This window comes from Thermodesulfobium sp. 4217-1 (assembly GCF_039822205.1).
Lineage (GTDB): Bacteria > Thermodesulfobiota > Thermodesulfobiia > Thermodesulfobiales > Thermodesulfobiaceae > Thermodesulfobium.
The window spans coordinates 115343-164386 of sequence record NZ_JBAGBW010000002.1 but is presented as its reverse complement, the minus strand read 5'-3'; the positions used below and the strand labels follow the sequence as shown (position 1 = coordinate 164386).

Genomic DNA, 49044 nt, shown 5'->3' with positions numbered 1-49044 from the left:
CGAAGGCTGTCGCCTGCTTGGCATATCCTAACAGTAATATCTTAACTTTCCCCTAAAAATTATACACTACAATTAAAATGGCTTAAATGCCTTGATTTCTGTTGACTAAATATTATTTGTAGTGTATAATATATACACTATGTCATTTATTAGAAAAATTAAAAAGAAAAATTCTGTCTATTTAGCCGAAGTAGAGAGTTACAGAGAAGAAGGAAAAGTAAAACAAAGGGTAATTCGATATGTAGGCAAAGAAGTAGATGGTAGGGTTGTAAGAAGTGTTAATACTGATGATATTGAAATAACTTCTTGTAAAAGGTACTTAGATTATTATTTACTTGACTGTATTTCTAATGAGCTTGGTTTAAAAGATAAATTAGGGAAAAAAGCAAAGTATATTCTGTTACTTGTCTATACTCAACTGATTGAACACAAACCATTGTACAAATTACCAGAATATATAGAAGAAACATATTTGAAAGAACTGCTTGGCATTGGTAAGTTAATTGACAAAAATATATATAAAGCCTTAGATGATTTAGAAGAGTTGTCTTTTTCTGAAATAGAAAATCTAATCTTTAATAAATTATTTTCAAATTCAAAAGATAAAGATGCACTTATTATAGATATAACAGATGCATACTTCTCAGGCTCAAAAGTAGATTACAAGTCAAGAAGAGGTAAAGATGGCAAAGTAGGTAAATTGATCCAAATAGCTCTTGCTGTAACAAAAGAAGAAGGCATACCAATAATGCATAAGGTTTATGAAGGCAATATTAATAATGTAAAGATTTTTCAGGATTTCTTGTTAGAAGCAAGAATGAAACAATTTAGTTTAGTATTGATTGATAGAGGAATGAGTAGTTTTGAGAACATAACAGAACTCAACAATCTAAATCAAAAAACCATATGTGGTTTTAGAATGAACAAAAAGATACAATCAGATTATCTAAGCAATATAGATAGAGATGAAATATTTCAACCGATAAACAGGGTCAAATTAAAAAACACATCAGTTTATGTTAAAGATTTTTCATTCTTTAATGGCAAGCTTATTGCAATTTATAATCCAGAAATAGAAATTGCTAAGAGAAACTTCGCTATAGAAACTGACGAATTTGATATTGATAAGGCTAAGTATTTTGGTTATAGTCTTGTTTACCACAACACAGATATGTCAAGCCAAGAGGTAGTAAGGCTTTATTATGAAAGAGATATTGTTGAGAAAGCATTTAAAGAATTAAAAAGCTCAATAGATTTACACCCAATAAGAAAATACAGAATGGATCACATCAAAGCTCATATAAAGATTTGTTACATTGCATTTGCAATTTTAACTTATATAAAACAGAAGACAAAATCTCTTGGAATTTCACCTGTAGACGTGCTTGAAACTCTACAATCTTGTTACATTGTTAATCTCAGATCTGAAAAGCATAATCTAAACTGGACAAAAACCGTTACTTTAAAAAATCAACAAAAATTAATTCTTAAACTTTTAGGGTGTAGTGTATAAAATAGTGGGAAAAGTTAGGTAATATAGAACCGTTGGGCAAACGGGGATAGCTTGGTAATTATACTGGCGTTAGCTGGTACGTCCCAAGAAGCCTCCACCTCTAAGTGTTAGCGTAGGTGGTGGGAGTATGTCACCTCTTACCGAAATGGCATTTGTAGTGAACTACTCACCACCTAAGAGGTGTGAGCTTCCTGCTTCTCAGATGACGTATGGCATCTCCACAGGCTTGCAATCGGGCAGTCCCTGCCCTACTGTGTCCTGCCAGTGCACCAGCTTGACTTTACGGAATACAGGCACATTACTGGTCAGTTATTTGTTATTCCGACCATTTGTCTATACGTTGACACATTTATATTCTATCATAATAAGATCATAATAAGTAAGCTATGGCAATTCATCCCCCACCTAAGAGGTAGGAGACTTCTTGCCACAAGAGGTTAAAGCTGCATCCGAATCAAAGAGAGATCCAGACCTGGTAATAATGGCAAGAACCGACGCAAGAGCTGTCAGTGGTCTTGAAGACGCTGTATATAGGGCTACAGAATATGCAAAGGCAGGTGCCGATATGCTCTTTGTTGAAGCCCCTCAATCTATAGAAGAAATGAATTATATTGTTAGTTCTCTAAAACCTTTGGGCAAGCCACTTCTTGCAAATATGATAGAAAAAGGCAAGACACCTCTTCTAACGTCAAAAGAGCTTCAAGATATGGGATTTGCTGCTGTAGCCTTTCCCGTTTGCGCCATATATTCTGCTGCAAAAACATTTACAGCAGTTTTTGAAACTATAAGAAAAGACGGCTCAACTAAAAATATATCAGACAAAATGTCCTCTTTTGAAGAGTTCAATTCCCTTATTGGGCTTCCAGAATACTTGGAAATAGAGGGAAAGTACAAAAATAAATAAAATCAAAAAATTAAGCTCGCATTAAAAATATTTCTTATTATAAATCTAAACTTATAGGCTGAGATTATCAGTGTCTATAAGTTTATTCTTTCCAAATTCCAATTTCCTTCTCCTAAAATTGTCAATTTAGCTTCGTGATATGATATCAAGCTTGACCTATGACCTACGCTTATCACAGCGCTATCTGGCAAAGCATTTTTTAACCTCTCGTACAATAGTCTCTCAGATCTCTCATCAAGAGCGCTCGTAGCCTCATCCATAAAAATCCATTGCGGTTTTTGCAGAAAAATCCTTCCAAAGGCCAAATATTGCTGCTCTCCTAGCGAGAGAATTTGCGACCACATATTTACTTCAGAAATGTTATTCACCAAGTGCTTTAGATTTAGACTGACTAATAAATCCTTTAAAACATCATCGCTTACATTTGGATCGCCATTTGGGTACACCAAGACGTCCCTCAAAGATCCTACCGGCAGATAAGGTTTTTGAGGCAAAAAAAGAATTTTATCTTTTGGTGGCAGAAAAATTCTACCTTCCCCAAAGGGCCATAGACCAGCAAGAGTTCTTATTAGAGTACTCTTTCCTATACCAGAAGTCCCTACAATCAGAAGTCTCTCAGACTTGTTAAGAGACATATTCAAATCACTTATTATCGGAGTCTTGTTATCTGGTAAAAGTATATAAAGACCTTCCACTTTTAAATTTTCAGCCCGATTTATTAATATCTTATTATTGTCCTGCTGAAGCCTCTCAATAAAGCTGATATTGTGCTCAAAAGTTCTCAATCTATCGGCTACCGCATGCCAGCTTGCCAGTGATGGGTAGCTATTTACTATATATGATAAAGAGGACTGTACCTGACCAAAGGCTTGTGCAATCTGCATAAGACCACCCAATTGAATTTGTCTTGCAAAAAACCTGGGAGATGCTACAAGTATGGGAAAGATTATTGCTATCTGATTATATCCAGAAGTAAACCAACTAAGCATTTTCTGCCTAACCATTATCTTCCAGTAGTTCTCAAAGACGTCTACAAAGTTTGTCATAAGATGTTTGTGCTCTTTCTTTTCGCCCCCATAAAGGGCCACGCTCTCGCTGTTCTCACGAATTCGAACCATGTTAAATCTGAAATTCGCCTCATACATCTGTTGGTTGAAGTTTAGATTTATCAGAGGCTTTCCGATAACAGCAGTAATCCATGTTCCAGCAATAGCATAAAAGATAGCTGCCCAAACCATATAACCAGGTATTGTAATTTGATTTCCGAATAATGCAAATGAAATTGAACCAGATATCGTCCACAAAATCCCTACAAATGAGGCAAGGGTTACTACTGAGCTAAGCAGTCCCAGCGACAGGCTCAGTGTTTGAGACACAAAAAGGTTCAGGTCCTCGCTAATACGCTGATCTGGGTTGTCAGTAGAATTATTAAAAACTTGAAGATGATAATAAATCTTTTTATCCAACCATTTTTTCAAGAATTTATCTGTAAGCCACTTTCTCCACTTAATCTGAAGCATTTGATTTAAATACAGTGAATATACTGCAGCCACTATATAAAAAAACGCCAAGCCGCAGAATTGAAGAATAGCCACCCAGAAGGCTTGAGCGTTCAGCTCTTGAAGGGCATTATAAAACTCGTTGTACCAAAGATTTATAAGAACGTTTATAAAAACCAAAAACAGATTTAAAAATATTATTACAATTAAAAGAAACCAAGCAATCTTTTTTTCTTCTGATTGCCAGTATGGCTTAATTATATCCCAGGTATCTCTAAGAAACTCTTTGTTAAATTGCTTCATCAAAACAACCTCAGTTTTCTAAAATTTACAGTTTTAATTAACATAGATTTTAAATATATCAGATTTTTGAAATTTTAAAAATAGCTTCCACAAAAATCTTTTTGAAATTTTAAACTTGTCCTATTAAGAATTTCTTAGAGCTAATTAGCTACAACTGTATTCTTCCCCAGAGACTTTGCTCTATATACTGCATCATCAAGCCTTTTAAAGAGGTCTGAGTAGTCTTCGCTAAACTTGCGGCTTGTAACGCCTATACTAACTGTGACACGTCCTACTACAGGAAATTCATAGACCTCGATTGACTTTCTAATTTTCTCAGCAACCGCGAGCGCACTATTGATATTTGTCTCAGGGAGGATCAATATAAACTCTTCTCCGCCCCATCTTGCAAAATAATCAGATTTTCTAATTTCACGCTTAACAATATTTGCAATCTCTTTTAGGACAACATCCCCTATGTCATGTCCAAATGTGTCGTTTACCTTTTTAAAATTGTCTATATCGAAAAATATAAAAGAAAGCTCTTTTTTATACCTATCAGACTCAGAAATACTTTGACCACAAATCTCTTGAAATTTCCTTTTGTTATATATTCCAGTTAAAGGATCTTTTTCGGAAAGGTTCCTAAAGAATATTTCCTGTTCTTCCTTTATGAAAAAATAAAATTTTATTGTCAAATTTATATCTAATAGCATAACCTTTGCCAGAGAGTGATTAAACTCTATATTAAGCTGCCTATCCAAAAATTGATTCACATACTTCTTTAGTGAATAAAAATATTCTGAATATGCACCAATATAATAATCTTCTTTAACCCCCAACGAATAGTGAACCATACCTATTTTAATCTTTTCTTTTATATAATTTATGTCAAAATTTGCTCTCAACATATTGGTAAAATAAAATTTCTGCTTTAGCTTTAAATTCTCTATTAAATCCTTATCCTTATTCAAAATTTTGGCCGTTTCAGGAAACTGCAACAGGTGATCATAAAATTGATCGAAAAATTCAACAGGCACATCTTTTATTATGCCTAAAGCATTTCTTAATGTGTCTAAATCTTTCTCTTGGATGTCAAAATAGTTTAAAGCCCTTTTTAAATCTATTTCGTTATATTGAATTTTTTTATAAATATCTTCTAAATTAAATTCCATAAAAATAGAATTTAGTCATCATTGGAATTAGAATTGTTACGAACTTTTTGCAAATAGCTATATACTGTAAATTTAGATAGTCCAAGAATAGATGCTACATATTCAACTGAACCCTTTATCAGAAAAGCCCCCTTTTCATCAAGATAAGAAACAAATTTTATTTTCTCTTCAGAAGTAAAACTTGATGGCTGCTTGCCAAAAGCAAGAATGGCTTCCTGAGTAAGCGTCTCAATTGTCTCATTTAGATTCTTTGCGAAGGTTTCATTCTTATCAAACTCAGAACCCTTTTCCAAAAGATCTTTAAAGACATTATAGGTGCCTATAAACTCAGTAATATCAAAGTTTACACAAAACGCTCCGATGATTTTACCCTTCTTATCTCTTACAAAGCTAGTAGTAGATCGAAGTATCCTTCCATCTTTCGTCATGCTCCTATAACCAATCATATTTTTTGCATCATCTTTGTATTTTTTTAATGCATTCAAAACAAGATCGGTTATAGGGGCACCGCTCTTTCTGTGAGTAATATCTCCAGCAATATGAATCAAAGATTTTTCGGGGGTCCTCAGATCGTGAACAGCTACCTCGCAATTCCTGCCAAACATCTCACTCACAGCATCAGCTATGCTTATTAAATTGTCAAAAATAGCTTTTCTCTCGTCAGCAGTCATCGAGCCTCCAATTTTTTATTAATAATATAAAATATTATATTTCAAAATTTATAAATATACCACAACTCAAGAAAAAATATTATTGCTTCTTTATCATTATATCCAGTATAGTGTTATCTGTATCTTTCATTCCTTCCACCGAAACTCTACCAAGATTTCTTATGCAATCTTGAGCACTCTCTGCCAAAATTCCATTATCATAAGGTATTACAATGTCGTTTAAAGCCATATTTGAAGCTTCAATCGCAGACATCGCAGAAAGATAGAGCTTGTAAGCACACCCAATCTTAGCACCATCACATATCATTCCCGATAGCCCTGCCAAGACATTTTTAATCGAATTCTCGATCTTTTCTTTATTTCTTTCTCTCATATAGGTAAGCCCTGAACTGCAGCCCACACCAGCAGCTATCCCGCAGCCACACAAGGGAGAGAGCACGCCTGTATAAGATTTTACGTAAGAAGTAAGTAAATGACTTAGTGCCACAGCCCTGATAACTTCTTCTTTATTAAATCCACTTTTCTCGCCAATGATCGATATGGGTATTATTGCCACCAGACCGTGATTTCCTGAACCAGCGCTACTCATAACAGGTAGAGGATATCCAGACATCCTTGCTTCTGATGCCGACACTGTCAAAGCAACAGCCAAAGATTCAGTATCAACGACTTTTGCTCTAATAAATTTGCCCATTCCAACCCCAATATTATCTTCCAGGCCAGCATATGCAATTTTTTTATTCATTTCAATTCCATCATTTATAAATTCAATCTTTTCAATTTCAATATCGTTAACAAAATCAATAAGATCATATATAGAGAACTCTTTTATCTTATTTAAATCGATATGATTATTTACAACTTCATCATTTGCTTTATCTGACTTTATGACAAGATCGTCCTTGCTCTCGAAAACAATATTGTCATGCTTGCTCTTTATGACCACTACTGATTTGTGAGAATAGCTTTCTGCTTCAATTTTTATATAAAGTCCCTCAATATCTTTTTTTAGTTCTAAATGAATAACGTTATTTTTTATGATTTCTTTAGCTTTCTCTACATCTGAATTATTAACATCCTTTAAGGCCTCTAAGCCATACTCAGATCTGCCGCACACCATAGACAGTGCAGCAGCAAAGATAATACCCTTTTCTTTCGTTCCAGGGATGATAACGAACATACCATTTTTTAAAATGTTTTTGTCTACAGATATAGTTAATTTAGAAATATCTTCATCAAGTATTTCTTTTGCCCTCGAAACAGCATATGCCACTGCCCCAGGCTCTGTACAGCCCAATGCTGGTTTAACAGAATCTTTTAGAATTTGTAAAATTATATCCTTATTTATCATTTTAGCCCTCTCAATATAAGTTTAAATTTATATAACCCACATACTATTAAATATCAAGATAGTAAAATTAACTTTACAAAATATTTTATATCATTAAATTTTTTTGTCAAAATTATTTTATTTACAAAAATAATTTGTTTGAATTTTTGCCACACGCCTATGGAGAATTAATTATAAATCTATTTTTCTTTTGTTTGAAAAAATATTCCAAGATAATATTACCCCCCCCATGAATCACAAGGATTCATCCCAAAATGCCATTTCATTTAAACCTAAAGCGATAATGCCTTAATATTTCCTGCTACAAAAACTCTAAAGCCTTACAATAGCTCTTCTAACTTGTCATACAAGAGTAAAACTGGATGCAAGTTGTTGGCGGAAAGCTTGGATGTAGTATTCAGCCTGCCAGTATAATCCTCAAATATTTGCTTCTTTGCAGCAACAAGAGCATCTACGTTACCATTAAAATCGCTAAGAACTTTCATTGTCAATTTTACGATAAAGAATACATATTTCTTTATCATAGAAAATTGTGCAAATCTATCCCATTCATTCACCACTCTAATAGAATTAATGTAATCAATTGTCTTTTGAATACCAAACTTTTCGTTTATCTTTTCAATAGTTTCGATTGTCAATATGAAGTTCTTATCAGTTTTTCTTGTAATATAGTAAGCTAATATAAAATCGTCTATAAAATAATTATAAGCAATCCTTTCTGAAAGGTCTTTGCTAAAATATTTCGATAGCTCTTTGACTTTGTTTTCAAATTTTGACTTAAATATGCCGTCTCTTATTGCATTTTCTTTATAATATTCGATATAGTTTAACATTTCTTGTTTGTAGACATATTCTATTACAGAGTCGCCAAAAAGATAAATTTGATTTGTGGCGAATCTCTCAATAGCATAAAACATATCAATAATTGTTTGATAGATAAAGCTTTGGTCTACCTTGTTCTCATATGAGAAAATTTCATTTCTGATATCTTGAACATCAAGCAAGTCGTATATAAAGATTAGAGTTTTAATAATGCTTGTATAAGGATATCCAGTTAGCATGTTTATCTTAGCGATTGCGCCAACGCCGTTGCTATTTACGATCAGGTTTGTGATGTATGTCGACGCTATTTCCTTTTTTAATAAATGTCTCTCTATAAATTCTTTATATACTTGCCTTGTGGAAGGTGCAAAATATAAAAGCGCATATTTGTCAATCAAATGCTTATCAAAGTTTACCTCTTTTAGAAGGCTCGTGTATACAAACATCTTCAAAGAAGATAGCATTATAGAAAGCTCTGGTTTTGTATATCCTATATTCGAATCAAATCTTGCAGCAAGAGCCTTTTTGCTCGGGAAACTATACTCTGTTTCGCTAAATAACTTTTGATTTTGGAAGAATTCTATCAGTTCGAAAAATACCTCTGGTTCATTTTTAGACCTAATTTCATCTAAGGATATGGCTAAACTTTGCATATAATTGTGATCGAGCACCCTTTGAACGACCTCAGGGGTAAGCTTTTTTAAAATCTTGTTTCGTTCATTTAAATCTTTAACAACTTTCGACTCCAATAAATCGTTAAGTAAGATTTTAAGGTTTACTTCCTGGTCAGACATGTCCACACCTGCAGAGTTATCCAGAGAATCAGTATTTATCTTGCCACCAAGAAGGGCATATTCAACCCTTGCTTTTTGTGTAAAGCCTAAGTTAGCGCCCTCTCCTACGACCTTGGCCCTCACTTCATTGGCATTTATTCTTACGATGTCATTTGTCTTATCTCCTGCCTCTTCATGCGTCTCGCTGGTCGCCTTTACATAGGTGCCAATACCGCCCATCCAAAACAAATCAACCTTTGCGCCAAGTATCAGTCTAACTAATTCATCTGAAGAAACGCTATCTTTTTCAGTACCCAGAAATGCCTTTACATCTTCGTTCAATGGTATAGAACGCTCATCTCTTCTGCATATAAAGCCGCCCTTTGAAAGCAGCTCTTTATTATAATGAGTCCACGTAAGAGCATTATCATAGAGCCTTTTTCTTTCTTTATAAGAAATTTCTATATCTGGATTTGGATCGATAAATATTTCTTTACCATTAAGAGCAGCTTTTAACTGAACATTTTTTAACTCTATTAGACCATTACCAAATACATCGCCACTCATATCGCCAACGCCTGCTACTGTTATAAGAGTGTTGTCTAAATTTACCCCTAATTCTCTAAAGTGTCTCTTTGTACACACCAGAGCGCCCTTGGAAGTAATACCTAATTCTTTGTGATCATATCCAAACTTGCCACCTGAAGCAAATGCGTCCTTAAGCCAAAAATTATATTCATCTTGAACAATTTCATTTGCAATATCAGAAAATTTCGCTGTACCCTTGTCTGCTGCCACTACCAAATATGGGTCAAAGTCATCATAGCAAACCACATTTTGTGGTCTTATTTGCTGTTTTGAAACAGAATAATTATCTGTAATATCTAACATACCTCTAATTAGAGTCTTATAAGATTCTATAGCTTTCTCTTGTGCATCACCGTTAGACTGCTTTATTATAAATCCGCCCTTTGAACCAACAGGCACGATTACTGCATTTTTTACCATTTGGGTCTTCATAAGTTCCAATATCTCAAGCCTAAAATCATCTTTTCGGTCGCTCCACCTAATACCGCCCCTAGCCACCTTGCCTCCACGTAAGTGACAACCCTCCATCAGGTAAGAGTGAACGTATATTTCATACATAGGCCTTGGCAATGGCATTCTAAGTATCTTGGAAGAGTCGATCTTAAGAGAAATATAATGATACGATCTGTCTCTATAAAAGTTTGTTCTAATAGTAGAATCGACCACGTTTAAAATTGCATTTAAGATCTTGTAATCTTGTATGTTGTTTACTTCTTCGAGCATAGCTGTTATTTGACTGAATACCTCGCTTGTCTTTCTTGCGCCCTTTTCAATAGATGGTTTAAATTTTTGTTCAAATAGGTCAATAAATAATTTTGATATTTGTGAATACTTTACCAAGGTTGTAAACACAGATTTTCTTTTTAAGCTAAAATCTACCTGCATTAGGTAACTGCCAAAAGTTCTTAATAGGTCAATCGTTTTATAGTCAAGAAATTCCTTAGCGGCAAGTGCGTTTAATTCATCGTTTTCTACCACATTGTTTATTATCGCAATAAAATTATCCTGAATAACTGATGCGCTTTTTTCAATATCAAATTTTACATTTTCTATGCTATAGCTTTGAATAAGTATTTTTTTATCGCCTACGCTTACCTCAGAGAAATTCCCGTAAACAGCATTTAAACCTAAATTTCTTAAAATAGGCAATACCTCATACAAGGGTATTTTGCAACATGAATAGATCTTAAAGAACACACCTTCATCTTGCTTTATAATCCTCACTTGTTTTTGATCTTGCTTGAGAAGAGCATCAAAAGCTTCACTATCTACTATTGCCTCCGCTGGCGATACGCTTAACCTGTAATCGTCACTAAAAAAAGAAGTGTATGATGAAGCTATTTTGTTGCCTTTTGACAATTTTTCATACTCTTGTTGCCAATTTGAAAAATTTTGAGTTGACATGTTTTACTCCTTTCATATTGTTTACATTAAAATTTTTTAATGTAAATCTTGTTTAGCCATTGAACCAAATTAAAATATTTAAAAATTTTTGATCGCAACTCTTTATAACATGTTATTATAAAATTATATACTTGCTATGGCCTCTATCTCAACTCGAGCTCCCTTTGGCAATTTTGAAATCTCTATAGCTGATCTTGCAGGCAAAGTGGTTTGAAAATAGTTGGCATATATTTCGTTTATCAAAGAAAATTCGCTCATGTCGGTCAAAAATACTGTTGTTTTAACTACGTTATCGAAGTTCAAATTTTCAGAGCTCAATATCGACTTTAAGTTTTGCAAGGCCTGATCAAACTGAGATCTTGTATCTTCACCTGCGAAATTTCCTGTCTTTGGATCTATCCCCAGCTGACCAGACACGAAAACAAAACCATTAGCCATTATAGCTTGAGAATATGACCCTACTGCAGCTGGAGCGCTCTTTGTAGATATCACCTTTAATTTTGACAAAATCTTCATCTCCTTAAAATTATAATAGTTAAATTAAATAAACTTAAGATTAGAAATTCAAACTAAGAAAATAGATAATTTTTTTAGCTATTCATCATAGATTCTATCTTCTTACCAGTTGGAGTCTTGGCTAAACCTGCTTCAGAAGTCTCTTTTAGACTTTTTGGCATCAAACGCCCAATCTCATAAGAAGCCGATATCACCTCGTCAGGGGGGATAACGCTTTCAATGCCGGCCAGTGCTAGCTCAGCAGCGACCAGTGCGTGAACAGCGCCAAAGGCATTCCTCTTGACGCAAGGCACCTCCACTAAGCCTGCCACAGGGTCGCAAACCAACCCAAGGCAGTTCTTCAAAGCTAAAGCAACCGCATGACCAATCTGATCTGGGCTGCCTCCCATTAACTCCAAAACAGCAGCAGCAGCCATAGCCGAAGCAGAACCGCATTCTGCCTGACAGCCTCCCACAGCTCCTGCTAATGCAGCGTTGTTACCTATTACCATGCCGATACCCGCAGCAGTGAACATGCTTAAAACGATTTTTTCATCGGGCAAATTCATTTCCTCTGACACAGATAAAACAGCACCAGGTAAGATGCCGCAAGAGCCAGCAGTAGGACAGGCTACTACTAAACCCATACAGGCATTAACCTCACTAACTGACAGAGCATAACAAATTGCTTTTTCTACCATTCCCCCTAAATAAGTATTTTTGCTAATAAAGCTATCAAACTTTGATGCATTCGTGCCCACCATCTTACTAATTGAATAATTATAATTTTTTCTACCCTTTTCAACTGAATTTCTCATCACAGTCAATCTCTGACTCATAACTTCAATTATTTCATCTTTAGCCTTTTGCATTTTTTGAGATTCAGAGGACAAAACTATCTCAGATATATTAGAATGATTTTCTTTAGCCTTCGAAATAAGCTCATGTACTGTAGAAAAAGAGTTCACTATAATCACCCCTTTAAGACCTATGAATTATCTTAACAAGATTTAAATCGGGCAAACTTGATAAAATACTGTAAATATCTGAGCCAATGTAGTCATCAGTTTCAATTGTCATCATAGCGTCTTTACCTCTTTCTAATCGTGAGACATACATATATGCTATGTTTATATTTTTACTAGAAATTATCTGCGTAATTTTGGCTATTATACCTGGATAGTCCTTGTGACCAACAATCAAGGCCTCATAATTGCCAGTTAAATTAACTTCATAATTATCAATCTTTTTAATTATTACATTACCTCCGCCAATAGATATGCCCCGTACTATTATTTTTAAGCCCGACGCATCTGTCATCTCAAATTCAAGTGTATTTGGATGATCCACAGGAATATTAGATGGCACAAAGTTAATCTTTACACCCGTCTTAGCCGCTATGCTTATAGCTCCAGGAATTCTTTCGTCTTCTGTAGAAAAACCCAAAAAACCAGCAGCAATAGCCCTATCGCTCCCATGCCCTTTGTAAGTTTTTGCAAAAGACCCATATAGATTTACTTTAACTTCAGCTGGAGTACATCCCAAAATAGCCCTTGCCATATTAGCCAGCTTCAGCGCCCCTGCAGTATGAGAGCTTGACGGCCCAATCATAATTGGTCCTATGATGTCGAATATGCTTTCCATAGCCATCTCCTAAGTGTTTATTCGAAAATTATTCTTAAGCCTTATCAGGCCAAAGAAAATCAGTTCCAACTAAAATCATTTTTATTCCCAAAATAAACTTTTCCAAAATACAAACTTCAAGCTTAACTTTAAATTAATTTAACTTCGTATAGCTGATTTTCTAAGAGAGTCTTAATTTTATATATATGTTCTCTATCAAATACCTCAAGATCGATAATCACTTCAGCACTGCCTAAATTAATATCCCCTCTTTCTCGGTTATGAAAGACGGATAAAACATTCGCTCCAGAATCAGCCACCAATTGAAGAAGTTTCCACAACGACCCCGGTCTATCTGAAAGGACTACCTTGAAGCTTGCTTTTCTAAAAGACTTCACAAGCCCCTTATTTATAATGCGAGATACCATATTTATATCTATATTCCCTCCGCTTATAACAACAGCAATTTTTTTATTAGAATAATCTTTTAGCCTATACAACAAAGCAGCCACAGATGTTGCGCCTGCACCCTCAGAAATCGTCTTGATTCGTTCCATCAAGACAAGAATAGCATCAGCAATTTCATCCTCATCTACAAGAACTATATCGTCAACATATTTTTTAATTATCTCAAAAGTTATTTCTCCAGGCTTTCCAACAGCTATGCCATCAGCAATAGTGGGAGATCCTCTATAAAAAGATGGCACCCCTGATAAAAGAGCTTCCTTCATAGATGGCATATTCTTAGCCTCTACGCCAATAATCTTTACACTGGGTTTTATCTGTTTGGCTGCGATAGCTATTCCAGAAATAAGGCCTCCACCCCCCACAGGGACGACTATTACATCCACATCTGGCATATCCTCTAATATTTCCAAACCTATAGTGCCCTGACCTGCAATAACGTCAAGATCGTTGTAGGGGTGAACAAAAACCAAATTTTTTTCTTCCTGTAATTTCCTGGCAGCTTCATTTGCCTCATCAAAACTGTCGCCTTGCAATATTACGTTCGCTCCATAACTCTTTGTGGCCTTAACTTTAACAATAGAAGCCTTTGATGGCATTACTATAAATGATTTTACGTTTAACAAGGTAGCGCTCAGTGCGACTCCCTGTGCGTGATTTCCTGCAGAAGATGCTACTACGCCTAATCTCTTTTCTTTTTCAGATAAATTAAAAATTTTATTGTATGCGCCTCTAAGCTTAAATGAACCGGTACGCTGATAATTTTCCATTTTTAGATAGACTCTATTTCCTGTCATACCAGAGAGCGTGTTGCTGTAAGCGAGTTCTGTTTTATATGCTACATTTTTTAGGGTTTCACGAGCAGCTTCTATTTCTTTTTTAGAAATATCCATAAACTCTCCTTTTTACCTTTGTAATTAAAAATATCTTCATATTACAAAAAATTTTATTACAACAGATCGCATTTGTCAAATAATTTTTATTTATTACAAAATATTGTATAAAATTTTTAAACATATAATTTGATAATCTTTAATAAATACCAACCGTAAAGCAAGGACTGCTCAATCTGACTTGACATTAAAATTTTATAGTTTCATACTAATAAAAAATATCTTTTTAGGAGGGATAAAATGCAACAGGGGATAGCATCGATCAAGGCAAGAGAAATATTAGATTCCAGAGGCAACCCTACTGTAGAGGTTGATTGCTTATTAGAATGCGGTATAACAGCTCGTGCAGGAGTTCCATCAGGGGCATCTACCGGTTCTAAGGAAGCAATAGAGCTAAGAGATAACGATAAAAAAAGATTTTTTGGCAAGGGCGTACTAAAAGCCGTCAGCAACGTAAACGAAATAATTGCTCCAAAATTAATTGGCTTAGATGCCACCAAACAAAGACAAATTGATTCTCTTATGATAGAACTCGACGGAACTACTAATAAGGCCAAGTTAGGCGCAAACGCCATACTCGGCGTATCTCTTGCAGTAGCAAGAGCAGCAAGTTATTTCTCAGACCTCCCGCTCTACCAGTACTTAGGAGGCCCAAATGCAAATTTATTGCCTGTTCCATGCATGAACATTATGAATGGCGGAGTTCACGCAAATTGGCAAGGAGCAGATTTTCAGGAATTTATGATTGCACCTTACGGAGCCAATACTTTCAGAGAAGCCTATGAGTGGTGCAGCGAAATTTATCAATCTCTTAAAAGTCTCTTAAAAGAAAAGGGCTACAGCGTGGGAGTAGGAGACGAAGGCGGCTTCGCTCCGCTCGTAAAATCAAACGAGGAACCTTTTGAATTGATGAGCAAAGCAATAGAAAATGCGGGGCTAAAAGTTGGAGAAGAAGTGGGTTTTGCCCTTGATCCAGCCTCAAGCGAATTTTACAAAGAGGGAAAATACATTTTAAGGCGCGAGAAAAAAGAATTAGAACCAGCTAAAATGGTAAAATACTATGAAAAAATCGTAAACAATTTCCCACTTGTGTTATTAGAAGATGGTCTTGCCGAATACGACTGGGAATCATGGAAACTATTGAACAAGGTCCTAGGAGACAAAATCGAGTTAGTTGGAGACGACATATTCGTAACAAATATAGAAATAGTAAAGAGAGGCATTTCTGAAAATATTGCAAACTCAGTCTTGATTAAATTAAATCAGATAGGCACTCTTTCAGAGACCTTTGATACAGTAAGATATGCCCAGAACTCAAAGTGGGGAACGTTCATCTCTCACAGAAGCGGGGAAACTACCGATAGCTTTATCGCTGATTTTACTGTGGCAACTTGCGCTGGACATCTAAAGACAGGCGCACCTGCTAGGGGCGAAAGAGTAGAAAAATACAACCAGTTGCTGAGAATCGAAGAAGAGCTTGGGAAGTCTGCAAGATATGCTGGCAAGAGTGCTTTTATTAGACCCATAAATTTCTAAAATTTATCCTAAATTTAGAAATCCTATCATAATTTTGTGGTAGGATTTCTTTTTTTTTGATATCATAAATATTATGATAAATATAATTAATATACATACCGAAACTTAAATTGGATATAAATTTATTAGATTTATTACAAGATTCATCTTTAATATCCCTTTTTATTTACCAAGAATCTGGCAAAATAGTATATGCAAACCGCTCTTTTTCGAATCTAATAGACAGAGACCTTGATGAGATAATTGGCAAGACATTTTTTGAGTTCATATTTCAGAACAAGAAAGAAAGATTAGAATCAGAAAAAGTTATTGCGAAAAGGCTTTCAGGAGAAAATTTTATAAAAGAACTCTCAGAAGTTAATTTTTTAAGAAAAGACAAAGCCCTAATAAGTACTTATGTAACATCATACACAATTGACTTTCAAGGAAAGAAATCAGGTCTTGTTATAATAATTGACAAATCTTCTGAAGAGTCTTATAAAAAATTATTAACTGCCCTCTTAAAGATAAACCAGCTTATCCAAAATGAAAGAAACAAAGAATCTCTCATCGAAAACGTCTGCAAAGTTCTCGTAGAAGAAATTGGATATTTTATTGCTATTTTTGGCAACATAGATAAAAATATGCTGTTCAAGCCTATTTCTATAAAGACAAAAGACAAAAATATAAGAAAATCTCTTGATATGTTTTTAAAAAACCACAAAATCAGCGTAGACACAAATGCCATATATGGAAGAGGCGCAATTTCTGAAGCATACCATACAAAAGATATCTCATTAAGAGTAGATGTGCTAAGTAATCCAAACCATTCCTATTGGATAGACTTTTACAAAAAACACAACATTGATTCTCTTTGCGCTATACCCATAGTTAGAAATAAAAAAGTTGAATACGTAATCCTGATTCTTGACAATTTCAAAGGCTCATTCTCACTTGAAAACATAAAACTAATAGAAGAGCTAAAAAGAGATCTATCCTATACGTTCGAGAAATTTGAAAAAGATAGACTCTTAGACGTAATGAAATTTGCAATGGATCAAACTCACGAATGGGTCATAATTACAGATAAAAATGCAAATATAGTATTTATAAACGATACCGTCCTCAAAATCTCTGGTTATAAGAAAGAAGAACTGATTAGAAAAAATCCAAATATTTTCAAGTCTGGGCTCATAGAAAATGAAGTCTATGAAGGTATGTGGAATATATTGCGCAACAAAAAAACTTTTAAATATAGGTTTATAGACAAAGCAAAGGATGGTCATATCTTTTTCTTAGACGCAATAATATCGCCTATAATAGAAAACAACGAAATAGAATACTTTATATCGCTTGGAAGAGACATAACTGAATTGGTAAAGTTAGAAGAAGAAGACAAAAGACGGCAAAATCAGTTAAACCTTATGATAAATGGTTTGCCAAACCCAGCATGGCTTATAAAAAACTATAAAATAATTTATCAAAACCAGGCAGCAAAAGACCTCTTTCAATCTCGTTTGGGCGGATATTATTGGAATGAAATATACAAAAGTAAATTTGTTTCAACCAATCAAATAGATGCTTTGCACAATCCAGATAGCACAGATCATGATACGTCTTGCAATTTTTGCCTATTAAATTCAGCTCATAGTGAAGGAGTTGCAAAAAATTGCATAGTTGATTTTGGCGGCAGGTTTTTTGAAATATGGTGGGTGCCAGTAGATGTTGATTTATCGTTACACTATATAATAGACGTTACAAAATATAAGGTTATGGAAAAAGATTTAAAAGACCTCTCAAATACAGATTATCTCACAGGACTACCTAACAGAAGGTATTTCATAGAAAGGCTTCAAGACGAGACAGAAAGATACAAGAGGTCAGGCGTAACTTTTTCCTTAGCAATGTTAGATATCGATCACTTTAAAAAAATTAACGATATATATGGTCACGATATGGGAGACAGAGTATTAGTTGAATTCTGCAATACCATAAAAAATAGACTACGAAAGATTGACACATTTGCACGGTTTGGCGGAGAAGAATTTATGTTGATCTTGCCAAATACGAAAATAGAAAAGGCCGCAAAACTATCCGAAGAATTAAGAGTGTTAGTGGAAGGCATTGATCTAAATAGCATTAGATTTACTGTAAGCATCGGCGTTATCGACGCCTGTCAATCAGATACAGTTGATTCTCTAATAAAAAATGTAGACGATTTGCTATACGATGCAAAGAATTCTGGAAGAAACTGCATAAAGTTCAAGAAATACTGCACATAAGGTTTTACAAAGAACCAATTTTATTATAGAATTATCTAAACTCCGAGTTCTTTTGACCTAAGGCCTTGGGCTAAGGCAAAGAACCACTTAACGGTTGTTTGGGAAACCGAGCAGCCCCCTATTGGAAAGGAGACAATTTTTTATTATGCGCGACTTATTTCTTTTAGTGACTCTATGCCAGAGTTGTTTGCCTCCTTTTTTATCTCACAGCCTCAAGCCTATATCATTTATGCCCCAAATCCTACAGGATCAAAATATTTTCTATAGAAGGGGGGATAGAAAAATAGTATCAGTTTAAAATCTTAGATAAAAAGGAGTGAACTTAATTTGAAAAAGGGTATTGTAGCAATCGTAATTTTGTTATTAGCTGGAGTATTTATCGCAGGATGTGCAACCTCTAATAAGGGGGCAAATCAGCAAACAGAAAAAGTAAATTTATACCTTTATGGGGCTGGAACTTTAGCCAAGCCATTTAAAGAAATTGATGCAGCCTTTGAAAAAAAATATCCGAATGTTTCCATAAAATCTCAATTTGGTGGAAGCGTAAAAATGGTAAAACAGGTCACCGATCTACATCAACCAGGTGATATTATTGCAGTTGCTGACTACAATGTTATCCCTAAGTATATGTTTGGAGAAAACAACCAAACAAAATATACCGATTGGTATATCGGCTTCGTAAACAACTCGATTACTTTTGTCTATACAGATAAAAGTAAATATGCCAACGAAATAAACTCGGACAACTGGTATAAAATATTGTCAGAAAAGGGCGTTCAGATTGGCAGATCAAATCCAAATACTGACCCATCTGGCTACCAAACACTTCAAATGTTAAAACTTGCAGATAGCTATTACAAAGATCCATCAATTTACGAAAAAGTTCTTGCAAATGCGCCAGAAAAAAATATTAGAGACACAGAAACAGAGTTACTGAGCTCACTTGAAGCTGGTCAGATTGACTATCTTGCTATTTATAAATCTGATGCACTTCAGCATCATCTAAAATACTTAGATTTACCAACACAAATCAATCTTAGCGATCCAAAATACTCAAGTATCTATAAAGAGGCATTGGTAGATACGAAAAATGGAGAGCTCCCAGGAAAGCCGATAATATATGCTATAACTATTCCAAATAACTCTAAAAATACTGAATGGGCCATAAAATACGTTGAATTTTTGCTTGGTCCAGAGGGTCAGGCAGTAATGAAGAAGAGCGGATTTGGAGTTATAGAAAAACCATATGCAAATGATACTACTAAGGTTCCAGCAGAACTAAAGCAATTTGTAAGTGAGTGGCCAAAATAGTAAAATGAAAAATATGTTGAACAGCAAGAGGATACATTTTAATTGGTTGTTTTTAAGCTTTTGGTTGTTCGCAATGATAATCTTAGGATTTATATTGTTACCGCTTTTAGAGATGTTATTCGAGCAACCGATTGGTCTCATCTTAAAAGTAGCTCAAATGCCCGACGTTACTAACTCAATAATGTTGAGTTTAGAGGCCTCGTTTATTACTGCAATTATAGCCGCTATCTTCGGAACTCCTCTATCATATATTCTTGCAAGGGGCCAATTCCCCTATAAATCATTGGTTGAGGCCATAGTAAATCTTCCTCTTGCTGTTCCTCATACAGTTGCAGGCATAGCGCTGTTATTTGTTTTTGGCAGAACAGGCCCAATAGGTCGCATAACACAATCTTTTGGGATTAGTTTTTGGGGGACCATATTTGGAATAATAGTTGGAATGCTCTTTGTAAGCTTGCCATACATGGTAAATTCTGCAAGATTGGGCTTTGAAAACGTCGATATCAGAATAGAAAAGGCTGCAAGAACCTTGGGCGCTACAAATAGCCAGGTTTTCTTTCACATATCCCTCCCGCTTGCCTTTAGATCTATTCTAAGCGGAATAGTCCTTACCTACGCAAGATCAATTGCCGAATTCGGAGCAGTTATAATATTAGCATATCATCCAGAGACGGCTCCCGTAAAAATCTATGAGCTCTTTCTCACAGGGGGCTTAAAGCAGTCCTCTGCTGCTGCAGTATTACTATTAATTGTTACTATTTCAACCTTTATATTGTTTCGCTACTTAACCAATTTCAACAAATCGAGGGCATAGACATACAGTGAGTTTTCTTAAGGTCTCAGATATTCAAGTAAAGGTTGAAAAATTTCTATTAAAAAATATCTCTTTTGAATTAAAAAAAGGCCAGATATTAGCAATTTTAGGACCTAGTGGCGCAGGTAAAACGCTTTTATTAGAAACTATTGCAGGCTTTTATATTCCAAATAGCGGCCAGATTTATCTTGACGGCCAGAACATTTCTAAACTGCCAGTAGAAAAGAGAGAGATGGGATTTATGTTTCAAGATTTTGCGCTTTTTCCGCATTGGACAGTCAAAGAGAACATACTCTCACCTATCAAATTCGCAAAAAAATACAAGAAAACAAATCTTGATCCAGAAGAGATAATAAAAATGCTTCACATAGAAAGCCTTTTAGACAGATATCCATCTAATTTAAGCGGTGGAGAAAAACAAAGAGTCGCCCTAGCAAGGTCTTTAATTACGAATCCTAAGATGTTTTTGTTCGATGAGCCTATGTCAGCACTTGATGCTCGCACAAGAGAAGAGCTCAGAGAAGAGCTTTTGCAGATCTTGAAAAAGCTCTCTTTAAGTGCAATCTATGTAACTCACGATCACGTCGAGGCGTTCACTTTGGGAGACCTTGTAGGAATCATTAAAGATGGAAATCTAATTCAAGTTGGAGAAAAAAATCAAATATTTAGAAGGCCAAATTCTAAATTTGTCGCAAATTTTGTAGGAATAGAAAATTTATTTTCAGCAAAAATCCAATTTGTAGAAAATATATCCTCTGATCTTTTTCTTATAAAGGCAAAATTCAACCAACTTGATTTTGAGATACACTCAAAAGAGAGAACTTCAGTCAAAGAAAGTGTGATTCTTTGCATAAGGCCCGAAGATGTGACCTTTTTAGACGAATCAGAAAAAGAAAACCACAACTTAAAAAATATTATAAGCCTTGAAGTTGTAAACGTTGTTCAGATTGATTTCTTTTATAAAATTTTTTTACGAGGCGATATCTCTCTAAAAGCAGTATCTTTAAAAGATACTATCAAAAAGTATAAAATTAAAATAGGCGAGAAAGTAAACGTACATATTGATCCTGAATCTATTCACATCATAAAAGAGTAAACAATCTCTAATGATCTTTAGCCCCCTGGCTCCAATTTACATATTTTACATAACTTGTATGTTTGAGCCTTTCCAGAAGATCCTTTAGATCTTCTTCATTTATGTCGCCTGATAAAATATTAAATATTATTTTACTTTCACCCTCTTTTGACGATTCTATTCTCATATTTTTCACAGGATAGCCCAATTGCCTCAAAAGTTTTCTTGTTACGTTGAAAACCTTATCCTCATTATTGTGCTCTACCCCTGCACATACAGAAATAATAAAATCATTTGCTGTTAATATAGGTAAATTATTTACAGCACCGACCATTGTCCTCAGAAGCGTGTTGGTAAGCAAGATAAAGATAGTAGCCATAGCTGCCGGCATCCATTGTTGAGCTCCAGAACAGGCGCCTACTGCCGCAGAGCACCAAAGAGTAGCAGCAGTATTTATACCCCTTATATTTATGCCTTCTTTCATAATAGCCCCAGCTCCTAAAAATCCTACTCCAGAAACTACATAAGCAACCACCCTTATATCATCGACTCTCCCACCCATACGAAGTCCAAGGTCGACAAATATGGCAGCCCCAAGAGCGACAAGGGTATTGGTCCTCAAACCAGCAGGATGTTGTCGCCATTGACGCTCTACACCTATAAGCGTGCCAAGCACAAACGCAAGAAATAACCCGAAAAATGTCTGTCCCAAACCCATTGTCTGATCCATATTTCACCTCAATTCTATTCAACTTTTTATATTATAGATTTTTAAGCTTAAAGCCGTCTTAAACAAAAACATGTGAAAGGTTAAAACCTTTTAAGAGAAAAAGATATCAGATTATCAATCCAAGGAAAAAATATTGACTAAACTTTATTTATAAATATATAAAGATTTTTAATTGTATTTTAATATAAATAGTTTATCAAAATGATATAATATAAGTGATTATTAAAATTAACAAAAGGAGCTAAGAAAAATGTCGATTTTTAAATGTAAGAAATGCGGCTATACAAAAGAAGGTCGATGCAAGCCAAAAAAATGTCCTGAGTGCAAAGAAGAAAATTCTTTCGAGAAAGTAGAACTTGATAAAGATAAGCAATAATTTTAACTTGTTAAAATTATGTTAAAATCTTTCCATAAGTAGACTCTTTTAAATTAAGAAAGTTTACTTATGTTTGTTAGTCAAAACTTAGAAAAGTATTAAATTTATAAGGAGACATAAGATGAGGATGACGCCACAAAGGAAGGTTATAATAGACATATTAAAGGGCACGAAATCACATCCAGATGCGCTTTGGATTTACCAAAACGCCACAAAGAAGATACCCAGGATGGGTCTTGGGACTGTATACAGGACATTAGACCAGCTTGAAAGAGAGGGAGAAATAAAGAGAATTGACTTCAAGGGAATTGCTCACTACGATGCAAATATTCACATTCATCCGCACCTTCTTTGCTCAAAATGCGGAAAAATAGTCGATATTAGCGAAAGTTACGACTTTGACGTTAATAGCCTTGATCTAAAGGGGTTTAAAGTTGAATCTGTAAATCTGGATATTGTAGGTATTTGTCCTGATTGTCAATTAAAAAAGGAGGTAAACTAGAATGCCCATAGTAACTATAGAATTGTTAGAAGGAAGAACAAAAGAACAAAAAAAGCAGATTGCAAAAGAAATAACTGAAACAATTGTAAAAAATGGAAACGCAAAGCCTGAAGCCATTACAATATTGTTTCACGATCTAACGACTGATGATATTGCAAAGGGTGGAAAGCTTTTATCAGAGAAATAATGGAGAAAAAACTTTATGCACCTGACATAGTTAAGCTAAAGGGCGTTAGGAAATTTTCGATGGTTACTGTATACGATTATACTAGCGCTCTTTTAGTTTCCATGACCGATATTGATACCCTACTTGTTGGAGATTCTCTTGCTATGTTAATGCTTGGCCACGAGAACACTCTTAGCATAACAATAGATGAGATGCTAATTTTCCTTAAAGCTGTAAAAAGGGGCGCTCCGAACAAAATGATCGTCGCCGACATGCCATTTCTTTCATACCAAATTGATATAAAAGATGCTATAGAAAATGCAGGTAAGCTTATAAAAGCAGGCGCTGATGCAGTAAAAATAGAAGGCTTTGAATATCCAATACCTGAGGTTACCAAGAGATTGAGTAGCATAGGCATACCTGTTATAAGTCATCTTGGGTTAACTCCCCAGCATGTTCTAAAATTTGGAGGCTTTAAAACTCAAGGTAACACAAAAGAAGATGCAGACAGAATTATTAGCGCTAGCAAAGAGCTTGAAGATTGCGGTGCATTTTGCATTCTCTTAGAAGCTATCCCAGAAGAGGTCTCAGAAATAGTTTCAAAAGAATTAAGAGTGCCTACTATTGGCATAGGTGCAGGAAAATTTGTAGATGGTCAGGTGTTAGTTTGGCAAGACGTCTTAGGGATAAATCCAAACAGAGTTCCGAAGTTCGTTAGAAGTTATGCAAATATAAAGGATACTATAATCGAGTCCTTAAACAGATATCATTTCGATATCATAAATTCAACCTTTCCATCGTATGATGAAGCTCATCATTTAAAAAGAGTCTAAGAGCTCTATTACCCTTTTTTTTACATCCTCTATATCCTGGCCGCCGTCAATGTATTGAATTGGAACCTTGCACTGATCTATGGGCTTTGATGGTGGCCACTGAAGATTCATTCGAATTCTTGCCTCCTCCTCAGTATAGCCCCTGGTTTTTATCAATCTATTTAATCTAACCTCAAAAGGAGCATCTACAATCCATATTTTATCGAAATTATCTTCCATATTTGCCTCGAATAGTAAAGGAATCTCTACGAATACTGCCACGCTATTATTTGATATTTCATCTAAGCGTTCTTTCACCTTGGGCCATATAAAATCTTCAAGTTTTTTCTTCATTGATTTATCTCTTGAGATGACCAGAGCAATCTGTCGCCTAAGCCTTGGAATATCAAAATTCGTATTTTCTATAGAATAGTCCTTGAACATTTTATAAATCTCTTGAAAATTTTCATTAAAAATCTCTTTGGATATTTCGTCAGCAGAATAAGCATCATAACCTAATTCTCTCAAAAACTTTAATACTTCACTTTTCCCCGCTCCCTGAGAACCAGTAATTGCTACCAAACATCTTTTATTTTTCATAAGCACATCATTAATCATTAAAAGGACAATATGCTCAGCGTTGCCCCAAATGACCAACTTCTACCATTACCATTATCATTTTTTTGATTAATAATATAAAACTCTATTGGGGTAGATGCCATACCAATTGTAAATCTAAAACCTTCACTCATCCTTATCCATGGATAAGGTATTGGAATAGTTTTTGAAAATCCAAAGTAATACTTTGTGTCATAAGGAGCCCCAGACTCACTCCTTGAAAATTCTATCTCTGAAAAAATATAGTCAACTCCCAGTCTGTTAATGATATCTTTTTTGTTTAGAGCATCGGCATACTTTACAAGATAAATATTTCTCGTATCCCAAAAAGCGTTGACAGTCTGACCTCCAGTTCTCAGATTGTCATCAAGACCCCTAAAGTGAATCATCCAATTATTCCCAATATAATAATCTAGATCCAGTCTCAAATTAATCCACGAGTTTCTGCCCACAGTATAGTATGAAGAGTATGCATAGCCGCCAAACCTATTTGAGCTAACTCCGAGTATTACTGGCCTACCTATAGTCGTTTCATATTCAAGATTGGTATTAAGATGTCTATCTGCCCTCATATAAAAGTCGTCGTTTGGATCCAGGTGAATGCTGCCAATTCTTAAATATGTATTCTTTATAAAGTTATCCATTTCTACCATTGCACCTATTTTTTCAAAACCGCCGGTAAAAGACCCTGTATTTGAAGAAAAACTGCTCACACTTCCTCTTTGTGAAGTAAAGTCGAAGTTATCCAACCTTCCATAAAAACCGAGATATTCAGGGTTGTACAAATCTGTTGACTTATAAAGATCCCATCGCCATGCAAAGTGAGGCTTTGTGAACATAATGCTATCAAAGTAGCCCCATTCATAATGAGCATTCTTCGTATCCCAATCTAAGTTGGCCCCAATCAAACCTCTTCTGTCTCTCGATTTGCTATAGTCCAACCTAATATCAGAAGAAATATTTGTAATCACATCATTGCCTATCTTAGAAAGATCTCCCTTATAAGACTTGATTGGGACATGCTGTTCAATATATCCCACAGTGGGATCGGCCTTTCCAAGAACGTATTGATCGCTTATATGCGTATTGTTAAAGTTTGCCCAAAAAGAATAGTCTTGTTTGTGAAGTCTATTCGTGGTGTCATATATCGAACCACCAACCTGTCCAGAATAGTCATAATTAATTACCAGACCTTGATCTGCAGTATCAGACCAGGTAATATTTAACCTTTTAGTAATTATAGGGACAACTCCTAAGACCAGCTTGCCGGGCGTGCTGCCAATCTGTCCTGCCCCTGCAACAGGAATATATATAGTATTTGGAAACAATGTATCCTTTTGTTTTGGAATATTTACATATTCAATTTTTCCATCAGCCATTAAGACAGGAACTTTTGCACCTTCTGCAAGCGCTTTATCTGTAACTCCAACTGGTACCATAAAGCTCTTGCCTGGCTTTTGCATATCCTTATAGGTTATATCAATTGTCTCATTTCCAATTTTTACAGTTTTCGTAATATTTGATTTGGCATCTTTATCTTGATATGTAAAAACTTTTCCATCAATCATAAGAATTTGACCACTTTTTGCGCTGTTTGTATCCATAACCATACTTTCATTGGCATAAGAAAAGTTGCTCGAGATACAAGCGCTGATAGCAAGGAAGAAAAGAGCACATGTAAAAATACTCTTTTTAGAAGTAAAAATTTTCGATTTTGATAAAGAAAACGATTTTAAGATGCTTTCCCTATTATTTGACAAAAATAAACGCAGTTGATACAGTCTCTCTTTAAAAACTACAAAATCAAAAATATTATTGTTTGTGTTTTTACAAATTATTTTTTTATTAAGATTTATATTAAATTTCACGGCTCCTGATAAATAAACCCTTCAAAGAAAATGTGTACATTGTCGTTAGATGATGTCCCCTCAAGAAACACAGCCCGTTTTTTTACTGGAATTTGCTCCAGGCTATTTAATAATTCAAAACCAGATTTTTCCAGGACAGTCTTCGAATCGCTGATAGAAAGTCCCTCAATAGTTGGAATTATCCCCATTACCTCAGCCTCTCTGAGCCTTAAATCCAAGCCCCACTTACCAAATTTATATGACATAAATAAGTTATATCTCTCCAACCTAAGTCCTGGATAATTCTTTTTGATCCAGTCATAAACGTTGTCAATCTTTACAGAATCATTCTTGTAAGCATCCTCCAAAGAATACAATTCTTTAGCAGTACCAAAAACTACTACTATACCGCTTTGTGTCCTAAAGACCACGTTGTCTTCTGGATCTGCATTTGCAAAGTTTTGTGGGATCAAAGTAAAACATATTAGAGTTAAAAAAAGCAATATGCCAAAAATCTTAATATTGAATTTTTCAAAATCCATCAAGTTTATATTCACATCAAATATACCTTACTAAGTTTTTTAAAAAAATTATCGATAAAGGTCTTATAAGATTCGAAATCCGGTGGTGGATCTTGATCTAAAAGGGTCAAGAGATAATACTGCTGAGCCTGATCTACGCCCATATTCATTTTTTCTATCTGTGAATACGCTAATCTTATCATCCTAACCTGTAGCGGCAAAAAATCTAAGCCATAGATACTCGTCTCTTTAACGTTATAAAGATCTGGAAAATATGTTACCCTTTCTAATGCATCCCTAATATCGAGAAAGTGAAGCATTCTTTTATCAACTTTGTCGTTCAAAGCCTTTTCAAAGTCTGGATTATCAATAGGAAGTGATTCATCCTTCAGTCTATGCTCTGCGTTAGTATATGCGGAAAAAAGCTCATTTGGCACATCCTGCGCGTGTCCCAGAATGTACATAGCCTTTACAGAGTCTTCTTCAGAAAGTGACTTCAGTTTAGGCAGGTTACCCCTTGCAAATGTATAAAAATACTTATATGAAAGGTCGTTTGCTTTTGCGTCCCAGATCTGGACAATTTCTTGTGATAAGTTTACAACATCAGCATATGCTGCTCTGTGAAAGGGTAGAAAATTAACTAATGACAAAGAAACAAATAAAAAGTTAGCAAAAAATAAAAGAAAGAAAATCTTTCTAAAAATTAGCAAACTATTAATTTGACATATTTTGTTATTTTTAAACCCTTTACACTTTAAGATATCTTATACTCCCCAAAATAGTTATTTTCTAATGTCAATATATTCACTTGATCCAAATTTTCCCTTCAGTTCTTTTTGAAGAGCCTCATTTTTAGCTTGAAGCTCAGAAACCCTTCCTTGTAACTGAGAAATCTGCGATAAAAGCCCTTGTCTTTCATTTTGCGAAAGCTGATTTTGATTCTGAGAAACATTTTGTTCATTTGCTGGTAACTTACTTCTAAGTACATTATTTTCTTTTACTAGCTCAGAAACCATTGCCTGACTTTGTTGGAGCTGCTGTTCAAGATTATTTGACGAAACTTCCTGCGGTTTAAAATACGCAATAGACAACAGGGCTACAAATACAATTACCAACATAAACGCAAAGTCAATAAATGGCATAAGAAAGGTGATGCGCCTCTTTGGAGAAGCCATTTTATGAAAGTCTTGCCGAAACAGCCGACAAAATTACCGATATCAAAAGACCAGTAATTGTCGCCTCAATCTTGATAGAAACGCCATAACCTACCATCTCAACATTGTGAGCAGCAATAGCAGGACCAATAACCTGACCCAAACCAAAAAGAGTTACAACAAGACCTAAGCCTTGAGCTACTCCGCCCATTGTAATAAGTTTTTCCTGCGGAATTTCTTTAGAGATAAGACCCGCCCAAGCAGCCCCCACAGGAACAATCGCAGCCCAAACAGTACTTCTTGCCACAAAATAAACTAACGGGGCCACAATTAAAAGCAAAAACAATATCATTACCAGATCGATTCTTGCCTCAATAAAATCTGTCAAGCCCGACCTCTTGGCGTTTAAGCTTCCTTCTTTCATTCTTTGAATTTCACCTTTCATCAATTAATTTTATAATATTAAAATTTTAACAGAAAACAACGATAAATTAATATTTTTAAGAATTTTTATTTTTTAACCATTCTTTGAACATCGTAAAAAATAAAAACAACAATCCAATAAACCAAAGTAACGGAATCCCGTACTCGATTACTGGAGGGTTAGGCATATTAAGGGACACGCCGCTTGGAGTCTTTGTTTGAGCTTGTTGATTTTTACTTAAGCCAATGTTTATTGTACCGTTACCCTTTTCGACGCTTGCACCTAAATTTAGTGCAGTTAGCTCTAGCGGCACCATAGTTCTGTCTTGGTAGATAAATGCAGGAGCAAGCATCTTTTCGTCTTTACTATTAACATTTACAAGAGAGCTTTCTATGAAAAATTCTATGCTTTTGCCATCTAAGGAAACCTTAACAATTCTATGCTGCTCATCCCAGGTCACAGTTGCATTCATTGCCTCAGATACAAATCTAACGGGGACATAAACCAAACCGTATCTGACCACGGGAGGGACATCGCTCTTTACTTCCTTGCCATCAACTACAATCTTTAAGTCCTTAGCTACGCTTATGTTTGCATCCAATATTTTTGAAGCACCCACTGGCGTCTCATTTTGAGCAAAGGCATACGGCATCATTAACAATAACAAAATAAAAATAAAAAAAGTTCTTTTCATATTTTCTAAAAACCCATAAAACTTTCCATAATTTTCTTACTCCCTATATAAAAATATGTTAATATTATACATTATTTTTTATCAAAAAGATAATTATTAAACAGAAAAATCATCAGAATAATTCTATCATATTTTAGATAATCAATTTTTTGATGATATAGTTATATTTCACCCTGAAACTATTTATTCCCACTCAATTGTTGCAGGCGGTTTTGAAGAAATATCATATACCACTCTGTTCACTTCATCCACTTCATTTACAATCCTTCTAGAGATCCTGTCAAGCAAGTCGTATGGAATTCTCGCCCAATCAGCAGTCATTGCGTCATCGCTCGAAACAATTCTAAGAACCACAGGATAAGAATATGTTCGCTTATCGCCCATAACTCCCACGCTCTTTATTGGCAACAAGACTGCAAATGCCTGCCATACATCTCTATACAAACCTGCGTTAAATATTTCCTCTCTTACAATTGCATCCGCATCCCTAAGTATCCTTAATTTTTTCCTGGTTATTTCCCCTATCATTCTTATTGCAAGACCTGGACCAGGGAAAGGGTGTCTATAAACTACTTCATCTGGTAATCCCAGCTCTAATGCAAGGGTCCTTACTTCATCTTTAAAAAGGTGTCTAAATGGCTCCAGAAGCTTGAATTTCATATCATCAGGGAGGCCTGCTACGTTATGGTGAGACTTTATTCTTACAGCCTTACCTCCGACACTTACAGCGCTCTCAATTACGTCAGGATAAAGAGTTCCCTGGACTAACCATCCAAATTCTCCAAGTCCCTTTATCGCATCTTCAAAAGTTCTTATAAACTCTTCGCCAATTATTTTTCTTTTATGCTCTGGTTCAGAGACGCCTTCTAACTTTGACAAAAATCTTTCTCTTGCATCAATAAATTTCACATTTAAGCGAAATTCTTCACCAAATATTCTTTTTATATCTTTATTTTCATTCTTTCTCATAAGCCCTGTGTCAACGTAAAAACATGTTAAATTTTCGCCAATAGCCTTATGCACAAGAACCGCCGCGGCACTTGAGTCTACTCCGCCGGACAATGCGCAAATCACCTTTTGGTCGCCCACCAACTCTTTAATTTTAGAGATGGAATCTTGGACAAATGTCGCCATAGACCATGTGGGCTTTGCCTTACATATATTAAAGACAAAATTTCTTATAATTATCTGACCCTGTTCGGTATGAGCTACCTCAGGATGAAATTGCACAGCATAAATGCCCTTCTCACGCGAACAAACGCTCGCAAACTTTTTGTTTTCAGTCAAGGCCGAACAGCTAAAACCCTCTGGAAGAACTTTTACTTCGTCTCCGTGACTCATCCATACATTAATTTCATTTGTTATATTTTTAAAAAGTAAATTGTCATCTTCAAACTTTATTTTTGTTCTGCCATATTCATGTTTCAAACCCTGCTCTACTTGACCGCCAAGCTGATGCGAAATTAGCTGCATTCCATAGCATATACCTAAAATCGGTATGCCTATATTCAATATCTCTGGGTCCATCCTTGGGGCGTCCTCATCATAAACAGAATTGGGCCCTCCTGATAGAACAATACCTTTAGGGTTTAGCTTCTTAAGCTCTTGAGCACTTATGGTTGGTGGAAATAGCTCTGAATATACAGAGCACTCCCTTATCCTTCTTGCTATAAGTTGACTATATTGTGAACCAAAATCTATTACTGCTATAAAATCATTATCTGAAAACATTATTTGCCCATCCCAAGCTTTTGGGCTTTTTGATAAACTTTTCCTTCAGTAAGGAGAGATGGTGCAACTATTACTTCCACATTGTGTAGCTCTTTAATGGTCCTTACTCCAAGCGTTGACAAGGATAAGACCATAGCACCCGCTATATTGTGACATCCATAATCAAATCTAGCAGGACCCACAAGAATTTCTTTAAGGGTTCCCACTGTTCCCACTCTTATTCTTGTTCCTCTTGGCAACACTCCATTCGGTGTGGCCATTCCCCAGTGGAATCCCATACCTGGGGCCTCTTGTGCTCTCGCTATAGGTGAACCTATCATAACAGCATCAGCACCAACCGCAAGGGCCTTGATCATATCGCCAGAATTTACCATACCTCCATCAGCTATTATCGGTACATATCTTCCAGTTTCATTAAAGTACATTTCCCTTGCTGCAGCAGCTTCACTTATAGCGGTAGCCTGAGGCACTCCAATGCCTAAAACCCCTCTTGTAGTACAGGCAGCGCCTGGGCCAACTCCTATCAAGACAGCGCTCGCTCCCTGTCTCATAAGACCGATAGTTGAAGAAAACCCTACTGTATTTCCTACAATTACCGGAATTTCCATCATAGAACAAAAATCTTTTATGTCTAAAATATTACCCTTACTGCTTATATGTTTTGGCGCAATTACGGTCGCCTGGAGAACAAATATGTCTGCGCCAGCGTCCTTTGCAATCGGCCCAAACTCGGCGGCAGTCTGTGGAACAGATGAAACTGCAGCTATGGCACCATGAGACTTTATTTCTTGGATTCTTTTCACTATCAGATCTGGTTTAATTGGCTCTTCATAAAGTCTTTGCATAACTGTCACAAAATCATCTGTAGACGCTGCGGCAATTTCTTCAAGAACAGGAAGGGGATCGTCATATCTCGTTTGAATACCTTGAAGATTTAACACTCCTAAAGCCCCATGTCTTGAAAGTTCTGCCGCTATAAATGGGTTAACAACTGAGTCCATTGCAGATGCTACAACAGGAATACCAAATTCATAACAACCAATCTTTACAGATATATCTACATCTTCTGGATCGATAGTTCTTTCTGTTGGCCTCAAAGCAATTTCGTCAATACCATATCCTCTTCGGGTAACCTTAAACTTCGAAATTTCTTCCACTTAGAATTCCTCCTCAACCGAGATTAAGTTTTTTAATATCTTACATAATTTATCTATTTTGAGCAAACATTTCCCTGAAGTAGCATTTTCAACGTGACAGTGTTTAGTGGCACGAAATTAAACCTATCTCCCAAAAAAGCAGCCATTTTAAACAAAAACAACGGAGCAGGAATAAACAATACATTTTTTCCAATAATCTTTGCTATATATTTTATAAGCTCCTTAAAGCTCATTTCTTCCTCACCACATATTTTTATAATGCTTGACTTTGATTTATTGTTTAGAACATTTTCAGCAGCTTCCACAATTTTCGCTGCAACAACCTCAACCTTAACTGGAGAAAACCTTACATCTATATTTGGTATTGGAAATATTCCCAAACTCAACGGAAAAGAAAGATCTCTCACAATTCCTTCATCTTTCCCAACCACTATTGATGGCCTTATAATTGCGTATTTTAAACCACTTGATTGAAGTTTTTCTTCAGTCATATATTTATATCTAAAGTAGTCGGTAATATCTTTGCCTAATTCTACTCCATTTGCGCTCATTTGTATTAGAGGAATATTTTTATCGAAATCCCTAATAGCTTCTATCAAGTTAATTGCTGCGTCATAATGCATAGCTTTAAAGGTAATGCCTCTATCAGGTATTTCTTTTATTATCCCTACAAGGTTAATTACAACATCGGGCTTAGATTTCAGAGCTTCTTTAACAGAATTTGAATCCAATATATCGCCTTTCACATAATCAATGCCCTCTTCATCTGAAATTTTTCTTTTATGAGAGAAGACCACGACGCTATGGCCATTTGCAATAAGAGCGTCTAAAACTTTTTTTCCAATAAATCCAGTGCCTCCAAAAATTAATACTTTCATTCTCACCTCAGATAAAATTTATTATTCTATATTAAAAAATTTAAAGAATAATTGCAAATAAGTTAAACTAAATTTAGTCTTCTTAGAGCCTTTTTATCTTATCCAAAATGTTTGTAGTAGAAAAATCTTTGTAGAATGGAAATATTACAACTTCACCGCCATATTGGCGTATAACCTCAGTTTCTGGCAAATCTTCCACTTTATAATCTCCACCTTTAACGTGAATAGAAGGCTTTAATTTTTTAATAGATGGGATAGGAGTGCTGTCATCAAAGATAAAGCAATAATCTACAAATCTAATGCCTGCCACTATAGAAGCTCTTTGCTCTTGACTGTTTATAGGCCTCGAATCGCCCTTCAGGGCCCTAACAGAACTATCAGAATTTATACCAACTATCAAGTAATCCCCTAAGGATTTTGCAAATTCAAAAAGTCTAATATGTCCCTCATGAATTACGTCAAAACAGCCATTGGTAAAAACAATCTTGCAGCCCTCTACGGCCGAGACAATTTCATCTAAAGTTTTATATACATCAGATATTTTTTTCAATATGCCAACCTTCCTCTAAATTGAAAAAGATTTAATTAACAATTTTAACTTTTAGAGTTAGAAACAATTTTTTTATAGAGATCTATAATTTCTTCTTCTCTAAGATATCTTTCAATTTCATGAACGCTTGTAGTTGAAGTACCAACCTTTCTAACCACTATTGCAGCTGCCACATTTGCTAAAAAAGTTGAATGAATCATATCAAATCCAGACATCAATGACAAGGATAATACAGCAGTTACGGTATCTCCCGCACCAGTTACATCGTATACCTCGCTTGAAAATGCTGGAAAGTTAATAGTCACCTCATCAGTAAAAAGAGAAATTCCATCTGCACCCCTTGTAATATGAACAGCTTTGCTGCCCAATAGTTTCAAGAGTTCATGACCAGATTGAACGATATCTTCTTCATTTGTTAATTTTCTATCAAAAATAGTCTCAACCTCTTTAAGGTTTGGAGCAACCGTCGTAAAACCTTTAAACAGAAGATAATTTTTTGCTTTTGAGTCAGCCACACAAACTCTATTATCGATTGAGCTTACTAAAAATTCTATCACTTCTTTTGTAATTATTCCTTTTCTATAGTCAGAAACTACTATTGCTCCGCAGTCGGGTATTTGCTGCTTCAATGAGCTAATTACATCCTGCAATTCAGTATCATCTATATGATCTGAGTCTTCGTTGTCAACTCTGAGAACCTGTTGTTTTCTGGCAATCAATCTAAGTTTTCTTGTTGTAGGTCTTCTTTTAGATATGACGATACCAGAAGTGTCTATATTTGAATCTGATAAGAGTTTTTTTAGCTTTTTAGCCTCAAAATCATCGCCAACAAGACCTACAATGGAAACGTTTGCGCCTAAGGATGTCAAGTTTCTTGCCACGTTTGCAGCTCCGCCAAGTCTATATTCGCTGCTAAGGTATTTTAATACCGGAACAGGAGCCTCAGGAGAAATTCGTTCCATATCTCCAAACCAATACTCATCCAGCATAATATCGCCAATTACTAAAATCTTCTTCGACGTATTAAATTTCAAAGGGAAAGTGCTAATTTCGGGAATCATTAAAATAACCTCTCTGATATTTAAATATTAATTAATAAGCTTTTTTCTTGACAAATAAGATAATCTTTTTGATAGCGCTAACTACATCTTCTACGTCTTTTTCGGTAATATTTGCTCCCATCGGAATAGAGAAAATTTGTCTACCAACCTTTGTTGCAATTGGAAAATCAGCCTCTTTCAAAGAGTACTTATCTTTATAATATCTTTGCTGATGAAGAGGCAGATAATGAATTCCCGTTCCAATATTTTCGTGCTTTAAGGCATCCATCATAAAATCTCTTGAAATGCCTTCATCGACTAGTTTTAAGATAAAGAGGTGATAGGATGGTCTTCTCCTATCGAATGAGTACTCAATAGGTTCTATTTCGTCAATTTCTGAAAACCTTTTAATATACATATTTGCAACTTCATCTCTAATTTTCCAATATTTCTCTATCTTTTCTAATTGTTTTATGCCCAAGGCCGCTTGAATATCGGTCATATTATACTTAAAACCAGGCTCGATTACCTCATAGTGCTTAAAACCTTCAGAAGAGTATCTCTTCCAGGCGTCCCTCGATATTCCATGAAGAGAGAGAATTCTTCCTCTTTCATAAAATTTGTCGTCTTTTACTACAAGCATCCCACCTTCAGCAGTAGTTATATTCTTGGTGGCGTAAAAGCTATAACTGGAAAAATCGCCATAATGAGAAATTTTTTCACCATCCCATTCTGTTTCAATAGCGTGAGCAGTATCGTTAATCCAAATTAAACTGTGTTTTTTCACAATTCTATTAATTTTTTCAATATTACAAGAATTGCCAGCCATATGAACAGATATTATTGCCTTAGTGTTATCATTTATTTTTGATTCAATTAGATCTTCGTCAAAATTGAGATCTGACTCTTTTATGTCGACAAAAACAGGTTTTGCACCACAATGTTCAATAACATTTGCGCTTGACGCAAAGGTTAGAGTAGTTGTGATGACCTCATCGCCCTTCCCAACTCCAGCAAGCGCAAGAGAAAGAGAAAGACCTGCTGTACAAGAATTTAAAGCAATGCAATTTTTTGAACCAATATATTCGGAAAAACTCTCCTCAAACTTTTTTACCCTTGGGCCAGTCGATATCCAGCCAGATCTTAAAGCGTCGACAACCTCAGCAATTTCATCTTCTTCAATTCTTGGCTTACCAAAAACTAAAAAACTCTCTCTTTGTGGTTTTCCGCCTTCCAATGCAATCTTATTCAAACATTCCTCCTAATTTTTCTATAGAAATCCGATAAGAAATAGATTATTTACTCTCTATTTAATAACGATTTATATATATCAAAATATGAACTTAACATTTTATCAAGCGAGAAATTTTCAATAACGTGATTTTTCCCATTCTCGACTAACTTAATTATACCTTCATCCTTACTGTAAAACCTAAGAAAAAATTCTTTCATAGAAGAGTATATTGACTGAGAGTCAGGATTAATTAGAAATCCCGTTTTGTTGTTGATAATTATCTCTCTTGTTCCAGCGATATCAGTTGCAATTACAGGAACCTCCATCAAGAGTGCTTCAATTAAAACTGTTGGCAAACCTTCCTTTTCGATCGAAGAAGAAACATAAAGATCAAAAGAGCACAACAGCTCAACCAAATCGTCTCTCCTGCCAAGAAAGATCACATCACTTTCAATTGCCAAATCTCTTGCCAAAGATTTAAGCTCAGTAAACAGCTCTCCATCTCCCACTACCACAAGAGAGATAGCTCTATCTTTAAAATCTTCTTTAATTTTCTTAAAAGATTCAAAAAGGATCTTGTGCCCCTTCATTGCCGACAACCTTGCAACAATACCTACACAAAATGTTTCGGGGCTAATGCCAAGTCTTGATTTGGCCTGATCTTTTTCAATTCTTTTAACAAAATAATCATCAAAGTTAATCCCGTTGTAAATTTGGCAAATATTTCCAGAAAACCCTTTTTTTACCAAGTCTTCCTGAACAGATTTCGAACATGCCACTACGACGTCCGAATTTAAAAAATACTTTATAGAACTTACCTTTTGCGCGCTCGAAACAACCCTTACATTGGAATGTTTTTTTGCCATTCCTGCATAAAGGGCAGCTCTTGAAAGCTGAGAGTGAACGATATCTATCTTATTGCTCTTTATAATATTGATAAGCTTAAAATACGAAAATGGATCAAAAAAACCTTTAAACTTAATAGGAATAATGTTAAAGGCTGGCTTTTCAGCCAGCCCAATTCTGTAATCATTTAGAAAGTCATACGTATAACCAGCATTCGGCATAGCTACAATACTTTCTATTCCAAACTTTGACAAGCCAGACACAAATTTTGCGAAAGTTTTCTGCCAGCTTAGCTCGCCTTCGTTTAATAGATGTAAAACCTTCATAATTTATTTAAGATCACGCATTGAAAATATAAATATCTCTTGAATTGCAATCCAGCATCAATCAATCACAAAATTAAACATTGGATCAATATTTCATATTCTCAGGTCTCGGTTCCAGGGTCACAGGCACATCGATAATCTTGCCCGATCTAAACAGGGTAATATGAACCACGTCTCCAACCTTGTGCGTAAGAATGATATTTGGCAAAGAATAGACATCAACCTCAGTATTATCAATCTTCAAAATCACATCTCCTGGAAGTATTCCAGCATGCTCTGCAGGAGAGCCAGGCATAACCTTTGCCACATATACGGCTGCATTTTGTTTAATGCCCATCTGGCTTAGCTGATATTGATCTACTGGCAGCATATCAATACCCAAATAAGGATGTGTCACCTGATGATTGGTTATTAGCTGATCCAAAATATTCTTCGCAGTATCAATTGGAATTGCAAAGCCTATACCCTGCGCATAAGGAATTATAGCAGTATTAATGCCTATTACCCTTCCATTTATGTCTACCAGAGGCCCTCCAGAGTTTCCTGGATTAATTGCGGCATCTGTCTGGATAAATGGACCAGCGCTGTAAGTAGATGTTTGAACCTTTCTATCAAGAGCGCTAACAATTCCAAGAGTCACTGTGCCCGAAAAGCCATAGGGGTTACCTATTGCAATAGCCCACTGTCCTAATTGGAGGTCAGAAGAAGACCCCAGCTGTGCAGCAGGAAGCCCGGTGGCATTTACTTTAACCACAGCCAAATCTGTAACAGGATCGGCTCCTAAAACCTCTCCATCAAATTTCCTACCATCAGAAAGAGTCACCTTCACTTTGGTAGCGTTTGCAATTACATGGTTATTGGTGAGAATCAAACCATCGCTCCTAATAATAACACCAGATCCAAGACCTTCCTCAGGGATAGGTTTCATTGGAATCCCAAAAAAGTCAGATATTGGATTCTTTACATACATTAGGGTGTTTATCTGTACAACGCTTGGCATAACCTTTTTAACAGCCTCTACAACAGGAGAGTCAGTTGACATATCGATAGCTGCCACCGCTGTAGAGGGTGATACCTTTACAGGCGGTCTAAATGCTGGAAAAGCCCATATAGCACCAAGGACAAGCATACCTCCAAAACACGCTGCAACAAAAAAGAAGATAGACTTTGCAAGCATTTCTCTAAATTTATTTCCTTTTTGCTCGTACATAAAAACCTCCCTTTTGGATATTCTGAAAATAGAAAATATTTTAAATGTTATATATTAGAAAAATATTATAATTATTTAAAACTAATCTTGTTTATCGCCATCCTTACTATAATCAACCTTTTCATATAGATCATATCCTGTGCCAGCAGGGATCAGTCTCCCTATTACCACATTCTCCTTCAATCCTCTAAGATGGTCTACCTTTCCTCTAATGGATGCCTCGGTCAATATCCTGGTAGTTTCCTGGAAAGAGGCAGCAGCAATGAAGGATGAGGTGTTCAAAGACGATTTTGTGATCCCGAGTACTGCATCATCGGCCTCAGGCGGAACTTTGCCTTGGAGTATAAGGTCTTTGACCACCTTTTCAAATTCGCCTCTATCGACGTATTCGCCTGGCAGCCAATCAGAATCACCGTCGATTCTTATCTTCACCCTCTTAGTCATCTGTCTGACAATAATTTCAATGTGCTTATCGTGTATTGAAACGCTTTGGTCCTTATATACTTTTTGTATTTCGTCAACGATATACTGCTTGACCGCATCAATCCCTCTGGTCTTTAAAATCTCCTGTGGGTAGAACTGACCCTCTGTCAAAGGATAGCCTTTTTTAATAAACGCACCCTCAGACATCTTGAGCTGCGTACTTGCAGGGGCTATAATCTCTTTCGTCTCATCCAATCCTTCAATTATTATTTTAATTGGATCTGGATCATTGTTTTCAAAGATATGAACAATTCCATCAATTTCTGAGAGGATTGCAGCATTTTTTGGTCTTCTTGCTTCAAAAAGCTCCTCTACCCTTGGCAGACCCTGGATAATATCTTTTGTCTTCATTGCGCTCTCCCTTAAAATAGGAGAAATTGCTACTAAAGTAGTGTTAGTCAACTTGGCGCCATCTTTTATAAACAATCTTGAATTCTTATTACAAGGGAAAAATTCACCTTGATAAATATATATATTGGTAACCATCTCGCCCGTTTCAGAGTCTAAAACAGGTTCGAACTTAGGAATAATAGCCATACCCAAAACTGGGCTGGTAATGCCTTCTGCGATTTCTTTACCTACCACAACTTTTTCTCTATCTTTTATTTTTATATCCAGGTTAGCGTTTACCTTTATCAATATTGGTTTCTCTTTTGTATATAAAACCTCACCATTTTGAGATGCAAAGGTAATAACATTATCCTCAGACATTTTTCTTTCCTCAAGAGGCATTGTGAAATAAACACTTATGCCCTTGCCTGATATCAAATATTCGTTTTCTTCATCTTCCTCAGCTAAAAGATCGTTTTCTTTTACAACTGCGCCATCTTTAACGCGTATAAGCATGCCTCTGTTTACAAAAGATTTAAAATTGGACTCACCCTTTACAGATATATGCCCATCCGAAATGGCAATTGTCGTTTCTTCGTTGTCATTTAAGAACGAAAATGTCTTTAGGCCATCGAATTTTACCGTTCCATTGGTCTTTGATCTCTCTATGTTCTTACTCCTATGGAGTGCGACCCCGCCAGTGTGAAATGTTCTCATAGTGAGCTGAGTGCCAGGTTCTCCTATGGATTGAGCAGCAATAATGCCCACAGCCTCGCCAATCTCAACAATATTTCTGGTAGCCAAGCTCCAGCCATAACATTTTTGACATACTCCATGAGGAGTTTTACAAGTCAAAGGAGACCTTACAGCCACCTCTTTTATTCCAGCATCTACAATCTTGTCAGCGATAGGAGGAGTTATGAGCGAATTTCTATTTACTATTAGCTTACCATCAGCATCATATATGTCTTCAGCGCTAAATCTACCAATAATCCTGTCTCTTAATTCCAAAATTACTTTTGGCCCTTCAAACATATCAGAGACTATTAAGCTTTCTTCACTACCGCAATCCTCTTCTCTCACGATTATTTCCTGAGCGACGTCAACCAATCTCCTGGTAAGATATCCTGAGTTAGAAGTTCTCAATGCAGTATCAACCAAACCCTTTCTTGCACCGTATGTTGAAATAAAATATTCCATCATATTCATGCCTTCTTTAAGGTTTGCTTTTATAGGTATAGGGATGATTCTCCCATGTGGGTCTGACATAAGACCTCTCATTGCAGCCAGCTGCCTTACCTGATCTATGTTGCCTCTGGCGCCAGAATTTGCCATCATAAACACAGGATTTCTTTCACCCATACTCGTGTTCATTCTGTCTTTAATCTCGTCAGTAACCATGTTCCATTTTTCTCTTACTTTTGAATCCTTTTCCTCTTGAGTCATAACGCCCTCAAAAACAAAATCTTCGTATTTTTTTACTTCTTCTTCTGCCTTCTTAACAATATCTTTTTTCTCATCAGGGACGACGAGATCGTCGATTGAAATAGATATCCCCGACTCTTTTGCATACTTAAATCCCATATCCTTTAAATCGTCAACCAGCTTTACCGTTCTGGTAAGCCCGATATCCTCGTAACATTTCCTTACAATATTTGCAACCTTTTTCTTGGTAAGAGGTTCTCTATAATAAGGCCAATTGTCTGGAAGAGCTTCATTAAAAAATATTTGACCTATGCTCGTTGACAAGAATTCATTATTAATTTTAACTGCAATTCTGTCAATAATGCTAAGGGAAAATTCATCAGGATTTACACTATTTATTTGATATCTTGTAATAGCGTCCTCTTTGTCTACAAAGAACAAAAAAGGCTTTCCAATCTTTATTTTACTAATACAGGTAGTCAGGTACCCATTAGCTTTTTCACAAAAAACGTCAATCTTTTGGGTCTCTTCAATCTCACCCTTCTTAAAGGCGTCCATTGCGTCTTCTTCACTTCTAAAGTTAGAATTTTTATCAAAACTTGTCAGATAGTGAAGGCCCAAGACCATATCTTGAGATGGCGTAACCAACGGCTGACCATTGGCAGGGGACAAAAGGTTGTGACTTGCCAGCATCAATATTCTTGCTTCAGCCTGGGCCTCAAGAGATAGAGGAACGTGAACTGCCATTTGATCTCCGTCAAAGTCCGCATTGAATGCCGTACAAACTAAAGGATGAAGATGAATAGCTTTTCCTTCAATCAAAACTGGCTCAAATGCCTGAATGCCCAGTCTATGAAGCGTAGGAGCACGGTTAAGAAATACAGGGTGTCCTTGTATAACCTCGGCAAGGATATCCCAGATTACACTTTCACCTCTCTCCAGCTTTCTCTTTGCGCCTTTTACGTTCCCAGTCAAACCTCTCTCAATCAGTTCATGAATTACAAATGGCTTGAAAAGCTCAAGAGCCATTTCTTTCGGCAATCCACATTGATGAAGCTTAAGCGTAGGACCTACCACAATTACCGAACGCCCAGAATAGTCGACTCTTTTTCCCAACAAATTCTGTCTGAATCGCCCTTGTTTTCCCTCAATGATATCTGAAAGAGATCTAAGAGGTCTATCGTGAGTCCCAGTAACAGGTTTTATCCTTCTCTCGTTGTCAAAAAGCGCATCCACAGCCTCCTGGAGCATCCTTTTTTCATTTCTGACTATTATTTCAGGAGCGCCCATATCAAGAAGTTTTTTTAACCTATTGTTTCTATTGATAACCCTTCTATAAAGATCGTTTAGGTCAGAAGTGGCAAACCTGCCTCCATCTAACTGAACCATTGGTCTTAAGTCAGGCGGGATAACAGGTATGGCTTCTAAAACCATCCATGCAGGATTGGCACCAGATTTTCTAAAAAATTCAAGAACTCTAAATCTTTTTATCATCTTAAGTCTTTTTGGACTTTGAGAAGATGTAGAGACCATATCCTCTTTAATTTGCTGGCTTAATTCTACTACGTTAATAGACTCCAGCGCCTCTTTAATAGCTTCAGCACCCATCTTTGCAACAAAATAATCCTGACCGAAACTATAAGTATAATATTCGTATTCATCTGAAGTAAGAATTCTGCCAGCTTGCAGTAAGGTATTTTTTGGATCGGTAACCTGATAATTTCCATCATTTAAATACTCTACCTCAATTGCAGACCTACCAAGTTGTTTCAACCAATATTCGTATTCATCTTCCGATAGAGTCTTAAACTTTTGTAAGTCACTATCCTTAGGGTCTAAAATTAGATACCTTGAAAAATATATTACTTCTTCAACTTCCTTGTTTGAAAGCTCCAAAACAGATGCAATATAGCTCGTAGTGCCTTTAAAATACCAAATATGAGCAACAGGGGCTGCCAGGTCAATGTGCCCCATTCTCAATCTTCTTACCTTTGATGTGGTAACCTCTACTCCGCATCTATCACAAATTGTGCCCTTATATCTTGGCCTTTTGTACTTGCCGCAATAACACTCATAATCTTTGGTAGGACCAAAGATTTTTTCACAAAAGAGGCCGCCTCTTTCGGGCCTCAGAGTTCTATAGTTAATGGTTTCAGGCTTTTTTACTTCTCCTTTTGACCACTCTCTTATTTTCTCACTAGAAGCAAGTCCAATCTTAATACCAACAAGCTTGGAAGATGTCTTCTCTTTAATTTGTCTTTTATTATCATCAATTTCAACAAAGGGTTCCAATCTGTTTCCTCCCTTTCAAATTTAATCGATCAAACCTGTAGTAAACATTTTTTATATTAATATTCAATGTTTACAGTCTTTAAAAGCGGAAGCATATTATCGTCATCATCCATATGTTCCAAATCAATAAAATTGCCATCTTGATGCATAAGGGTTATGTCAAGCGCTAATCCCTGAAGCTCTCTGACAAGCACTTTAAAAGACTCTGGCAAACCTGGAGTTCCCAGATTTTTACCCTTTATAATTGCCTCCATTGCCTTTGTTCTGCCAGTTATGTCATCAGATTTGATAGTCAGTATCTCTTGCAGCACATTTGCAGCGCCATAAGCCTCCAGCGCCCACACTTCCATCTCACCAAACCTCTGACCTCCGAACTGAGCTTTTCCTCCAAGAGGCTGTTGAGTTATTAGCGAGTATGGACCAGTTGATCTTGCATGGATCTTGTCATCAACAAGGTGGATGAGTTTTAGCAAGTACATATATCCCACTGTGACAGGAGACAAAAACGGATCGCCAGTTCTACCATCATACAGAGTAACCTTTCCGTTTTTCCCAACAAAGGGCTTAATCTCTCTGGCTTTGTCCAAATATTGCTGGATAAATCTCTCAGATGCCCTTTCTCCAAATGACTCGTCAAAAGGCGTTGCTTCAAATTTATATTTGACTTCTTTATCCTTGCCAAAATTGTTAAGTATTCCAGCCGCAAGTCCCAATTGTTCTTCAAGTATCTGACCTACATTCATTCTTGAAGGTACGCCCAATGGGTTCAAAACGACGTCAACTGGAGTTCCGTCTGGCAAATAAGGCATATCAGCCTCAGGCAAGATCTTGGATATGACACCTTTATTACCGTGTCTACCTGTCATCTTGTCGCCCACAGATATCTTTCTCATCTGCGCAACCGTTATTCTAACCTTTGTAGTCACTCCCGGGAGCAGATCGTCGCCATTGTTCCTAGAAAAAATCCTAACATCTATTACTTTGCCTTTTTCACCATGAGGAAGCTTTAGAGAGGTATCTCTCATATCCCTTAATTTATCTCCAAAAATTGCCCTTAATAATCTTTCTTCAGAAGGAGGCTCCACATCACCCTTTGGCGTAAGCTTTCCCACAAGATAATCTCCAGCATTGACTTCTGTGCCAACCACAATAATGCCCTGTTCATCAAGATTTCTCCTTGCTTCTTCAGAGACATTCGGGATTTCTCTCGTTATTTCCTCATCGCCCAATTTAGTAGATCTGGCCTCAACTTCATAGCTCTCAATGTGTATAGAGGTAAAAACATCCTCTCTTACAAGTCTATTGTTGATCAATATTGCATCTTCAAAGTTATATCCGCCAAATGGCATAAATGCTACCAAAACATTTTTGCCAAGTGCCAATTCACCTTTATCGGTTGCACAGCCAGAAGTTAGAATTTGACCCTTCTTGACCTTGTCTCCAGCCCTTACAAGAGATTTTTGGTTAAAGCACGTTGCGTTGTTTGATCTAACAAATTTCATTAATCTATATTCTTTTGATGTACCATCATTAAAATCTATAAGTATTTTTCCACCAGCGGCAGTCCTTACCGTCCCATCCTTATCAGCAATGTGAACCATACCGGAATCAATTGCTGCTACCATCTCCATACCCGTGCCAACCCATGGCGCCTCCTCAATAGCAAGAGGTACAGCCTGACGCTGCATGTTACAGCCCATCAAAGCACGGTTTGCATCGTTATGTTCTACGAAAGGAATTAAGGAGGAGCTCAAGCTTAACATCTGCTTGGGAGAAACTCCAATATAGTCAATCTTATCAGGTGAAACCTGCATGAATTCACCGTTATACCTTGCTACAACAGTGTCGCCTTTAATCTTTTGATTTTCAACGTTTACGTCTGCAGAAGCAATATATAGGTTTCTCTCCTTGCTAGCGGTAAAGCTTTCGATAATATCAGTCAACTTACCGTTTTTGACCTTTCTATACGGCGTCTCTAAAAATCCATAGTCATTGACCACAGCATAAATAGTCGGTGAGCTAATCAATCCGACATTGGGGCCTTCAGGAGTCTCAATCGGGCAAAATCTGCCATAGTAAGAAGGGTGAATATCTCTTACTTCGAAACCAGCTCTCTCTCTTGTTAACCCGCCAGGTCCGAGAACTGAGATCCTTCTCTTGTGAGTAAGCTCTGCAAGAGGATTTGTTTGATCCATATATTGCGATAATTGACCGGTACAGAAAAACTCGCGCAAGGCTACTGTAAGCGGACCGCTATTTATAACATTGCTAATTTTTAGCTTTGTGGTACCCTTGTACAAAGACATTCTTTCGTGAATCGCATGTTCCATCCTATAAAGACCTTCTCTAAATTTCTGTCTTACCAACTCGCCTACCAGTCTTACTCTTCTGTTCTCAAGATGATCGATATCATCCAGCGTGCCATCTCCATAATGAAGGTTTACAAGATACTTAACAATTGCAAGCATATCCTCTTTATGTAAAACCAAACAATCTAATGGAACTACATCCATTAGACCCAATTTTTCATTTATTTTTAGACGTCCAACCTCACCAAGATCGAATCTTCTTTTGTCAAAAAATCTATTGTTTATAATGCCCTTAGCTGCCTCAGGATTTGGTGCTTCTCCAGGTCTAATTTTCTTATAAAACTCTTGAAGGGCCTCTTCTCTGTTTTGTGTGCCATCCTGAGCGAAAGTGGCCTTTCTAAATTTGTCATCTACAAGGGCCTCTTCAATTCTTGATTGGTCAATTCCGCAAGCTTTTAGAAAGATAGATACGGGCAATTTCCTTGACTTTTCTATTCTAATCCATACAGAACCATTTGAAGGCGCCTCAAAATTTATCCAATTTCCCTTAACAGGTATTACTGTACCTAAAAACGTTTTCCTGTCCATAAGGTCTTTGTCTTCTTTAAAATAAACGCCAGGAGACCTTGTAAGCTGGTTTACTATTACCCTTTCTGATCCATTCACGACAAAAGTTGCCCTTTTTGTCATTACTGGCACTTCACCCAATAAAACCTCAGATTCGATCACTTCTTGGCTTTGTTTGTCAAGTAGTCTTAACTTAACCTTGATCTGGGCTTCATAAGTCTTGTCCTTGATTCGGGCCTCCTCTTCAGAAAATTTTGGTTCTTCCAAACGGCAGGAAACAAATGTTAATTCATACCTGTCACCTGCATCCACAATTGGGAAGTAAGAACTCAATTCTTCTTCAATTCCAAACTGAAGAAATCTCTCATAAGATTTCTTTTGAAGATCTAAAAGATTTGGTACAGGAGCTTCGATCCTTTGTGTTTCATTTGATCTTTCACCCGCATATTTTATGCGGGGCTTAACTAATACGTCTCTCATAAATACACCTCACAAGACAAGTTCTTGCATCACAGGAAGAAAAAAGATAAAATATAAACCAATTAAAAATAGCACTTTAAAAAAATGAAATCCCAAAAACAAGGAAAGGAATCAAAAAAATGATAAGTTGGCAGCAAACTGGAATGATAATAGCAATTCTTTTGATAATCCTTGGACCAAAAAAGCTTCCAAAAATTACACAAGAATTCGGTAGATCTCTTGGAAATTTCAAAAAAGAAACACAAGAAATCAAAGATCAGATTGATATAACCAAAGAGATCAAATAAGCAAGGAGTAGACTCCAACCAAGCCATCATTCTTTAAAAAGAAAATCCAATAAAAAATAGCAAATTTTAATTAATTTTTGAGGCTCTATGTATATCCCTCCTATAAGATTAAAGAGTGGTGGGCGAAGTAGGAATCGAACCTACGACCCCTTGCGTGTGAAGCAAGTGCTCTACCTCTGAGCTATCCGCCCAAAAAAAGTGCAAAAGTGAATACTAACATAAAAATAAATTATTGTAAATACTATAAAATTTCAAGCCATTCATCAGGATGGGGATTCTCAATAGAAGCTACCAATATCCAGGCATTTGTAGTTTTGTCCACTATGACCATCAGAAACGGGTGATCAAAATTCACGTTGTCTTTAATACTTTTGTCAAAAACAGTTTTATTTATGCCGTTTTCATCAACTTTTAGAAAGTTGTCAGAAATTTCGTTTGACACAAAAGAAAAGTTAGCAACGTTAAACATTCTCTTAAAGTCAGCATCATTTTGGTTGAAAGGTGAGCCGACACCAATTCCCTTGAATTCTGTTATAAAGGATTTCTTATATTCAAGATCCATTTTTGGTAGAATAAGATCTAATGATTTTTTCTGGAATTTCGAAGACCAATCAAAATAATTTTCACCGTTCATATTCCTGTAGATGTTCATAAGAGTCTTGGTGCCCTTTGGAAGGAAAAATACCGCTTCCAAATTAGGATCTGCCAAATCGACTTTTACAGCTTGAAAGAAATTATTCTCATAGTAGTCAAAATTGCCAGATGTCTTCATATAAAGAGCCTTAGTGGTCTTACCGTTCGAGAGATAAAAATCACCCTTTTTAGTAAGATTTTTTGGGAATTCATTTTTCCAGGCAAGCTTTGCGTAAGTAACGTTTATCAAATCCATTATGGTGTCTTTGTCGACATCCTTTTTGCTAATGATGTTTGTAACCTGGCGATCAGTAGTAGATTTAACCCAACCGTTTATTGCAGATGGTGTATATTTGTCAGAAAAATTTATATAAGTAAGGTCGAAACCTGGGTAGAAAGATGTTATCTTTGTCATAAAATCGGGACTAAAGGTATAGCCATTTTGAACCCAAAGAGAAGACCTGGTATAGATAAACATTTTTTTGTTATATTCATAGGGTTTTGGATTTACAGTCTTCTTCCAAAAGGAATTTATATCAGATTCACTATATCCATTAAGCCCCTGTACAAGATTTATCTGATCAAGAGTAGAACCTGCAGCACCATTCGAAAGAGCGCTTAGGGATTGGCCCAGACCAGTCGGTGAAAAAATAACGTTGTTATCGAATTCATGAGTTCTTATCTCATTCATTAAATTTATTCCGAAATCTATATTGCCTTTGACCATAGCACTCTCATCTGCATAGGAAAAACAACTTGTTGAGAAAATAAAAAATAACATTGAAAGAGCAATAAACAATTTTTTCAATAAAATCACCTCTTATAAGATAATAACAAAAAAAACAAAATTTTTAAACCCTCAAAATTTAAAAACTTGCGCTATGCTTTTGGCTAAGTCAGAAATTAATATTAGACAACTTTAAATTATTTTTTTGAACCCTTAAAAACTCCGTCAAACCAATATCCCTTATCAATTTTGCCATTAGCGTAGACCATTGTACCAAAACCGTGTCTTTTTGACTTGTCCCATTCGCCATCATATCTATCGCCGTTTGAATGCTCTAAGACACCTTTGCCGTGCCAAAAATCTGAGTCCCATTCGCCTACATAATGGTTTTTGTTAGTAGCAAAAAATTCTCCAAAACCGTGTCTCTTATCGAATTTCCATTCTCCGTCGTAGACATCTCCCCTATTGGTTACAAACTTACCTTTGCCGTGCCTTTTACCATCTTTACACTCGCCCTCATATCTATCCCCATTTGGCCATGTTAGGACACCATTTCCTTTAAACTCGCCTTCTTCGAATACGCCTTCATATTTTCTTCCATCTAAATTTTTCAAAATTATAGTACTATAGAACTTCCCATCCCTCCATTCGCCATCGCATTCTAAACCATCGGATAAGATCATCTTTCCCTTGCCATAAAATTGATCATCTCTAAATTCTCCAATAAATTTACTCTTATTGGTCCACTGAAATGAACCCTTACCGTGCATCATATTGTCTTTTATCTCACCGAAATAAACCCTTCCATCAGGCCAAAAAATTGTCTCCTTACCGACAAACCTACCATTTACAAATTCAACCTCATAGGCTTTGCCATCAAAGTAAACAATGCCGCCACCTACAATCTTGTCAGAGTCAAATTGTCCTTCAAAAACAATGCCGCTCGAATAAAATAGCTTCCCCGCGCCGCATCTTTTGCTCTCTTTCCACTCTCCTTCATATTTATCGCCATTTTTATAATAAAACTTGCCCCTGCCTTCATATAAATCATTCTTCCATAAACCTTCATATTTAGTTGCATTATGGTAGTACATAGTCCCATATCCATTTTTCATTCCATCTTTGAAATACCCCTCATACCTATCGCCAGTCGATGAGGTAAATACTCCCTGACCTTCCCACTTGTCTTCTTTCCATTCTCCTTCATATTTATCGCCATTTGACCATATATATATCCCCC

The 49044-nt window shown here is 36.0% G+C and carries 41 protein-coding genes, 1 tRNA gene and 1 riboswitch (1 of these 43 running past the window's edge); of the genes, 12 read left to right on the top strand and 30 right to left on the bottom strand.

Going from position 1 to position 49044, the window contains the following annotated elements:
• The first annotated feature begins 139 nt into the window (after positions 1-139).
• Positions 140-1513, top strand: coding sequence for an IS1634 family transposase (locus V4762_RS01880; RefSeq protein WP_347314074.1), 1374 nt, complete (start codon positions 140-142; stop codon positions 1511-1513).
• 424 nt (positions 1514-1937) lie between these two features.
• On the top strand, positions 1938-2417 hold the full coding sequence (locus V4762_RS01875) for an isocitrate lyase/PEP mutase family protein (RefSeq protein WP_347314073.1): 480 nt from the start codon (positions 1938-1940) through the stop codon (positions 2415-2417).
• A 74-nt stretch (positions 2418-2491) separates the two neighbouring features.
• Here the strand turns inward: V4762_RS01875 and V4762_RS01870 are convergent, their stop codons facing one another.
• The 9 genes from V4762_RS01870 to ilvA form a co-directional block, all read right to left on the bottom strand.
• A complete protein-coding gene (locus V4762_RS01870; protein ID WP_347314072.1) occupies positions 2492-4219 on the bottom strand; it encodes an ABC transporter ATP-binding protein/permease in 1728 nt (575 codons plus the stop codon).
• 140 nt (positions 4220-4359) lie between these two features.
• A complete protein-coding gene (locus tag V4762_RS01865) occupies positions 4360-5373 on the bottom strand; it encodes a diguanylate cyclase (protein ID WP_347314071.1) in 1014 nt (337 codons plus the stop codon).
• 11 nt (positions 5374-5384) lie between these two features.
• Positions 5385-6044, bottom strand: coding sequence for a helix-turn-helix transcriptional regulator (locus tag V4762_RS01860; RefSeq protein ID WP_347314070.1), 660 nt, complete (start codon positions 6042-6044; stop codon positions 5385-5387).
• A gap of 79 nt (positions 6045-6123) precedes the next feature.
• Positions 6124-7395: an L-cysteine desulfidase family protein gene (locus V4762_RS01855; protein ID WP_347314069.1), complete on the bottom strand. Its 1272-nt coding sequence runs from the start codon at positions 7393-7395 to the stop codon at positions 6124-6126.
• Between the two features lie 320 nt (positions 7396-7715).
• Entirely contained in the window at positions 7716-10982 is a 3267-nt protein-coding gene (locus V4762_RS01850; RefSeq protein WP_347314068.1) for an NAD-glutamate dehydrogenase domain-containing protein, read from the bottom strand.
• A gap of 123 nt (positions 10983-11105) precedes the next feature.
• Entirely contained in the window at positions 11106-11498 is a 393-nt protein-coding gene (locus V4762_RS01845; protein WP_347314067.1) for a RidA family protein, read from the bottom strand.
• Positions 11499-11572: 74 nt separating this feature from the next.
• Positions 11573-12445, bottom strand: coding sequence for an L-serine ammonia-lyase, iron-sulfur-dependent, subunit alpha (gene sdaAA / locus V4762_RS01840; RefSeq protein ID WP_347314066.1), 873 nt, complete (start codon positions 12443-12445; stop codon positions 11573-11575).
• A gap of 13 nt (positions 12446-12458) precedes the next feature.
• Entirely contained in the window at positions 12459-13121 is a 663-nt protein-coding gene (gene sdaAB, locus V4762_RS01835; protein ID WP_347314065.1) for an L-serine ammonia-lyase, iron-sulfur-dependent subunit beta, read from the bottom strand.
• A 128-nt stretch (positions 13122-13249) separates the two neighbouring features.
• Positions 13250-14458: a threonine ammonia-lyase gene (ilvA, locus tag V4762_RS01830; protein ID WP_347314064.1), complete on the bottom strand. Its 1209-nt coding sequence runs from the start codon at positions 14456-14458 to the stop codon at positions 13250-13252.
• A 240-nt stretch (positions 14459-14698) separates the two neighbouring features.
• Between ilvA and eno the strand changes: the two genes are divergently transcribed.
• From eno to V4762_RS01805, 5 genes are all read left to right on the top strand, one after another.
• The gene (eno, locus tag V4762_RS01825; RefSeq protein ID WP_347314063.1) at positions 14699-15994 is read left to right on the top strand and encodes a phosphopyruvate hydratase; all 1296 of its coding nucleotides are present in this window, start codon (positions 14699-14701) and stop codon (positions 15992-15994) included.
• Positions 15995-16104: 110 nt separating this feature from the next.
• A complete protein-coding gene (locus tag V4762_RS01820) occupies positions 16105-18255 on the top strand; it encodes a diguanylate cyclase (protein ID WP_347314062.1) in 2151 nt (716 codons plus the stop codon).
• Positions 18256-18283: 28 nt separating this feature from the next.
• Positions 18284-18403, top strand: a riboswitch (molybdenum cofactor riboswitch).
• 179 nt (positions 18404-18582) lie between these two features.
• A complete protein-coding gene (locus V4762_RS01815) occupies positions 18583-19566 on the top strand; it encodes an extracellular solute-binding protein (RefSeq protein WP_347314061.1) in 984 nt (327 codons plus the stop codon).
• A gap of 73 nt (positions 19567-19639) precedes the next feature.
• On the top strand, positions 19640-20380 hold the full coding sequence (locus V4762_RS01810) for an ABC transporter permease (RefSeq protein ID WP_347314060.1): 741 nt from the start codon (positions 19640-19642) through the stop codon (positions 20378-20380).
• 7 nt (positions 20381-20387) lie between these two features.
• The gene (locus V4762_RS01805) at positions 20388-21476 is read left to right on the top strand and encodes an ABC transporter ATP-binding protein (protein WP_347314059.1); all 1089 of its coding nucleotides are present in this window, start codon (positions 20388-20390) and stop codon (positions 21474-21476) included.
• 7 nt (positions 21477-21483) lie between these two features.
• Here the strand turns inward: V4762_RS01805 and V4762_RS01800 are convergent, their stop codons facing one another.
• On the bottom strand, positions 21484-22185 hold the full coding sequence (locus tag V4762_RS01800) for an MgtC/SapB family protein (RefSeq protein WP_347314058.1): 702 nt from the start codon (positions 22183-22185) through the stop codon (positions 21484-21486).
• Between the two features lie 250 nt (positions 22186-22435).
• Here V4762_RS01800 and V4762_RS01795 point away from each other — a divergent pair, with 250 nt between their 5' ends.
• From V4762_RS01795 to panB, 4 genes are all read left to right on the top strand, one after another.
• Complete coding sequence (locus tag V4762_RS01795) at positions 22436-22561, top strand: RCKP-type rubredoxin-like domain-containing protein (RefSeq protein WP_347314057.1); 126 nt, start codon at positions 22436-22438, stop codon at positions 22559-22561.
• 121 nt (positions 22562-22682) lie between these two features.
• Entirely contained in the window at positions 22683-23063 is a 381-nt protein-coding gene (locus V4762_RS01790; RefSeq protein ID WP_347314056.1) for a Fur family transcriptional regulator, read from the top strand.
• A 1-nt stretch (position 23064) separates the two neighbouring features.
• Entirely contained in the window at positions 23065-23250 is a 186-nt protein-coding gene (locus V4762_RS01785) for a 2-hydroxymuconate tautomerase (protein WP_347314055.1), read from the top strand.
• The gene (panB, locus tag V4762_RS01780) at positions 23250-24062 is read left to right on the top strand and encodes a 3-methyl-2-oxobutanoate hydroxymethyltransferase (protein ID WP_347314054.1); all 813 of its coding nucleotides are present in this window, start codon (positions 23250-23252) and stop codon (positions 24060-24062) included. The genes V4762_RS01785 and panB overlap by 1 nt, the downstream gene beginning before the upstream one ends.
• On the opposite strand, the gene coaE is transcribed toward panB, so the two are convergent.
• The 17 genes from coaE to rpoB all read right to left on the bottom strand — a co-directional run bounded on the left by coaE (position 24048) and on the right by rpoB (position 46157).
• Positions 24048-24641, bottom strand: coding sequence for a dephospho-CoA kinase (coaE, locus tag V4762_RS01775; RefSeq protein ID WP_347314053.1), 594 nt, complete (start codon positions 24639-24641; stop codon positions 24048-24050). The genes panB and coaE overlap by 15 nt on opposite strands.
• Before the next feature lie 17 nt (positions 24642-24658).
• A complete protein-coding gene (locus V4762_RS01770; RefSeq protein ID WP_347314052.1) occupies positions 24659-26527 on the bottom strand; it encodes a hypothetical protein in 1869 nt (622 codons plus the stop codon).
• The gene (locus tag V4762_RS01765) at positions 26524-27063 is read right to left on the bottom strand and encodes a hypothetical protein (protein ID WP_347314051.1); all 540 of its coding nucleotides are present in this window, start codon (positions 27061-27063) and stop codon (positions 26524-26526) included. Before V4762_RS01765 ends, V4762_RS01770 begins: the two co-directional genes overlap by 4 nt.
• Positions 27060-27677 (bottom strand): hypothetical protein, encoded by a 618-nt coding sequence (locus tag V4762_RS01760; RefSeq protein WP_347314050.1) that lies wholly within the window; start codon positions 27675-27677, stop codon positions 27060-27062. Before V4762_RS01760 ends, V4762_RS01765 begins: the two co-directional genes overlap by 4 nt.
• 132 nt (positions 27678-27809) lie before the next feature.
• Positions 27810-28169: a hypothetical protein gene (locus V4762_RS01755; RefSeq protein ID WP_347314049.1), complete on the bottom strand. Its 360-nt coding sequence runs from the start codon at positions 28167-28169 to the stop codon at positions 27810-27812.
• A 34-nt stretch (positions 28170-28203) separates the two neighbouring features.
• Positions 28204-28605, bottom strand: a complete 402-nt coding sequence (locus tag V4762_RS01750) for a hypothetical protein (RefSeq protein ID WP_347314048.1) — start codon at positions 28603-28605, stop codon at positions 28204-28206.
• A gap of 76 nt (positions 28606-28681) precedes the next feature.
• Positions 28682-29299 (bottom strand): copper amine oxidase N-terminal domain-containing protein, encoded by a 618-nt coding sequence (locus V4762_RS01745; RefSeq protein ID WP_347314047.1) that lies wholly within the window; start codon positions 29297-29299, stop codon positions 28682-28684.
• A 183-nt stretch (positions 29300-29482) separates the two neighbouring features.
• Positions 29483-31030, bottom strand: a complete 1548-nt coding sequence (gene guaA, locus V4762_RS01740; RefSeq protein WP_347314046.1) for a glutamine-hydrolyzing GMP synthase — start codon at positions 31028-31030, stop codon at positions 29483-29485.
• Positions 31030-32187, bottom strand: a complete 1158-nt coding sequence (locus V4762_RS01735; RefSeq protein ID WP_347314045.1) for a GuaB3 family IMP dehydrogenase-related protein — start codon at positions 32185-32187, stop codon at positions 31030-31032. The genes guaA and V4762_RS01735 overlap by 1 nt, the downstream gene beginning before the upstream one ends.
• Positions 32188-32240: 53 nt before the next feature.
• The gene (locus tag V4762_RS01730) at positions 32241-33065 is read right to left on the bottom strand and encodes an NAD-dependent epimerase/dehydratase family protein (RefSeq protein WP_347314044.1); all 825 of its coding nucleotides are present in this window, start codon (positions 33063-33065) and stop codon (positions 32241-32243) included.
• Positions 33066-33147: 82 nt separating this feature from the next.
• Positions 33148-33615 carry a D-glycero-beta-D-manno-heptose 1-phosphate adenylyltransferase gene (rfaE2, locus tag V4762_RS01725; protein ID WP_347314043.1) on the bottom strand — a complete coding sequence of 156 codons (468 nt, stop codon included), beginning with the start codon at positions 33613-33615 and terminating at the stop codon, positions 33148-33150.
• Positions 33616-33659: 44 nt separating this feature from the next.
• Entirely contained in the window at positions 33660-34676 is a 1017-nt protein-coding gene (gene rfaE1, locus V4762_RS01720; RefSeq protein WP_347314042.1) for a D-glycero-beta-D-manno-heptose-7-phosphate kinase, read from the bottom strand.
• A 31-nt stretch (positions 34677-34707) separates the two neighbouring features.
• Entirely contained in the window at positions 34708-35907 is a 1200-nt protein-coding gene (locus V4762_RS01715; protein WP_347314041.1) for a DegT/DnrJ/EryC1/StrS family aminotransferase, read from the bottom strand.
• Positions 35908-35954: 47 nt separating this feature from the next.
• Positions 35955-37061, bottom strand: a complete 1107-nt coding sequence (locus tag V4762_RS01710; RefSeq protein WP_347314040.1) for a glycosyltransferase — start codon at positions 37059-37061, stop codon at positions 35955-35957.
• An 85-nt stretch (positions 37062-37146) separates the two neighbouring features.
• The gene (locus V4762_RS01705; protein ID WP_347314039.1) at positions 37147-38271 is read right to left on the bottom strand and encodes a S1C family serine protease; all 1125 of its coding nucleotides are present in this window, start codon (positions 38269-38271) and stop codon (positions 37147-37149) included.
• An 81-nt stretch (positions 38272-38352) separates the two neighbouring features.
• The gene (rpoC, locus tag V4762_RS01700) at positions 38353-42801 is read right to left on the bottom strand and encodes a DNA-directed RNA polymerase subunit beta' (RefSeq protein WP_347314038.1); all 4449 of its coding nucleotides are present in this window, start codon (positions 42799-42801) and stop codon (positions 38353-38355) included.
• Between the two features lie 56 nt (positions 42802-42857).
• Complete coding sequence (gene rpoB / locus V4762_RS01695) at positions 42858-46157, bottom strand: DNA-directed RNA polymerase subunit beta (RefSeq protein ID WP_347314037.1); 3300 nt, start codon at positions 46155-46157, stop codon at positions 42858-42860.
• Between the two features lie 119 nt (positions 46158-46276).
• Here rpoB and V4762_RS01690 point away from each other — a divergent pair, with 119 nt between their 5' ends.
• A complete protein-coding gene (locus V4762_RS01690) occupies positions 46277-46444 on the top strand; it encodes a twin-arginine translocase TatA/TatE family subunit (RefSeq protein WP_347314036.1) in 168 nt (55 codons plus the stop codon).
• 116 nt (positions 46445-46560) lie between these two features.
• On the opposite strand, the gene V4762_RS01685 is transcribed toward V4762_RS01690, so the two are convergent.
• The 3 genes from V4762_RS01685 to V4762_RS01675 all read right to left on the bottom strand — a co-directional run.
• Positions 46561-46635 (bottom strand) — tRNA-Val (locus V4762_RS01685).
• A 50-nt stretch (positions 46636-46685) separates the two neighbouring features.
• On the bottom strand, positions 46686-47885 hold the full coding sequence (locus V4762_RS01680; RefSeq protein WP_347314035.1) for a serpin family protein: 1200 nt from the start codon (positions 47883-47885) through the stop codon (positions 46686-46688).
• A gap of 116 nt (positions 47886-48001) precedes the next feature.
• On the bottom strand, positions 48002-49044 hold the 3' portion of the coding sequence (locus V4762_RS01675) for an MORN repeat-containing protein (protein WP_347314034.1). It continues 499 nt past the right edge of the window; the window shows 1043 of its 1542 coding nt (coding positions 500-1542); its start codon lies off the right edge, out of view; it ends in the stop codon at positions 48002-48004.

Coding starts and splice junctions, on each gene's coding strand:
- V4762_RS01880 (WP_347314074.1), top strand. CDS start 140: ATGTCATTTATTAGAAAAATTAAAAAGAAAAATTCTGTCTATTTAGCC.
- V4762_RS01870 (WP_347314072.1), bottom strand. CDS start 4,219: ATGAAGCAATTTAACAAAGAGTTTCTTAGAGATACCTGGGATATAATT.
- V4762_RS01865 (WP_347314071.1), bottom strand. CDS start 5,373: ATGGAATTTAATTTAGAAGATATTTATAAAAAAATTCAATATAACGAA.
- V4762_RS01860 (WP_347314070.1), bottom strand. CDS start 6,044: ATGACTGCTGACGAGAGAAAAGCTATTTTTGACAATTTAATAAGCATA.
- V4762_RS01855 (WP_347314069.1), bottom strand. CDS start 7,395: ATGATAAATAAGGATATAATTTTACAAATTCTAAAAGATTCTGTTAAA.
- V4762_RS01850 (WP_347314068.1), bottom strand. CDS start 10,982: ATGTCAACTCAAAATTTTTCAAATTGGCAACAAGAGTATGAAAAATTG.
- V4762_RS01845 (WP_347314067.1), bottom strand. CDS start 11,498: ATGAAGATTTTGTCAAAATTAAAGGTGATATCTACAAAGAGCGCTCCA.
- sdaAB (WP_347314065.1), bottom strand. CDS start 13,121: ATGGAAAGCATATTCGACATCATAGGACCAATTATGATTGGGCCGTCA.
- ilvA (WP_347314064.1), bottom strand. CDS start 14,458: ATGGATATTTCTAAAAAAGAAATAGAAGCTGCTCGTGAAACCCTAAAA.
- eno (WP_347314063.1), top strand. CDS start 14,699: ATGCAACAGGGGATAGCATCGATCAAGGCAAGAGAAATATTAGATTCC.
- V4762_RS01810 (WP_347314060.1), top strand. CDS start 19,640: ATGATAATCTTAGGATTTATATTGTTACCGCTTTTAGAGATGTTATTC.
- V4762_RS01800 (WP_347314058.1), bottom strand. CDS start 22,185: ATGGATCAGACAATGGGTTTGGGACAGACATTTTTCGGGTTATTTCTT.
- V4762_RS01795 (WP_347314057.1), top strand. CDS start 22,436: ATGTCGATTTTTAAATGTAAGAAATGCGGCTATACAAAAGAAGGTCGA.
- V4762_RS01790 (WP_347314056.1), top strand. CDS start 22,683: ATGAGGATGACGCCACAAAGGAAGGTTATAATAGACATATTAAAGGGC.
- V4762_RS01785 (WP_347314055.1), top strand. CDS start 23,065: ATGCCCATAGTAACTATAGAATTGTTAGAAGGAAGAACAAAAGAACAA.
- panB (WP_347314054.1), top strand. CDS start 23,250: ATGGAGAAAAAACTTTATGCACCTGACATAGTTAAGCTAAAGGGCGTT.
- coaE (WP_347314053.1), bottom strand. CDS start 24,641: ATGAAAAATAAAAGATGTTTGGTAGCAATTACTGGTTCTCAGGGAGCG.
- V4762_RS01755 (WP_347314049.1), bottom strand. CDS start 28,169: ATGCCATTTATTGACTTTGCGTTTATGTTGGTAATTGTATTTGTAGCC.
- V4762_RS01750 (WP_347314048.1), bottom strand. CDS start 28,605: ATGAAAGAAGGAAGCTTAAACGCCAAGAGGTCGGGCTTGACAGATTTT.
- V4762_RS01745 (WP_347314047.1), bottom strand. CDS start 29,299: ATGAAAAGAACTTTTTTTATTTTTATTTTGTTATTGTTAATGATGCCG.
- guaA (WP_347314046.1), bottom strand. CDS start 31,030: ATGTTTTCAGATAATGATTTTATAGCAGTAATAGATTTTGGTTCACAA.
- V4762_RS01730 (WP_347314044.1), bottom strand. CDS start 33,065: ATGAAAGTATTAATTTTTGGAGGCACTGGATTTATTGGAAAAAAAGTT.
- rfaE1 (WP_347314042.1), bottom strand. CDS start 34,676: ATGATTCCCGAAATTAGCACTTTCCCTTTGAAATTTAATACGTCGAAG.
- V4762_RS01710 (WP_347314040.1), bottom strand. CDS start 37,061: ATGAAGGTTTTACATCTATTAAACGAAGGCGAGCTAAGCTGGCAGAAA.
- V4762_RS01705 (WP_347314039.1), bottom strand. CDS start 38,271: ATGTACGAGCAAAAAGGAAATAAATTTAGAGAAATGCTTGCAAAGTCT.
- rpoB (WP_347314037.1), bottom strand. CDS start 46,157: ATGAGAGACGTATTAGTTAAGCCCCGCATAAAATATGCGGGTGAAAGA.
- V4762_RS01690 (WP_347314036.1), top strand. CDS start 46,277: ATGATAAGTTGGCAGCAAACTGGAATGATAATAGCAATTCTTTTGATA.